This window comes from Microbacterium sp. SYP-A9085, from assembly GCF_009649635.1.
GTDB lineage: Bacteria > Actinomycetota > Actinomycetes > Actinomycetales > Microbacteriaceae > Microbacterium.
Genome location: NZ_WJII01000001.1, coordinates 281,067 through 338,737 on the forward strand (window position 1 = coordinate 281,067; position 57,671 = coordinate 338,737).

Consider the following 57,671-nt stretch of genomic DNA (forward strand, 5'->3'; position numbering starts at 1 on the left):
GCGTTCGTGACCGCCGTGGAGTCGCTGGCCGAGCACCGCCCGCTTGTGCTCATGATCGAGGACCTGCACTGGGCAGACGAGGGCACGCTCACCCTGCTGTCGTTCCTGTTACGCGTCGTCACGCGCGGTCGCCTGCTCGTCGTGCTCGGCTGGCGCACCGACGAGGGCGGCCGCAGCGACCCGGTGCGCCTGTTCCTCGGCGAGGCGGAGCGCGCCCACCTCATGGAGCGGATCACGCTCGACCGGCTCGACCCGGCATCCGTGCGCACCCTCATCTCCACCCTCACCCGGATCGACGACCCCGAGGTCCTGCACCGCCTCGAGGAGCGTGCAGAGGGGATCCCGTTCTTCGTCGAGGAGCTCTCGCGCTGCGCCGACGGCCCCCTCCCCGACACGCTGCGCGACATCCTCCTGGCCCGCTACGGGCTGCTGGACGAGGATGCCGCGGCCGTCGTCCGCGTCGTCTCGGCATCCGACGCCCCGCTCGAGCACGAGACGCTCGCGGCGGTCAGCCGACTCGACGAGGGCCGGCTCAACGACGCCATCCGCGCGGCGGTCCGCACCGGCATCCTCGTCGTGGACGACGACCGGTACGCCTTCCGGCACGCGCTGCTGCGCGAGGCGGTCCACGGCGAGCTGCTGCCCGGTGAGCGCGCGTCGCTGCACCGCGCGTACGCCGAGCACATGCAGGCGCTGATGGATGCCGACCCGCGCCGCGATCTGCACGCAGCTCTCGCCCACCACTGGCAGTATGCGCACGACCGGCGACGGGCGCTCATCGCCGCGGTGACCGCCATGTTCTCCGCGAAGGCCCGCTACGCATTCTCGAGCGCGGCCCGCTTCGGCGGGCTCGTCCTGGAACTGTGGGATCAGGTCGACGACGCCGAAAAGGCGGCCGGCATCGACCGGCTCACGCTCATGCTGCGGATCGGCTCGATCCTGCGCAACGCCGGCGACAGCGAACGCGCCCTGACCGTCGTCGACAGCGCACTCGCCGATGCTCGCCAGACCCGGATCGATCCCGTCCTGCACGTCCGGCTGCTGCGCGACAAGGCCGTATACCTCACGAATCTCGCCCGGCCGGGATCCGTCGACCTCCTGCGACAGGCCCTCACGATCATCCAGGGACAGGTCGACGACGATCGCCTCAGCGCCGGCGTGCTGTGCAACCTCGCCGGCCGCTACATGGTCGCCGGGCACTTCCCCGAGGCCATCGACGCATCCACACGTGCGTGGGACTGCGCGGTCCGCGCCGGCGCCGAGCAGGAGATGTCGGTGGCCCGGAACGTCCGCGGCGGCTCGCGCGCGCACGTCGGCGATCTGGACGGCGCGTTCGACGACTACACCGCCGCCCTCGAGCACGCATCGGACCCGTCCGCGAAACTGCGGTACCGGGTGAACTACTCCGACCTGCTCACGATCCTCGGGCGCTACCGCGAAGCGCTGACGATCGCCGAGGAGGGGCTCGCGCAGGCGCGCGCGCTCGGCGTCGAACGCACGTCGGGGTCCCTGATGACGCAGAACATGGTCCAGCCGCTGCTCGAGCTCGGCCGGATCGACCGCGTCGACGAGCTGCTCGCGCAAGATCTCGAGCAGCGCACATTCCCCGTGTTCCGCATGTACACCACGACCTCCCGTGTGCGCGCGCTGGCCTGGCACGGCCATCAGGAAAAAGCCGCCGCCCTGTTGCGCGAGCAGCAGGCGGCGCTGGAAGCCGCGGAGATCACGGAGCGCCAGGTCTGGTACTACCGGCTTCACGCCCGCATCGCGATCGCCCTGTCCGCCGGCGACCCGGCGGCGGCGTTCGACGTCGTGCGCGAGATGCTCGACGACGACGGACCGCAGGCCGCCCACCGCGTCCGCATTCTGTTCGAGGCCGCCGCCATCATCGGCGCCCTGCACGCGCGGGGCGTGGGCGTGGCCGACGCCGTCTCCCAGGTGCGGGATGCCTGGACGGCAGCGCCCGAGCCGCTGCGGCCCGCCGCGTGGAACGGGATCCTCGACGCGCTCCTCGCGCCCGACCCGGATGCGCTCCAGCATGCCGTGATCCTCGCCGACGGCGACGACATCCCGGCGACGTTCCGCGTCGTCACCCGGCTCGAACTCGCGCGGAGCCTCGTCGCGGCGGGGCGGCGGACGGATGCCGCCGACGTGCTGTCCGAGGCATCCCGGATCGCCGCCGAGCTGGCGCACGTGCCGCTGCAGCGCGCCGTCGCCGAGTTCGGCGCAGCGTCCGGTCTCGTGCACGAGCACAGGGATGCCGCGGCCGGGCCGCTGCTCGCCGAGCTCACCGCCCGCGAGCGTCAGGTGCTCGAACTGCTGGCCGAGGGACTGAGCAACGGCCAGATAGCGAAGCGGCTGTTCATCAGCGTCAAGACCGCGAGCGTGCACGTGTCGGCGATCCTGCGCAAGCTCGGCGTCGCAACGCGCACCGAAGCCGCCGTCATCGCGACCAGCGGTCGCGTCGCCGTGGCCCACAGCGCCGACGGCTGACCAGTCACACCGCGGAGGGTGTGGGATTCGAACCCACGGGACATTGCTGCCCACTGGTTTTCAAGACCAGATCCTTCGGCCGCTCGGACAACCCTCCCGACGGCGAACCGTCAGGGCCCGAGTCTACCGGTGACGATTCCACACGCGCAGTCGCGGCGCGGCGCCGGCCCTACAGCCGCCGCAGCACCGCCGCGACGCCGCCGTCGCCGACCGACAGCGTGGTTTCGCCCGCGGCATCCCGCACCTCGTCCGGGCCCTGCGCCATCGCCACCGCGCGCCCGCCGTGGTCGAGCGCCCACCGGAACATGCCCAGGTCGTTGCGGCCGTCGCCGATCACGAGCACCTGCGCGGGGTCGATGCCGAGCCAGCCGCGCACCATCTCCAGCGCGCTCGCCTTGTCCACACCCATGGGGGCGATGTCCAGCCACGCCGTCCAGCCGATCGCGTACGACACCTGGTTCAGCCCGATCCGGTGCACCAGGTCGACGAAGTCCTGCTCTGTCTGCCCCGGCGAGACCACCACGACGCGGGAGACGGGGTGTGCGCTCAGCTCGGCGAACGGCACTCGCCGCGCCTGCGCGAGATTCCAGTCGCCCATCGGCTTCGTGTACAACCGCTGCCCGTCGGCCAGCTCGACCATGTAGTGCGCGTCGGTGACGTTGTCGTGGATCAGCCGCAGCACCTCGGTGGGATCGAACGTCTCGGTGTGGAACCGCTCGTACCGCACCTCGTCGCCGTCGATCCGCCGCATGATCGCCGCGCCGTTGGAGCACACGACGTATTCGGGAGCCAGGCCCAGAACCCGCAGCACCCCACGGGTGCCCTCCCAGCTGCGCCCGGTGGCCAGCATCACCTCGTGCCCGGCCGCCTGCGCGTGGGCGACGGCATCCACCACCCCCGGGCTCAGCGTCTCGTCCTCCAGCAGCACGGTGCCGTCCACGTCGAGCGCTATCAGCATCCGCGTCGCGACGTGCGCGGCGATCTCGTCGACGACGCGTGCCGCCTCTGCGGGTGCGTCGACCTCGATGCTTCCCGTCTCGGGCAGGCGGCTCACGCCACCGGCTCCAGCACGTCCAGTCCGAGGTAGGGGCGCAGCACCTCCGGCACCACCACCGAGCCGTCGGCGCGCTGGTGCGTCTCCAGGAGCGCCACGATCCACCGGGTGGTGGCGAGCGTGCCGTTCAGCGTCGCGACATGCTGCGTCTTCGTCCCGTCCGGGCGGTAGCGGATGTCCAGGCGGCGGGCCTGGAACGTCGTACAGTTCGACGTCGACGTGAGCTCGCGGTACGCGTCCTGCGTGGGCACCCACGCCTCGATGTCGTACTTGCGCGCCGCGGACGAGCCGAGGTCGCCGGCGGCGACGTCGATCACCCGGTATGACAGACCCAGGTCCTGCAGCATCGCCTCCTGCATCGCGACCAGCCGCAGGTGCTCGGCCTCGGCATCCGACGGCTCCGTGTACACGAACATCTCGAGTTTGTTGAACTGGTGCACGCGGATGATGCCGCGGGTGTCCTTGCCATACGAGCCCGCCTCGCTGCGGTAGCACGTGGACCAGCCGGCGTACCGCTTCGCGCCGCGGGACAGATCCAGGATCTCGCCCATGTGGTACCCCGCCAGCGGCACCTCGCTGGTGCCCACCAGGTACAGGTCCTGCTTCTCCAGCCGGTACACCTCGTCGGAGTGCTGGCCGAGAAACCCGGTGCCGGCCATCACCTCGGGGCGTACCAGGGTCGGCGGGATCATCGGCACGAATCCGGCATCGATCGCCCGCTGCAGCGCCAGCGACATCAGCGCGTACTCGAGCCGCGCGCCGACGCCCTTCAGGAAGTAGAACCGGCTGCCGGACACCTTCGTGCCGCGCTCCATGTCGATCGCGTCCAGCAGCTCGCCGATCTCGAGGTGATCGCGCGGCGTGAAGTCGAACGTCGGGATCTGCCCGTGCGTGCGCAGCGTGACGAAATCCGCTTCGCCGCCGGCGGGGACCACCTCCAGCACGATGTTCTCGATGTCCGACAGCACGCGGTTCGCGTACTCCTCCGCATCGGTCACCGCCTGCTGCGCCTGCTTGACGCGCTCGCTGAGGTCCTTGGCCTGGGCGACCAGCGCCGGCTTCTCGTCCTTGCTCGCGGCCGCCACCGTCTTGCCGTGCGCGTTCTGCTCCGCCCGCAGCTGCTCGTATGTCGTGATCGCGGCGCGCCGGCGCGCGTCGGCGACCAGCGCCTCGTCCACGGACTCCGGCGATTCGCCCCGCTTGATCTGAGAACGCTTGACCAGCTCGGGATTCTCGCGCAGCAGGACGGGATCGATCATCCGACAAGTCTATCCAGCCGCCTGCGCCGGTATCGTGGGGCCATGACGGACGAGTCCCCGCAGCATCGCCGCGCCGCCCTCGTCTACAACCCGACCAAGGTCGACGGCGGAAAGCTCCGGCAGCGCGTCGAGCAGGCGTCGCAGCAGGCCGGGTGGCGGCATCCCCTCTTCTATCAGACGACGCCCGAGGACCTGGGTGAGGATGCCACGGCACGGGCGCTGCGCGAAGGCGCTGACGCCGTTCTCGTGGCCGGCGGCGACGGTACGGTGCGCGCCGTGGCCGGCGCCCTCATTGAGAGCCGCGTGCCGCTGACGATAGTGCCCAGCGGCACCGGGAACCTCTTCGCCCGCAACCTCGAGCTGCCGCTGACCGACCAGGACGCGGCGATCGGCGCGGCGTTCGCCGGCGACATCCGCGAGATCGACATCGGGATGGCGCTGCTGACGCGTCCCGACGGCGCGACCGAGGAGCACGCATTCGTCGTGATGGCCGGGATCGGGCTGGACGCCGCGATGATCGCGAACACCCGGAGTCAGCTGAAGAAGACAATGGGCTGGGTGGCGTACGTGGACGGCGCGGCCCGGTCACTGCCCGCCGCGCGGCCGTTCCGCGTCGTGTACGAGCTGGAGGCCCACCGCCTGCACTCGGCGAGGGTGCAGAGCATGCTCTTCGCGAACTGCGGCGCGCTGCCCGGCGGCATCGCGCTCGTGCCGGACGCGTCGGTCACGGACGGGCTGCTGGATGTCGCGATGATCCAGCCCACCGGCTGGTACGGCTGGCTCGGCGTGTGGCGCAAGGTCTGGTGGGACAACAGCGTGCTGCGGCGCACCCGCGCCGGGCGCCGCATCGTGGAGCGCCGGCGCGACACGTCGGTGCGCTACCTGCGCGGCACGTCGATCGAGGCTGCCGTCGAAGGGCCGCAGCCGGTCGAGCTGGACGGCGACGAGTTCGGCGAGGCCGACCGGATCCGCTGCCGCGTGCTGCCGGGCGCACTGCGCGTGGCCATGCCGCCGCGGGCGCGCTGACCCGGTTCGGGGCGCATTCCTGCAGATTCACCCGCACGAATCCGCCCCGAGTGCAGACATCCGCCCCGAACCGCGGGATGCCGGGCATGACGCGCACGGCAGGCCGGGAATGACGCGCACGCACGCCGGGTTGCGACAAGGGATGAGTACCGCAGCCGCACCCGCCCTGTCCGTCCTCGACCTGGTGCCGGTGCGCACCGGTCAGACCAGCGCGCAGGCGGTCGCGGCATCCCTCGACCTCGTCGCGCACGCCGACGCGCTCGGCCTGCGCCGCTACTGGTTCGCCGAGCACCACAACATGCCGGCGGTCGCCTCGACCACTCCCCCGGTGCTGGCCGCGGCCGCCGCCGCGCGCACACGCCGGATCCGGATCGGGTCGGGCGGTGTGATGCTGCCCAACCACTCGCCGCTCGTGGTGGCCGAGCAGTTCGCCGCGCTCGAGGCGCTGGCGCCGGGCCGGGTCGACCTCGGCATCGGCCGGGCGCCGGGCAGCGACCCGGTTATCACGCAACTGCTGCGGATGTCGGGGACCACGAGTGACGTGGAGCGGTTCCCCGAGCACGTGCGCGACATCGCCCGCCTCGTGGGGGCGGAGGGCGCGACGGTTCAGTTCACCAGCGGCGGCACGTACGATGTGCGCGCGACCCCGGCCGCCACCGGCGCCCCAGAGATCTGGCTGCTCGGCTCGAGTGACTACTCGGCGCAGCTCGCGGCATCCCTCGGCCTTCCGTACGTGTTCGCGAACCACTTTTCCGGCGACGGCCTCGAGCGCGCCCTCGACCTGTACCGGAGCCAGTACCGGCCGAGCGACCGGCATCCCGAGCCACGCACGTTCCTCACCGCGAATGCGGTGGCCGCCCCCACGGCGGCCGAGGCCGCGGAGCGGGCGCTGCCGCAGCTGCGCAGCATGGCGCGGCTGCGCACGAACCAGCCGCTGCGGCCGCTGGAGACCGTCGAGCAGGCGCAGTCGGCGCCGATGGACGGGATGGCGCAGACGATCATGGACGGCATGCGCGCGAAGTGGTTCATCGGCACTGGCGCCGACGTCGCCGCCACGGTGCGGGAGTTCGCGGTCCGGTGGGGCGTGGACGAGGTGATGCTCTCGCCGATCGCGGGCGCGTACGACGGTGAGCCGATGGATGCCGCGCCCGGCCGCGTGCAGACGCTCGACCTGCTCGCCGGCGCGCTCGTCGGCTGAGTCGCCTCGGCCGAGCCGAGGGGATCGGCCGGCGCGAGGATCGCGCCGGCCGCAAAGGCCCTCGCCTCGGCCGATCTCCTCGCGTGGGCCGGCTGACACAACACCAGCCGATCGGCGCCGAACACCGACCGATCGGGGGATCCGGCACGCGGGCACGGCGGCGACGCTGGAGTGATGACACAGACCCTCCCCTCCGCCGCCGCACGCGAGGCCGTGCGCGCCGCGTTCCGCCCCGTCATCCTGCTCGTTTCCGGGTTCCTCGCCGTCAGCACGGGGATGCTCATCTTCCTCGCCGGCGCGTCGGCCGCCGGCGCGGGCTTCGAGGGCGCCATCTGGATCCGCTGCTCGCTCGTGCTGGGCAGCGCGACAGTCGTGCTCCTTTTCGCGGTCCGCGCCGCCCGCGGGTCGCGCCCCGCATGGACGCGACTGCGCATCGTCAGCGCCGCCGTCGTGGTCGCCATCGTCGTCATCGTGTCGATTCCCGGCTTCCTGCCGGACTGGGTCCGCGCCGAGCAGGCCCTGTGCGGCGTCCTGCTCCTGCCCGCGGCGATCCTCGTGAATCTGCCGCGCACCCGCGCGCTGTTCGCCGTCCGGGCGTAGGGTCGGCACGTGATCGACCCGCGCTGGCGGACCACGCTCGCCGTCGCCCCGTATATCGTGCTCGGGATGCTGACGGCGTTCGCGGTCCTCGCGGAATGGGGCGCGTGGGCGCGGCTGGCGCCGGCGCTCATCCTGTGCACCGCGTACGGGCTGAACATCCTCGTGATGCGGACGCTCCCGTTCGCGTGGCGCGACCGCCCCGCGGCGGTGGCGGCGTTCATGACCGTGGCGATAGCGCTGAACCTCGCGCTCGTGCTGCGCAACGGCACGTTCGGCTTCCTGGCGATAGCGACGTTCTCGTTCGCGTACTCGATCGTGGCGTGGCCGTGGGAGCTGCTGGCGGTGGCGGGCACGGCGGCGGTGGCCGGTCTCGCGCAGAGCTCCTCGTTCGGGCACGACGTCGCCGGTATCGGCGGCAGGATCGCGGTGATCCTGCTCAACATCGCGGTCATGTGCGGGATGTCGTTCGGCCTGCTCCTGGCCGAGCGCAGCGTGCAACGGGATGCCGTCGAGCACGAGCGGGCGCGCCTGGCCGGAGAGATCCACGACACCCTCGCTCAGGGGTTCACCGGCATCATCACGCAGCTGCAGGCCGCGGAGCAGGCCACCGACGATGACCTGCGCCGCCGCCACACCGACGCCGCACTGGCGCTCGCCCGCGACGGTCTTGCCGAGGCGCGGCGCTCGATGCAGGATCTGCGCCCGCTCGTCCTGCATGGCACCTCGTTGCCCGACGCGCTGACGAACGTCGCCGGGAGTTGGTCGGCGCGCACCGGGATCCCCGCGACCGTGACGACATCCGGCACCGCCCCGGCCCTGTCCACGGCGACCGAGGTGGCCCTGCTGCGCACCGCGCAGGAGGCGCTGGCAAACGTCGAACGGCACGCGGCCGCGCACCGGGTCACGCTCACCCTGCGGATGGATGCCGCCCGCATCCGCCTGGACGTGCGCGACGACGGCCGCGGCTTCGACTTCGTCGACAGCCTGCGGCATCCGTCCGACGGCACCGGCGGGTTCGGGCTGACCGCGATGCGCAACCGCCTCGCATCGGCGGCCGGCGAGCTCGTCATCGAGTCGCGGCCCGGGCACGGGACCGTTGTGCGCGCAGAGGTCCCCGCGTGAGCCCGGTCACCTTGCTCGTGGTCGATGACCACCCCGTCGTGCGCGACGGCATCGTCGGCATGGTCGCCTCCGCCGACGACATCGAGGTGGTCGGTGAGGCGGCCAACGGGGCCGAAGCCGTCGCCCTGGCCCAGGTGCTCGACCCCGACGTCGTGCTGATGGACCTGCGGATGCCGCGGATGGACGGCGTCGCCGCCGTCCGCGAGTTCGTGCGACTGCGCCTGCGCAGCCGAATCGTCGTGCTGACGACGTTCGACGCCGACGCCGACGTCCTCCCCGCGATCACCGCCGGGGCCACCGGGTACCTCCTGAAGGACGCGCCGCGTGACGAGCTGCTGCGCGCTGTCCGCGCCGCGGCGCAAGGCGGCACGGTGCTCGCACCCTCGGTCGCGTCCCGCCTCGTGCACCGGGTGCGCACACGCGACGAGGACCTCCTCACCCCACGCGAGCTCGAGATCCTCGCCCTGGTCGCGGACGGCGCCACGAACGGCGCCGCCGGCAGGGCCCTGCACCTGAGCGAGGCGACCGTGAAGACGCACCTGCTGAGCGTCTACACCAAGCTCGGCGTCGGCGATCGCGCCGCCGCTGTGGCCGAGGGCTTCCGCCGCGGCCTCCTGGACGGCTGACACGCTCCTTCGAAAGGCATCCCCATGCGCTCTTCGCTCTTCACGACGCAGACGACGTCCGACGGCGTCATCGAACATGACTTCTCGATCGGTGACGTCCCGGGCGTGCTCTGGGCCCCGCCGGCACCGCCCGCCGGGACGCCGCTGCTGCTGCTCGGTCACGGCGGCGGCCTGCACAAGCGTTCGCCCGGGCTCGTCGGCCGGGCGCGCGACGCCGTGCTTCGCGACGGGTTCATCGTCGCGGCGATCGACGCGCCGGGGCACGGCGACCGGCCGCGGAACGCCCAGGACCGGCGATGGGTGGACGAGATGCTGGCCGACCGCGCGGCCGGCCGCTCGATGGCGGCCACGATCACCGCATACAACGCGTCGCTCGCGGAACGGGCCGTGCCGGAGTGGCAGGCCACGATCGACGCGCTCACGGCACTGCCGGAGATCGGGCCGGACGCGCCCATCGGGTTCTCCGGGATGACCCTGGCCAGCGCGATCGGGATGCCGCTGGTGGTGGCCGATCGCCGCATCACCGCGGCGATCTTCGGCGGGGTATTCGTCTACGACGCGCTGATCGCCGCCGCGCGGCGGATCACGATCCCGATCGAGTTCCTGCTGCCGTGGGATGACCCCGAGATCAGCCGCGCGTCCGGGATCGGCCTGTTCGACGCGTTCGCGTCCGAGGACAAGACGCTGCACGCGTTCCCCGGCAGCCACTTCACGGTGCCGGTCGACCGCATCGACACGCGCTTCTTCGCCCGGCAGCTGATCCGGTAGCCGGCACCGGCGGCCTGAACGGTCAGTCTTCGGGGGCGCCGGAGATGAGCCCGCGCAGCCAGTCGCGCGCCTCCACGAACACGTCGTCCGCGTACCGGTCCGGGTAGTGCACAATCGCTCGGTCGGCGCGCGGGTACGACCCGAGGAACACGACATTGGGGCTGAAGCGGCGCAGCCCGAGCAGCGCGTCGGCCATCCGCTCGTCGAAGACGTGCCCGTCCGCGTCGATCACGAACCGGTAGCGTCCCAGTTCGTCGCCGATCGGGCGGGAGGCCAGCAGCGACAGGTTGATGCCCCGGGTCGCGAACTGCTCGAGCATGTCCAGCAGCGCGCCGGGGTGGTCGCCGGGCAGCTCGACGATCAGGGACGTCTTGTCAGCACCGGTGGGCGAGGGCGGTGCCACGGTGCGGCCGACCAGGACGAACCGGGTCACCGCGTTCGGGTTGTCACCGATGTCCTCGGCGAGCAGTTCGAGCTCGTGGTGGTCGAGGATCCCGGGCGGCGCTATCGCAGCATCCGCGTTCGTGGTCCCGTCCAGCATCTCGATCGCCGCCGCGACGTTGCTGGACGCGGGCAGGTGCGCGTGCGCAGGCAGGTGCGCCCCGAGCCACTGGAGGCACTGGGCGTAGGCGACGGGGTGGGCGGCGACGAGCGCGACATCCTCGAGCCTTGTGCCGGGAACGGCGACCAGCACGAACCGCACCGGGACGAGGTATTCGCCGATGATCCGCAGCCCCGGGATCGTCGCGAGCGCGTCCTGCGTCGTGGTCACGCCGCCGTCGACCGAGTTCTCGATCGCGATCATCGCGGCATCCGACCGGCCCTCGACGACGTCGGCGAGCGCCTCCGGAACGTTGCGCACGGGGTGCCAGATCTGGCCTCGCGCCTCGGGCACCTGCGCGAGTGCCGCCTCGGTGAACGTCCCCGCGGGGCCCAGATAGCTGTACGTGCGGCGGTCGGGCGGGGCGGCGGGCTCGGTCACGCGCTCAGCCTACTCGGCGGGTGATCCGGACGTCCCTCCCGGTGTCGCCCCCGCGCACAAGCAGGCAGACTGGGGGCATGAGTCGCGCAGGACAGCCCGCCGCCGAATCCGACCTCATCGACATCGACGAGGTCATCAACGCGTATTACGACCTCAAACCGGATGCCGCCGAGCCCCGCCAGCGGGTGGTGTTCGGCACGAGCGGGCACCGCGGGTCATCCCTGTCCCGCAGCTTCAACGAGGACCACATCCTCGCCACCACCCAGGCGATCGTCGACTACCGCAACGCGCAGGGCATCGCCGGCCCGCTGTTCCTCGGCCGCGACACGCACGGCCTGTCCCGGCCCGCCGAGCGCACCGCGATCGAGGTGCTGGTCGCGAACGGCGTCGACGTGCGCATCGACTCCCGCGACTCGTGGGTGCCCACCCCGGCGCTGAGCCATGCCATCCTCACGTACAACCGGGGGCGGGATGCCGACGACCCGGCGCGTGCGGACGGCATCGTCGTCACCCCCAGCCACAATCCCCCTGCCGACGGCGGCTTCAAGTACAACCCGCCCTCGGGCGGACCCGCGGACACCGACGCCACCGGGTGGATCGCCGACCGCGCGAACGCGCTGATCGCGAGCGGCCTGGACGAGGTGCGGCGCACCCGGTTCGCCGACATCGACTCGGGGATCCTGGACCGGTACGACTTCCGGCGCGCGTATGTCGCCGACCTCGGGGCGATCATCGACGTGGAGGCGATCCGCTCCGCCGGCATCCGCATCGGCGCCGACCCGCTGGGCGGGGCATCCGTGGACTACTGGGCGTTGATCGGCGAGATGTACGAGCTCGACCTGACCGTCGTGAACCCCGAGGTCGACCCCACGTGGCGGTTCATGACGCTGGACTGGGACGAGAAGATCCGGATGGACCCGTCGTCGCCGTCGGCGATGGCGGCCCTGGTCGCACGGCGCAGCGAATTCGACATCCTCACCGGCAACGACGCGGACGCCGACCGGCACGGGGTCGTGACCCCGGACGCGGGCCTGATGAACCCCAACCACTACCTCGCCGTCGCGATCGACTATCTGTACGCGCATCGGCCGGAGTGGCCGGACCGAGCTGCGGTCGGCAAGACGCTTGTGTCGTCGATGATCATCGACCGGGTCGCGGCGCGGCTGGATCGGCACCTGCTGGAGGTGCCGGTCGGCTTCAAGTGGTTCGTGCCGGGCCTGCTGGACGGATCGGTCGCGTTCGGCGGCGAGGAGTCGGCCGGCGCGTCATTCCTGCGCAGGGACGGCTCGGTGTGGACGACCGACAAGGACGGCATCCTGCTCTGCCTCCTGGCGGCGGAGATCCTCGCGGTGACCGGGAAGACGCCGTCGCAGCGGTACGCGGAGCTGGAGGCCGAGTTCGGCGCCTCCGCGTACCAGCGGGTGGACGCGCCGGCCACGCCCGCGCAGAAGGCTGCGCTCGGCCGCCTCTCCCCCGACGACGTCACCGCCACGACCCTGGCCGGCGAGCCGATCACCGCGAAGCTGTCGCGCGCACCCGGCAACGGTGCCCCGATCGGCGGGCTGAAGGTGCAGACCGAGCACGCGTGGTTCGCCGCGCGCCCGTCGGGTACCGAGGACGTCTACAAGCTGTATGCCGAGTCGCTGAAGGGCGCGGAGCACCTGCGTCTCGTGCAGGCGGAGGCGCGCGCGGTCATCGCCGCGGCGCTGGGCGGCTGAGCGCGCCCCGCCCCGCGCGCCGCGCGCCCCGCCGAACCCACTCCCTGTTGCCGAACCCACCCGCTATCGGCGATGGGTTCGGCGCTGGAGGGTGGGTTCGGGGCGATGCGCGGCGAGCGTCCGCCCCGCAGCGCGCAGCCAGCGGCCGGGGTCGGCGCGGGATGCGTCCGCGCTGCCGGCGAGGTCGGCCAGTGAGATGACCTCGGCGAAGGCGGAGGTGTCGGCATCCGACGCCACCCGCCCCGCGACCAGCGCGACCGGCACGCCGGCGGCATGAGCGAGCGCGGCGACGTGCGCGGGTGCCTTGCCCGCGGCGGACTGGCCGTCGTACGAGCCTTCCCCGGTGACGACGAGGGATGCCGCGGCCACGGCATCGCCCAGTCCGATCAACGCCGCGACCTCGGCCGACCCCGCCGCCACGCGCGCGCCCCACGCCTGCAACGCGAAGCCGGTTCCCCCTGCGGCGCCGGCTCCCGCGGCGGCGGGATCAGCGGCGGGAAGCGCCGCGGCGAGCGCCGCCGCGTAGTGCGCGAGCGCGGCATCCACGCCCGGGATGTCGCCGGACGCGAAACCCTTCTGCGGCCCGAACACGGCCGCGGCCCCGGTCGGGCCGAGCAGCGGGGTGCGCACGTCCGACAGCACGACGGCGGCGCCGGGCGGGAGAGCCCGCAGACCGGAGACATCCACGGTCTGGATCGCGGCGAGTCCGCGCGCACCCGGGGCGACGGTCCGGCCGGTCGCGTCGAGGAACCGCGCGCCCAGCGCCGCCAGCATCCCCGCCCCGCCGTCCGTCGACGCGCTGGATCCGATGCCGAGGATGAGCCGGGTCACGCCCCCCTCGAGCGCCGCGGCGATCGCCTGCCCGAACCCGGTCGTGTGCGCATCCCACGGCACCCGGTCGTCGCCGAGCAGTTCGATGCCGCTCGTGGAGGCCAGCTCGACGACACCGGTGCCGCCGGTCGCGTCCACCGTCGGCGGCAGCCGCAGCCACGCGGTGCCGTGCGCGCGCCCGTCCGGACCGGCGACGGTCAGCGGCATCCGCCGGGCGTCCGGCACCGCGGCGGCGAACGCGACGAGCGTGCCCTCGCCGCCGTCGGCCATCGGCCGCGCGACGATCACGACGTCCGGGTCGACGTCCCGCCAGCCCGCGGCCAGCGCGGCGCACGCATCCGCGGCCGTGATCGAGCCCTTGAAACTGTCGGGGGCCAGCACCACGGTGGTCACAGCGCGAGTCTAGGGCGGTGCGTCCGCGCGGCTCGACCCCGGCAGAATGGAAAGCGTCCGCGATCAGAGGAGTGACATGACCTGGCTTGTGACCGGTGGAGCCGGCTATATCGGCGCACACATCGTCCGCGCCCTCGCCGCCGCCGGAATCGAGCCCGTCGTGGTCGACGACCTGTCCAGCGGGCACGCGGCGTTCGTCCCCGACGGCGTCGCGTTCGTGCGCGGGTCGATCCTCGACCGCGAGCTGCTCGAGCGGACGCTGCGCGAGCACGCGGTGCAGGGCGTCATCCACGTCGCCGGGTTCAAGTACGCCGGGGTGTCGGTGCAGCGCCCGCTGCACACGTACGCGCAGAACGTCGAGGGCACGCGCGTCGTGCTCGAGGCGATGGCGGCGGCGGATGTCGCGAACCTCGTGTTCTCGTCGTCGGCGGCCGTGTACGGCACCCCGGATGTCGCCCTCGTGACCGAGGACACCGGGAAGCATCCCACCTCGCCGTACGGGCAGTCCAAGCTCATCGGCGAATGGCTGATCGCCGACCAGGGGGTCGCGACGGCCGGAGCCGCGCATCCGCTGCGGCACACGTCGCTGCGCTACTTCAACGTCGTCGGATCCGGCGACCCGACGGTGTACGACACGAGCCCGCACAACCTGTTCCCGCTCGTGTTCGAGGCGCTGCTCGAGGGGCGCGTGCCGAGGATCTTCGGCGACGATTACGCAACCCCCGACGGCACGAACCTGCGCGACTACGTGCACGTCGCCGACATCGCCGCCGCGCACGTGGTGGCCGCGCAGCGGCTGTCCGGCGGGGAGCCGATCGAGCCCGCGTACAACCTGGGCTCGCAGAACGGGCTCAGCGTGCGGGAGATCATGGACGCGATGGCCCGCGTCACCGGCATTCCGTTCACGCCCGAGGTCGCACCGCGCCGCCCCGGCGACCCCGACCGCATCGTCGCCACCGGCGAACTCGCCGCCCGCGACCTCGACTGGGCGAACCGATACACCGTCGACGAGATGGTGCGCAGCGGGTGGGAGGCGCGGCGGGCCGTCGCCTGACGGGTGGCCCGAGCGTGGGCCCATGAGTGGCGGCCCCGCCGGTTGACGGTCGCCCACGGAACGGGGGGAGAACCCGGCGGGCGTCGAGTGACGGCCGGTCGGGCCCCGTGTCGGCGTTCGTCTGAGACACGCCGCGATCCCGACGACCGCCCCGGCGTGGCGGGCAAGATCTCCGACGCCGGGCACGCCGGGTCGGCGAGCACGCCGAGCACGCCGAGTCAGCGAGCACGCCGGGCACGCCGGGTCAGCGGGGCGAGGGCCCCGTGCTCTCCCGCACGACAAGCCGCGCGGGGATCGTCTCGGGCGCCGGCCGGGCCGCGCCCTCGATGCCCGACACGAGCACGTCCACGGCGCGGGTGCCGAGCGCGGTGAAGTCCTGCCGCACCGTGGTCAGCGGCGGACGGTAGTCCGCGGCATCCTCCACGTCGTCGAAGCCGACCACGCTGACGTCGTCGGGCACGCCGCGCCCTGCGTCGGCGAGAGCCCGCAGCAGCCCGAGCGCCATCTGGTCGTTCGCCGCGAACACCGCAGTCACCGACGGATCGGCGGCGAGCAGCCCGCCGATGCGGTGGCCGGATGTCGCGGTCCAGTCGCCGCGCAGCGGCTCGGGCGCCACGGCTCCGGCATCGGCGAGCGCCGCGCGCCAGCCGCGGTCGCGCTCGTCGGCCGAGAACGAGCCGCGCGGCCCCGCGACATGGTGCACGGTCGCGTGGCCCAGCCCGAGCAGATGCGCCGTGGCCGCCCGCGCGCCCGCCGCGTGCGCGGTCTGCACGATCGCGAAGCCGACGGGACCGCCCGCGTCGGGCGCGTCGACCACGACCAGCCGCAGATCCGCAGGAACGTCGGCGCCGCGGAGGAGCGCCGTGGCCTCGTTGAGCACTATCGCGCCGTCGACGCCTTGATCGCGCAGCCGCTCGAAGGCCGCGCCGATCGGCGCGCCCGTGGCGAGCGAGGTTTCGCCGCCGAGCGTGACGACGGTGAGTGCATAACCGCGTGCGGCCGCGGCATCGGCCACCGCCTGCAGCATCCGCGAGTTGCCGACGGTCGCGAGCGATGACACCACCAGGCCGATCGTCTGCGAGCGGCCGGTGCGCAGGGCGCGCGCGGCGCGGTGCGGCCGGTAGCCGAGATGCTGCATGGCCGCCTCCACGCGTGCCCGCGTGACGGGGTCGACGCGCGGGCTGGCATTGACGACCCGCGACACGGTCTGGCCGGAGACGCCGGCCAGCGCCGCGACATCCGCCATCGACACGCGCCGCCCCGTCGTCTCCACCGCGCCCCCCATCTCCTGTCCGCGCCGCCTCGTGCAGAACTCCGCCGATCGCACGTGTGTTGACGATAACACAGGCGCTTGCTACCGTGTGATCGTCAACACGGAGGAGTTCCGCACATGCCCCTGGACATTCCCGGCGCCCCGGTGACCCTCGGCGCGGGCGTGGTCAAGCGCGCCACGCGTCTGGCCGACGGTCGCGAGCTCATCTACTACGACGACCCGGATACGACACTCGGCCCGGTCCGCGCCGCCGACACCCGCCCACTCGACGCGCGCCCCGAGACCGCGACGATGCGGCTGGATGTCCTCACCGGTGACTGGATCTCCGTGGCCGCCGCGCGACAGCACCGCGCGTTCCTGCCACCGGCGGAGCTCGACCCGCTCGCGCCGCAGTCGGCGACGAACCCGTCCGAGGTGCCGTCGCAATACGACGTCGCGGTGTTCGAGAACCGCTCGCCGTCGTTCGGCCCCGCTCTGGCCAAGCCTCATGGCGAGGCACCCGGCGCCGTGGACCCGCCCGAGGGTCTCGCCGACCTTGCGACCCTCAGCCTCGGCCGCGAGCGCACGAGCGTCGGCCGCTGCGAAGTCGTGTGCTTCAGCCCCGACACCACCGGGTCGTTCGGCACCCAGACCGTCACGCGCGCCCGCACCGTGATCGAGGCGTGGGCCGACCGCACCGCGGCGCTGTCGGCGCTGCCGGGCGTCGAGCAGGTGTTCCCGTTCGAGAACCGCGGCGAGGCGATCGGAGTGACCCTGGGCCACCCGCACGGCCAGATCTACGCGTACCCATACCTGACGCCGCGCACGCAGCGGACGCTCGGCAGCATCGACCGCACCTCCCCCGCGCTGTTCCAGGACATCCTCGACTTCGAGCGCGCGGGGCACCGCATAGTGCTCGAGGGCCTGCGGTGGACGGCGTTCGTTCCGTTCGCCGCCCGCTGGCCGCTCGAGGTGCACCTCATGCCGCACCGCCACGTGGCCGATTTCGCGCAGACGACGGATGCCGAGCGCGACGAGCTCGCGCGCCTGTACCTGTTGCTGCTGCGCGGCGTCGACGCTCTGTACGACACGCCCACCCCGTACATCGCCGCCTGGCACCAGGCGCCCGTGCACGTCGCGCGCGACGCGTACCGCCTGCACCTGGAGCTGACCAGCCCGCGGCGCGCGGCCGACAAGCTGAAGTACCTCGCGGGATCGGAGGCGGCGATGGGCGCCTGGATCGGCGACATCCCGCCCGAGACGTCCGCGGCGCGCCTGCGCGCGGCGCTCGAGGGAGTGTCCCTGTGACGGCGAGGGATGCCGCGGCGGCTCTGTTCGCGAGCATGACGGATCGGCCGGCGGCCGGTTCCTGGTCGGCGCCCGGGCGCGTGAACCTGGTCGGCGAGCACACCGACTACAACGACGGCTTCGTGCTGCCGTTCGCGATCGCGCATCGCACCCACGCCGTCGTCGGCCGGCGCGACGACGCCCGCATCCGGGTCGCGTCGACGTTCGCGGACGCACCGGTGGAGGTCACGCTCGACGAGCTCGAGGCCCTCTTCCCGAGCGAAGGCGCCCCGCGCGTCGCGGAGTGGGCCGCGTACCCGCTGGGCGTCGCCTGGGCGCTGCGCCACGCGGCCACCGCGCCGCCTGTCGGCGTAGACATCGCGATCGCGTCCGACGTGCCGGTCGGGGCGGGGCTGTCGTCGTCGGCCGCGATCGAGGGGGCCGTGGCATCCGCCCTCACCGACGTGTGGGGGCTGGGGCTCGACCCGGTCGCCCTCGCCCGTGTCGGCCGCCGTGCCGAGAATGAGGCCGTGGGCGCCCCGACCGGGATCATGGACCAGATGGCGTCGATGCTGGGCCGCGCGGATGCCGCGATCTTCCTGGACTGCCGGTCACTGCACGCCGAGGTCGTGGATCTGGGGTTCGCGGCCGCGGGGCTGGAGGTCGTCGTGATCGACACCGGCGTCACGCATGCGCACGCCACCGGCGGGTACCGCGACCGACGGGAGGCGTGCGAGCGGGGTGCGGACACGATGGGCGTGCGCGCGCTCCGCGACCTGTCGGTGGCGGACCTCCCGCGCGCCGAGCAGGCGCTGGATGCCGAGACGTTCCGCCGCGTGCGCCATGTCGTGACCGAGAACCAGCGGGTCCTCGATGCCGTGCGGATGCTGCACGCGCACGGCTCTGCCCAGATCGGTCCGTTGCTGGACTCGTCGCACGCCTCGTTGCGCGACGACTTCGAGATTTCGACGCCGGAGCTGGACACCGCCGTCGACGCCGCGCGCGCCGCCGGCGCGATCGGCGCGCGGATGACCGGCGGCGGGTTCGGCGGCGCCGCGATAGCGCTGACTCCGCACGACTGTGTCGACGCGGTGCGCGATGGCGCATCCGCGGCGTTCGTCTCCGCCGGCTATCCCGCCCCGCACGTGTTCACCGTCACGCCGTCCGAAGGCGCCCGCCGCGACGCGTGACGTCCCGCTTCCGGCCCCCCTTGCGCGAGGCATCCCCCAACTCCGCGAGGCATCCCTCAACTTCGCGAGACATCCCTCAACTCCGCGAGACATCCCTCAAGTGCGCGAGGCATCCCTCACGCGCCACCGCTGCCTCGCGCGTTTCGGGGCTGCCTCGCGAGTTTCGGGGCTGTCTCGCGAGTTTCGGGGCTGCCTCGCGGTTCGCTGAAACTCGCGCCGCGCGCCTACTTCGCGGCGATTACGACGCTCGCGTCCGGCATCCGCGTCCGCATCACCGCTATCGCCTCGGCGTTGTCGTCGACGAGCACGGCGTGCCGGCCGAGGGATGCCGCGACCGCGCCGGTGGTGCCGCTGCCGGCGAACAGGTCCAGCACGGTGTCGCCTTCGCGGGTCGATGCCTGCACGATCCGGCGCAGGATGCCGGCGGGCTTCTGCGTCGGGTAGCCGGTCTTCTCGCGCCCGGTCGTCGGCACTATCGTGTGCCACCAGACATCGGTCGGCAGCTTGCCGCGTGCGGCCTTCTCGGGGGTGACCAGTCCCGGTGCCATGTACGGCTCGCGGTCCACGGCGGTCGAGTCGAACCAGTACCGCTTCGGGTCCTTCACGTACACGAGGATCGTGTCATGCTTGGCCGGCCAGCGGCGCCGGGACTTCGCGCCATAGTCGTACGCCCACACGATCTCGTTGAGGAACCGCTCGCGGCCGAACAGTGCATCCATCAGCACTTTCGCGTAGTGGGCCTCGCGGTAGTCGAGGTGCAGATACAGCGTGCCGTCGTCGGCCAGCAGCCGCCACGCCTCGCGCAGCCGCGGCTCCAGGAATCCCCAGTAATCGTCGAACCGGTCGTCGTACGCGCGCAGGTCGCCGCGCAGCCGCTCGTACTCGCGCCCGTGGAACCCGCGACGCACGATCCGCGGCTCGTCGACAGGTCCGTCCGGGTCGGGGACGGGGTCCCGGGATGCCGCCGTCCGCGCGGTCTCCACAGAGCGCTGCCGCACCCGGCCGGTGTTGAACGGCGGGTCGAGGTAGACGAGCGTGAACGACGCGTCGGGCAGGGAACGAGCGATGCGGAGGTTGTCGCCGTAGTGGATCTCGACGCTCCCTCGTGGCGCCACGGCGCCCGCGTCCACGGGGTCGACCGCGGTCATGGCACGCGGTGCAGCCACGCGTCGGTGGCGAACTTCGACGCCACGAGCGCTTCCGCCTCGAGATATTCCTCTTCGGTGATATGCCCCGTCGTCGCGCCGTACAGGTTCGTGAAAGTGTCGAGGAAGCGCTCGATGATGGCCTCGCGCGGCAGGCCGGTCTGGCTGCGCAGCGGGTCGACGCGCTTGGCCGCCGACACGGTGCCCTTGTCGCTGAGCTTTTCGCGGCCGATCCGGAGCACCTCGGTCATCACCTGGCCGTCCATGTCGTAGCTGAGCGTGGCGTGGTGCAGGACGCCCCCGTTGGCGAGCCGCTTCTGGGCGGCACCGCCGATCTTGCCGCTGGGCCCGGCGATGTCGTTGAGCGGCTGGTACACGGCGTCGATGCCCAGGGAGCGCAGCGCCTGCAGCACCCAGTCGTCGAGGAACGCGTACGAGTCGGCGAACGTCATCCCGGCGACGAGGGATGCCGGCACGTACAGCGAATACGTGACGATCGAGTTCGCGCCCATCATCATGGCCCCGCCGCCGGAGATCCGCCGCACGACGTCGTATCCGTGCATGCGCGCCCCGTCGGGGTCGACCTCGTTGCGCAGCGACTGGAACGAGCCGATCACGACGGCCGATTCGTTCCACTCCCACATCCGCAGCGACGGATTGCGCCGGCCGTCGCCGACACGGGTGGTGAGCACTTCGTCGAGAGCGAGGTTCATGCGCGGCGACACGGGCTTCTCGTGCAGGATCTCCCAGGAGAAATCCCGCCAGCCCGGAGCCGTCACGAGCGCCCGGCGCACGGCGGTGCCCACCGATTCCGGAGTGAAGCCGAGCAGCTGCGCGCCTTCGGGGAGTGCGGAGCGGACCGCGGCGGCGATGGCCGCGACATCCGCGGTCTCTGGCAGCCCGGTGACGGCGGCGTCGATATCGGCGAGCGCATCGTCGGGTTCGAGGAAGAAGTCCCCCGCGAGATGGAAGTCGGCGATGTGGCCTTCCCGGACGTCGAGGTCGACGACGACGAGTTTTCCTCCGGGGACCTTGTACTCACCGTGCATGCTCCCAGCCTAGGGCCGGTAGTGTAGGGGTCGCGGCCTCGGCCGCTGCGTCGTCGATGCGCGCTCCTGCCAGGGTTCCGGCCCGGTGCAGACCTTCTTCGAACGGCGATCCCGTGCATCCGCACATGCGCCGTCCGGCGCCGCCGCATTCTGCGCACCGACCTGTGTGCGCCCTCCCGAAAGCATCCTGTGACTTCCTTCCTCTCGCTCGGCGTTCCCGAGCCCCTCGCCGCCGTCCTGTCCGCCGAGGGCAAGACCGACGCGTTCCCCATTCAGGCCGACACGCTGCCCGACTCGCTGTCCGGCCGCGACGTGCTCGGCCGCGGCCGGACCGGCAGCGGCAAGACGATCGCGTTCGCGCTTCCGCTGGTGGCGCGGCTCGCGGCGTCCGCTCGTCCACGTCGGGCGGGTCGCCCGCGCGGCCTCGTCTTGGCTCCGACGCGCGAGCTGGCGTCACAGATTGCGGCGACCGTGGCCCCGCTGGCCCAGGCCGTGGGCCTGACGGTGACGACGGTGTTCGGTGGTGTGAGCCAGCGCCCGCAGGAGCAGGTGCTCGGTCGCGGCGTCGACATCGTTGTGGCGTGTCCTGGGCGCTTGGAGGACCTGAAGAAGCAGGGCATCGTCGACCTCGGCGCGATCGAGATCACGGTGCTGGACGAGGCCGACCACATGGCCGACCTCGGGTTCCTGCCCGGTGTGACGCGGATCATGGCGGCGACTCCGGTGGTCGGACAGCGGATGCTGTTCAGCGCGACCCTGGACCGCGGTGTGGACAAGCTCGTGGCCCGGTTCCTGCACGACGCGGTGTCGCATTCGGTGGACGATGCGTCGGTGCCGCAGGGCGTCATGACCCATCGCGTGTTCGTGGTGCCGGACGGCGACGACAAGACAGCGCTCGTGCGTCACCTCGCGTCCGGGCGAGGCCGTCGCATCCTGTTCACCCGCACGAAGCATCAGGCCAAGCGGCTCGCGAAGCAGCTGACCGCGGCCGGCATCCCGGCGGTCGACCTGCACGGCAACCTGTCGCAGAACGCGCGAGAGCGCAACCTCGCCGCGTTCGGCGCGGATCCGGCGGATGGCGGCGTCCGGGTGCTGGTGGCGACGGATGTCGCGGCCCGCGGTGTGCACGTCGACGACGTGGAGCTCGTGGTGCACGTCGACCCGCCAGTGGAGCCCAAGGCGTACCTGCACCGCTCGGGCCGCACGGCCCGCGCGGGGGCCGAGGGCGTCGTCGTCACGGTCACGCTCGACGAGCAGCGCCGCGACGTCACTGATCTGCTGCGCCACGCGAAGCTGACCGCGCCGTTCGAGTCGGTGACGGCCCACGACGAGACGGTGTCGGCGCTGGTCGGGGAGCCTGCGCCGCGGGTCGAGCCGAAGGTCGCTGCGGGAGGGGCTGCCGGTGGTGGCCGCCCTTCGGCGGGCGGCAGTCGCTCCGGAGGCAGTCGCTCCGGTGGCGGTGCTTCGGCCGGTGGCCGGTCGGGCGGTGGTCGCTCCGGCGGCGCTGCGCGGGGGTCGCGCGGCGGGCGATCCGGTGAGCAGGCCGCCCAGCGCGGCGCTTCCGGGGGCCGCTCCGACGGATCGGCGGCGCAGCGTCGCCGCGGCAGCGCGGACGGGTCTGACGCGGGCCGCTCGATGGCTTCAGGCGCGAGCCGGCGGAACGAAGGCAACGGCGGCCGCGCGAGCGAGACCGGCCGCGGATCCGCCGCACGAGGCGGCAAGGGCCGCGCGACGTCCGGCCGGACGCAGTCGCACGCCCCCGCCGCGCAAAGCGGGCGCACCGCGTCGGGCAAGCCGACGATCGGCGCCACCGTGGGCGCCATCCGCGGTTCGCGCCGCGCGTCGCACCCGGGCGGTCGCTGAGCCTCGGCACCGTGTCTCAGAAGATGCGGCCTCTCGCGGCGCTAGGCCGCATCTTCTGAGACACCGCCGGCGGACGTTGCAGAACATGCCGGTTGTCGCAGGGCCAGGGCGCATCTTGTGTGACATCCCCAGCACGGATGCCGCCCATCCCGACGACCCACGCCGCGCGGCGGCGTCGGCTGTCCGCCGGCGTCAGGCGCCGCGAACACCGCGTCGCAGAACGTGCGGCCCGTCGACTCCTTAGTGCGCATCTTCTGCGACACGTCCCGATGAATGTCGCACAACATGTGGATTGCGGCGGTCGCAAACCGCATCTTCTGCGACATCCCGGCCGGAACGGCACACAACGCGCGACCAGGAGCCGGCGCACGCCGCGTGTTCTGCAACACGGACCTGCGCGTCCCGTCTCCTCAGCCGCGCGCCGGGAACCTCGCGTCGAGCCACGCGATCACGTCCGCGCGCACCTCGGCCTGTGCCACCTCGTTGAAAAGCTCGTGCCGCGCGTCCGGATACACCAGCGTCGTGACATCCGTGAACCCCGACCGCGTGCGATACGCCTCCGCGAGCCGGTGCACGCTGCGGGGCCCGCCGACCGGATCGTCCCGTCCGACGATCAGCAACAGCGGGATGTCGCGGCCCAGGTCCTTGCGCGGCCGGCCGAACAGCCGCGCCGCGTCGATGGGCCCGAACAGGCGCAGCAGCGGCGTCGCCACCGTCAACGGATCGGCGACGAACTCCTCCGCGACCCGCAGGTCGGACGAGAGCCACGCCAGGCCCGTGGCATCCGTCGCCTTCCACTTCGCGTTCAGGTCCCCCGCGTTCAGGGCGCCGGGCACCCGCAGCGCGGAGCCGGACAGGATGATCCCGTCGTACGCCTCCGGGTGCGCGTTGACGAGGATCTGGGCAAGGAACGAGCCCCAGGAATGGCCGAGGATCACGAGCGGCAGGTCGGGGTTCTCGTCGCGGATCAGCTGCGTGAAAAGCCACGAGGCGTCGACGGCGGCGCGATGCCCGCCGACGCCGAGCCGGCCGAGGCGGCTCGCGTCGCCGCCGTGCTGCTTCATTCCGGTCCGCCCGTGGCCGCGGTGGTCGTCGGCATAGACCGTGAAACCGTCGGCCGTGAGGGCCTCGATCAGGGCTCGGTAGCGGCCGGCGTGCTCGCCCACACCGTGCAGCAGCTGGATCACCGCCCGCGCCGCGCCCTGCGCGGGGTGCACGTCGTAGACGATGGAGACGCCGTGTGCGTCGGTGAACTCGGGCATGGCGGGAGCCTAGCGAACTCCCCACCCCGAAGGGATTTACTTAGCAAGACTAATAAGCTAGACTAAGCATTAGTATGGTGGAGTCGGCGGATCACACGGAAGTCCTGGATGAGGATGCCTTCGCCGCGCGCGATCTGCGCATGGCGACGTTCCGACTGAGCCGCCGGCTGCGCGCAGAGCGCGCGCTGGACACGATGAGCGATGCGCAGTTCGCGGTCCTGGCCACCCTGCGCGCGCACGGCCCCCACACGCTGGGCGAGCTCGCGGAACGCGAGCGGGTGACGTCTCCCTCGATGAATCGCACCGTGAACTGCCTGGAGGAGGCCGGCTGGGTCACCCGGACGCCCGACGACGTGGACCGGCGCAAGGTCAACATCCAGATCACCGACGCCGGCCGCGACCTGGTCACCGAGACGGTGCGCCGCCGCGACCTGTGGCTCGCGAACGTCGTGGCCGGGCTCTCCCCCGCGCAGCGCCGCACGCTGACCCGCGCCGCCGCGATCATGAGCGAGGTGGCCGCCCGATGAAGGCGATGTTCCGCTCCCTCGGCCTCTTCAACTACCGGGTCTGGTTCATCGGCGCGCTGATCTCGAACATCGGCGGCTGGATGCAGGCCACAGCCCAGGACTGGGTCGTGCTCACCGAGCTCACGCACAACGACGCCACCGCGATGGGCGTCACGATGGCACTGCAGTTCGGGCCGCCGCTTGTGCTTGTCAGCATCACCGGATGGGTCGCGGACCACTTCGATCGGCGCAAGCTGCTGATGTGCACGCAGAGCGCGCTGGGTCTGCTCGCGATCACCGTCGGCATCCTGCTGCTGACGCACGTCATGACGCTGCCGATGATGTGGACGTTCGCCGGACTGTTCGGCGTCGCGAACGCGTTCGACAGTCCCGCGCGACAGGCGTTCGTGTCGGATGTCGTCTCCCGCGAGAACGCGGCGAACGCCGTCGCGCTGAACTCGGCATCCTTCAACACCGCACGCCTGATCGGTCCGGCGGTAGGCGGCGTCATGATCGTCCTGGTCGGCACCGGCTGGATGTTCATCGTGAACGCGGCGACGTTCGTGGCGATGCTGATAGCGCTGTCGATCATGCGGACGGACGAGCTGCAGCCGCGCGTGAAGGCGACGGATGCCACGCGCCTCGCGGACGGCTTCCGGTACGTGGCGCGCCGCAACGACCTCATCGTGCTGTTCGTGATCGTGTTCCTGATCGGCGCGTTCGGGATGAATTTCGCGATCTTCGCCTCGACGATGGCGCTGGAATTCGGGTTGAAGGCGGACGGGTACGGTGCGCTGAGCTCGCTGCTGGCGATCGGGTCCCTCGCCGGCGCGCTGATGGCGGCCCGGCGGGAACGGGCGCGGATCCGCGTCGTCATCTATGCCGCCGGCGGTTTCGGCCTGGCCTCGCTGGTCTCGTCGCTCATGCCGGTGTACTGGATGTACGGCGCGATGGTCGTGTTCGTCGGATACGCCACGGTCTCGATGCTGACCACCGCCAACGGCTACGTGCAGACAACGACGGACTCGCAGCTGCGCGGACGCGTGCTGGCGCTGTACATGGCGGTCATCATGGGATCCACGCCCGTCGGCGCACCGATTGTCGGGTGGGTGGCGACGGCGTTCGGCCCGCGCCTGGCGATCCAGGTGGGCGGCACGGCCGGGATCGTCTCGTGCATCATCGGCGCGGTGTGGCTCGTGACCTCCGGCCGGATGCATCGCAGCACCGAGCGGCGGTTCGCGCTCGTGATCGACGAGACCCGTCCCATCCGGGTCGTCGAGCGGATAGCGCCGGAGGAGTTCAGCGACGAGATAGCGCAGACCACCCCGATCAAGCTGCCCGGTGGCGACCTGGATGCGGCGCTGCATCCGCACCGCGGCGACGGCGCGCGCCCGTAAGATGCTGACCCTCGCCGACCTCGTCGTGCGGGCGATGGCGTGGCGGCTCGCCCGCACCGGCGGGCCGGTCGATCCGCGCGCCGACGTGGACACCGCGTCGTTGCAGCGGCGGTTCCCGGAGCTCGCGGATGTTCAGCTCAGCGATGTGCGGGTCGTGGGTCCGCACGGCCCTGTTCCGACGCGCCTGTACCGGAAGCGGGATGCCGGGGCCCGCAACGCCCTGGTCTGGGTGCACGGCGGTGCCTTCGTGGGCGGCACGCTGGAGATGCCGGAGTCGAACTGGGTCGCCCTCGCGTTCGCCGCGCGCGGCATCCCGGTCCTTGCCGTCGACTACCGCAAGGCGCTGCGCGGCACGCGGTTCCCCGTGCCCATGGACGACGTGCACGCGACCTGGGTCCATGCGACGGCGGGTGCGGAAACGCTGTTCGGGGTGGATGCCGCGCACGTGCATTTCGGAGGGGCCAGCGCCGGGGGCACGCTGGTCACCGGGGCAACCCTCCGGCTGCGCGATGAGGGTGGCCGGATGCCGGCATCCGTCGTGCTCGCGTACCCGATGCTGCACCCGGACCTGCCGCCGAACACGGCCGAGACGCTCGCGCTCACCGCGACCATGCCGGCGCGGCTGCGATTCCGCCCGGCCGTCGTGCGGGCGCTCGCGAAACACTACGCCGGGGCGCGCGGCATCCGGGACCCGCACGCATTCGCCGGAGTGTCCACCGACCTGCGCGGATTCCCGCCGACATATCTGCTGGTCGCGATGATCGACGACCTGCGCTCCTCCGGCGACCTGTTCGCCCGGCAGCTGCGGGATGCCGGTGTCCGCGTCGAGCTGTACGCGGAGCGCAGCGCCACGCACGGGCACCTCAACCACCCCGAAGCGGCCTCTGCGCAGCGCAGCGTGCGGCGGATGATCGGATGGGTGGACGGGTTCGGGTAGACCGGCAAACATATCGGCACGGAACTGCCCGCCGTTATTGGCTCGCCGGGCACGTGAAGGTGTGCACACCCGGGCCCACGTCGGTGGCCGTCCCATCAGGCAGGATCACCCTTCCCGTGGTGCCCCCCGGAAGACGCACGGTCGTCGTCATACCGGACTCGGCGATGGTCCACTCGCACGAGATCGTCCCGTAGGGGCAGTCGTGCCGGGCACGATGCCGCTCACGTCGGTCGCGATGCGCGGGCAGGAGATCGGCGAGGTCGGAATCGAGCTCCTGCGCACTGAGTTGACCGATGCGGTCGCGACCCATCGCCACGTCGCCGTGACGCTGCAACCGGAACTCGTCATCCGGGAAAGCACGGTCGGCCGCTAGATCCCGCGCATCCAGTCTGGCGGCGCCTCAGCCTGCCCACTTGACCGAACGACTTACATATCAACAATGACGGCGCACGCTGCGCACGCACTCTCTTCGTCCCAGACGGCGGTCAGCTCGCACTAATGCGTCGAAGAACGCGCCACTCGGTTTGCCGTGCGGTTCAAGTGATCGCGCATGATCGCACTGGCACCGTCGATGTTGCGTGCGGCGACCGCACTAATGAAACGCCGGTGCTCCTCCACGCCACTAAGGTCATGGTGCGCAGCCTTCTCCAGCGACTGCAGAATCGGCTGTCTGATCGACGCGAGGAGCAGGACGATCGCTGGGCTGTGCGCCGCTTCCGCCACCCGCATGTGGAAGTCGAGTGAGGCGTGCACGTCGTAGTCGCCCCGCTCACGGCTGGCATACGCCCCATCGCAGAGAGCCTGGAGATCCGCGATGTCCTCCTCTGTCGCCCGTCTGCAGACCAGAGGCACCACACCCAGCTCGAGCACGGTTCGCGCCTCCGTGATCTCTTCCGCACTCAATGCGGAAAGCGACAGCAGATCGCCGATTCCGCCGCGAACCACCTCGACGGACGGCACCGTCACGGTGGCTCCGCCGCCGACGCCGACTTTGACCTTGATCAGGCCGTTCGTCTCGACGATGCGCAATCCCTCCCTGAGGGTCATCCGGCTCACACCGAGCCTCTCGCACAGTTCGCGCTCCGGGGGCAGTCGATCACCCACGGCGATCTGCCCCTCTTGGATCATGAACCGAATCCGATCGGCTACCGCCTGTGACGAACGCTGCGCCTCGATGGGAGCGAAGAGTTCCGGCGACACCGTCTTGGATGCTCTCTTACGACCCAGATCCGTCATCTTCGCCCTCAACTCATCGGCTTCTCCGCGGCTCCACCTTGGCGCCCCTTGCGCGAGAACAACGAAACAAATGCAGGAGTCGAGATCACGAGACTCGTGATTCCGGCGGCGATCGACGCGCTGGGCAAGAGCATAACAAGCCCCGCCGTACCCAGAGGGGACACCAGGAGGCACGTCGACCGAAACGCGCCCATCACGGCGATCACACGCCCACGGTCATCGGGGCCGACCGAGTCCGCGGCGAGTGCGAGGCCGATGGTCTGCAGCACCCCCGCGCCTGCTCCCGCCACCGCCAGCGCCACCCCCACCAGCATGATCGGGCCGGGAAACAGGACTGCCACCGCCATCCCCAGTCCCGCGCTCGCGGTTCCGATCATGTTCGCCACACGGGGACCCTTCGCCTGCACCCGTCCCGCGACCGCGGTCCCTCCCAGGGACGCGAGGTTCGTCAGAGTCACGAGGACTCCGACCACGGGGATCGAGTGCCCTGCCGCCGTGAGGATCACGGGAAGGTAGGAGTTCAGCACGCCACGCCACGCGCCGGCCACAGCCGTCATGCTCGCGGCGGTGCGCACGCCTGGCGATGAAGTCCACCGCCCATCCCCATCCCCGTCTTTCGCGCGGGGCTTCGCCGCGAACGGCTCGAAACGCGCCAGCGCCAGCGCCGGCAGCAGTGCGAAGCCGGACAGGCCGGCAGCGATCAGCATCCCCCCGGGCAGCGACCAGCCCCCGACGACACCGGCGAGAACCGGGCCGATCAGCTGGCCAACGCCCTGCACGACGTTGAACCTCGACAGCGCAGCCACCGCGGAGTCCGAGCCGCGAACGACGTGGGTCTGAGCACCTGTCCAGAAGTAGGCCCGCGCCACACCCTGCAGCAGCTGCTGCACGACGAACGCCCACAGCGCGGCGCTGAACCACAGCACCGTGCACGAGATCACGGACAGGATCGTGGCGACGACGATGAAGTACTTGGTCGGGAAGCGGCTCATCAACGCGCCCATTCCGACGCGGGCCACGGTCTGCGAGACCGCCGAGATCGCGACGATGATCCCTACGACGCCGATGGGATGGCCCGCATGCACCGCCAGGAGTGGCACGACGATCCCGATGACGCCTTGCGCAGTCGAGAACGTGATGTTGCCCAACTGGGTGAACACCTGGTCACGGATCCTCGACGAAGACGGGCCCGATGGGTCTGATCCGACGATCCCGGACATGGCACCCCCTCAGGCTGATAATCGTAATGGTTAGACCATAATCATGCCGAAGAACGTGATAAAGTTCTGGCTCTAGGAGAAAAAGTTTCTGTAGTATGAAATGTATTGAACCGCAAGGGGGGTGTCATGAACACAAACCATGTCGGGGTCGTGGGGCTCGGTGTAATGGGAAGGACTCTCAGCGAGGGGCTCATCGCGGCCGAGCACCCGGCCAGCGTCTGGGACCGCCACTCGGATCGCATCGCCATGACCGCGATACTCGGGGCGGCACCCACCATGAGTCCGAAGCACCTCGCCGAGCAGACCGACGTCATCTTCCTCACACTGCCGAACCCCGCCGCCGTCCGCGAGGTTCTCTTCGATGGAGAGGACGCCCTCACGAGGGGCCTCCAGCCGAGCGCGCTCATCATCGACATGTCGACGAGCGACCCCGCCCTGGCGCATGAGGCGGCGCAACGGATCTCGGAGCTCGGAATCGGTGCGCAGTACGTCGACGCTCCTGTCTCAGGGAAGTCCCCGAAGCTCACCGTCATGGTCGGTGGGACGCCAGGCACGCTTCGCGACGCCGAGGCCATCGTCAACGACATCGCCACCTCGATCATCTACACCGGCGCGATCGGCCAGGGGTTCGCGACGAAGCTCGTGCATCAGCACGTCAAATACGCCACGCACCTCGCCGTCTGCGAAGCTCTGTTCATCGCCGAGAAGGCGGGACTCGATATCCCGCTGGTCATCGAAGCCCTGGAGAAGTCCACCGGCGTCGAGGGAGGCTTCAAGAGCGCGGTCGAGTACTACAAGGGCAACAAGCGCGGAATCGCCGCACGCGCGCCATCGACGACCATCGCCAAGGACATGAACCTCGCCTCCGCACTCGCCGCATCGGTGTCGACCGAGAGCGCGACGCTCCTCGCGACGGCGGAGTTCTTCACCGCAGTCGTCGCCTCCGAATACGCGAAGAAGCCGTACCCCGAGAGCACGAAGCTTCTCCAGTCCCTGCGCAGCAGAGCGGAGGCGAGCGCGTGACCCTCGGCGCAGAAACCCGAGTGAAGCTCGCCCAGGCGTGCCGGATCATCGCGAACGCAGGGCTGGCAGAGGACATCCTCGGGCACGTGAGTCTCCGCACAGATGACGGAATCGCAATCCGCTGCCGCGGACCACGGGAGAGCGGGCTGCTGTTCACCGTCGCAGACGACATCCATGAGGTGATCACCGGAGTTCCGTTACCGGGAGGCTATCAAGCCCCTAACGAGCTTCTGCTGCACGCCGAGGTCATGCGCATCCGTCCCGACGCGCAGTCGGTCGTGCATGCCCACGCGACATCGGCCGTCGCCGCCGACCTGGCCGGCATCGCCCTGGCGCCGATCGTGGGCGCGTACAACATCCCGGCGATGCGAATGGCAGCCCGGAGCATCCCGGTGTATCCGCGCAGCCTGCTCATCAATACGGACAGACTCGGACACGACGTCGCATCGGCGTTGGGAGACGCCCCCGCTCTGATCCTGCGAGGCCACGGCATCATCACGGTGGGTCGGACGATCGAGGAAGCCGTCGTGCGCGCCATCAACATCGAGATCCTCGCCCGGATGCACGTGCTCGCCAGCGTGAACGGGGACATCTCCTACCGCATCTCCGATGAGGATTTCGCCGCCACTCCCGATCTCGGCTCCACGTTCAACGACGGATACGTGTGGCAGCACCATCTCGCCCGGCTGGCACATGCGGGACTCGCCCTGACCTGACCGTCGACGGCGCGCCGGCACACGACCGAAGCCGTCGGGAGCACGCTCCCGACGGCTTCGGTCGTGCAGGACTTCAAAGATTGAACACGCGTCGTGCATTCTCGCCGAGGATCTGACGCTTCGCCTGATCGGACAGGAACGGCAGATCGAAGATCGTGCTCGGCAGGTTGAAGTCCCAATGCGGATAATCCGACGAGTACATCAGCTGCGTCTCGGCTCCGATCATCCGGAACGTCTGCTCCAGAGCCCTGATGTCTCCCGTCTCCATCGGCTGCGTCGTGTAGTAGAAGTTCTCCCTGATGTAGTCACTGGGGAGCTTCTTCAGCAGCGGGGCCTCGGACGTACGCATCATGTACTCGTTGTCGAGCCGCTGCGCGAGGAACGGGAGCCAGGCCAGGCCGCTCTCGATCCACACCACTTTCAGCTTCGGAAAACGCTCAGGGATGCCATTCATGATCATGTTCGTGAGGTGGACCATGTTGTACAGCACGAAACCTAGCGAGTGCACGGAGATGAACTTGTTCATCCCCTCGAAGATGCGCTCCATATCGTTGTAGATGGCGTGGAATCCGACGGGGAGACCGCGCTCTTCCAGTTCACGGTAGATCGGAGCAAACGAGTTGTCATGCACCGGCTTGTGCCGGCCGCTGGCCACCATGAAGCCGACCACGCCAGGCGCATCGCCGAACTTGTCGATCATCCTCAGGCATGCCTGAACATCGTTGAGCGGCAGATAGATCATGGTGCGGATGCGAGTGTCGTGAGGAAGGATCTCCTCGGTCAGCCAGCGGCTGTAAGCCCAGCTGAGCTGCGCTTCCATGCTCGTGTCGGGGTTGAGACCGAGCTGCAGCATCGGCGTCGGGAATACGATCTGGACGTCGATTCCAATGCTCTCCATCTCGCGACGGATGAGAGCGACATCCCTGGGGACATCGTCTCCGACCTCCTCCTGACGACGTCGCGGGTATCGCACGATACGGCCCGACACGTGCTGATTGCTCTGCGCGGAATGATAAAGACTGACAGGGCGCCCATGCCGGTCCTGCCCCTGCGCACGATGTCTGAGCACGGGGTCCTCGATGTACTTGACGATGTCGGCCCAGGCCTCGGTCTCGTAGTGGTGGGCGTCGGTGTCGACGATGTAGTAGTCGTCGAGGCCGCGTTCGTCGGCTTGCAGCCTGGCATTGCGCATGTGCTCGGTCGTATTGAATCCGGCGCGTTCGCCGGACGCGATCGTCCGCGCGAGATCGGCCGCGCTCGTCGCGCTGTAGTCACTGGGCATGCGCGCCTCCTGCCGAGGGCTTGATGCCGAGACCGCGCCAGATGCTCAAGTCGACCAGCTCGAGTTCGCCGGCCTCCAGAAGATCCGTTGCGACCATAATGATCTCGGTGGCGTTCAGCTGCTCACTCGCGAAAGGGTGGATCTGCACGCCCTCTTCACGCCGGGCCGCATACGACTTCAGAGCATGGCCGATGAGCTCCTGCAGTGCGGCATCGCTGAGCGCCTCAACGTCGAGCGCGGCGATGTCATGCCTTGTGTGCGGCGATGACATAGACGTGGTCTCCTTCTGTTCTGGTTTCGTAGCGACGAAGTGCGAAACGGGGATCGCCGGCGGCCCTGCCGGTGTCGATGTCGTACTCCCACCCGTGCCATGGACAGACGATGTGCATGCAGGTCTCCGAGAAGACCTCCCCGGCGACGGTGCCGTCCGCGCGCACGACCGCTTCGACCCTCGGGATCAGAACCCCCTCGCCGACCGGCCCGCCCGAGTGCAGGCACGTGTTCGAGAGCGCGTAATAGCGCTCCCCCACTCTGAAGACGACCACCGGCCGACCTCCGACCTCCAGCACTCGACGCCTGCCGTCTTCGAAGTCGCCGGCACTCCCGGCCAGTACTTCCATGGCCCACAGTCCTCCTGGTCCTCGGACGATCAGAACATCACGTTGACGGTCTTGACTTCCGTGTAACTCAAGAGCTCTTCGATGCTCTCTTCCCTGCCCACGCCGGAGCCCTTCCACCCGCCGAACGGAAGGTTGGGGAAGTGCGAGGACGAGCCGTTGATCCAGGTGAACCCGGCTTCGAACTCACGGATGACACGGTGAGCCCGCTGCAGGTTCGAGGTCCAGACGCTGGCGGTCAGGCCGTACTGCACGCCGTTCGCGATCCGGACGGCCTCCTCCTCATCGTCGAAGGCGATGACCGAGAGGACAGGGCCGAACACTTCCTCCTGCTCGATGCGGAATCCGGGCTGTATGCCGGTGAGCACCGTCGGAGCGACGAAGTAGCCCCGCTCGAATCCGGCACCCGTAGGCCGGCCGCCGCCGGTGACGACGGTCGCACCCTCATCCTTCGCGATCTGGATGTATCTGAGCGTCTTGTCATACTGCGTCCTGTTGATCATCGTCCCCTGCTCGGTGGTCTCGTCGAGAGGGTTGCCGACCTTGCGGGCCTCGATGAGTCGCACCACCCGTTCGACGAGCTGATCGTGGATCTCCCGCTGGACGAGCAGCCGCGAGTTCGACCCGCACGACTGACCGGACCAGGTGAAGTTCATGCCGAAGACAGCGCCCGCTGCGGCCTTGTCGAGGTCCGCATCGGAGAACACCACCATGGCGTTCTTTCCGCCGAGTTCGAGCGTGACGTCTTTGACCCCGCTCTCGGCGGCCGCCCGCTGGATCGCGCGGCCCGTCGGCTCGGATCCGATGAAGCCGATCCGGCGCACTGCGGGGTGGCGCACGAGAGAATCCGGCACGGCGACGCCCTCTCCGACGACGACGGAGAGCACCCCGGGCGGGAAGATGCCCGCGGCGAGCTCGCCCATGCGCAGCGCGGAGAGCGGAGCGACATCGGCGGGCTTGAGGACAGTGGGGTTTCCCGCCACCAGGGGCGCCCCGATCTTGCACGCGAACAGCAGGGGGTGGTTGTAGGCCATGATCCGAGCGGTAACGCCGACCGGCTCACGGGTCGTGAGATGCAGCGCATTGCTCGCGGGTACCGTGACGCCCTTCATCTCAAGAGCGAATCCGGCGAACATGCGCAGCTGCTCGACGGCGAGCCTGATGTCATGGCGCGTCTTCGCCATGGGCGATCCCGCATCGATGGAGTCGAGCTGAGCGAGTTCATCCTCATGCGCCTCGATGGCGTCGGCGAGCTTGCGGACCAGGGCGGCCCGCTCGAGCGCCGTGGTGTCGCGCCACATCTTGCGTGCGCGCTGCGCGGCCTCGACCGCCTCGTCCACGTCCTCCTTGCCGCCGTTGGGCACCGTCGCGATCGCCTGCTCGGTGTACGGGCTGAAGCTCTGGTACGTGTCGCCGCTGCGCGCGTTCTTCAGCACGCCGCCGATCAGCAGCTTCCATTCATGAGCGAGAAGCTCGGACATCTCCGGGCTGGGCTGAGCTGTCACAATCAGTTCTCCTTCGAACTCGGGTGGACGATGACGTCGACGACGACGGGCTTGCCCTTCTTGACCAGGGCGAGTCCCCTGCGCAGCGCATCAGGAAGATCCCTCATATCGGTGATCGGGCCGATTCCCTCCAGCCCCTGTGCTCGTGCGAGGAGGGCGAGATCGGGGGCCGGGTCGTCGATGCTGAGGCCGATCCATTTCCGACTGACGTCGCGATCGCGGCTGATCGCGACTCTCTCCTGGTGGTCCTCGTCGTTTCCATAGGTGTGGTTGTTGTTGACGATGGCGAGGAACGGGATCCTCTCATGCGCGGCCGTCCACAGCGCTTGCACGCCCATCATGAAATCCCCATCGCCGAGGATCGACACGGGGAGCCTGTCGGTCCCGCGAAGCGCCAGCGCGGCGCCGACGGTCATGCCGGGCCCGGAGCCGATGCCGCCGCCGCCGTCGTAGCCGAGAAAGTCCATCGGGCTCGAGAACGGCCAGTAGTCGCCGTCCCACTTCAATGGGAGGCGGATGAGCGTCGTCCGCTCCTCGCGCAGCTGCTCCCGAACCACCGCTGCGAGCAGCGCCGGAGTGATCTCTCCGCTGCCGGGCAGGCTCACGCTCTCCGCGTCGGCATCGGGTGTCCATTCCGGCTCACGCCCCTGCAGGTCCAGCGCATCCAGAAGCTGCGCCACGGCATGATCGGGGGTGGTGGGAAGCCACACGTCCACCTCCGCACGGATGTGATGATCCCTGGTCACCCCATTGGCGATCATGGGGTCGAGCGTCGCGGAGACGATCTTCAGATCGGCTCGAGTCCCTGCGCCTTTCAGCGCGCCCGCGATGTCCGTCCAGTTCAGCGCGAGTACGACATCGGCCTCCGCGAGCGCCTTGCGACCCGCCGGGCCGACGCGCAGACCCGAACCGGCCACGTGGGCAGGGTGCCGGGTGGGGAACGGCGAGCCGGCCTTCAGATCCGTGATCACCCTCGCGCCGAGGGCTTCAGCGAGCACGATGCGGTACTGATAGTCGGCGTCCGACCGGGTGCCGGGGCCGACCATGACGACAACGTTCCGCGCATTCCGCAGAAGATCGGCCGCGCGCCGGATCGAATCCGCAGAAGCGGCCGCCTGGTCAGGGGCGCGACCGGTGGTGATGCGCGGCAACCGCGGGCGAGAGGACAGGCGTGACTCCTGCACGACGGAGTCGAGCGCGACGTAGGTGGGCCCCTGGGGTTCCGTCCGGGTGATGTCCCAGGCCCGAGCCAAAGACTCGAGAGTGGCCTCGATCGAGACCGGGGTGTCATCCCACTTGATGAATGAGCGGATCATCGACGCCTGATCGGCGGTGGTGTGAATCCAATCGATCCAGGGCCGGCGCTGTGCCGCATCCAGGGGTCCGGTGGCCCCGATGAGCAGCACGGGAGCCCGGTCCGTGTAGGCGTTGAAGATGGCCATCACCGCGTGCTGCAATCCGACGTTGGCATGCAGAGCGACCGCCATGGGCACTCCGGTGACCTTCGCATAGCCATGCGCGAGTGCGACCGAGTGCTCTTCGTGCAGGCACATGACGATACTCGGGCCCGATTCCGGAGAGTAGTTCACAAGGCTGTCGTGCAGGCCGCGGAAACTGGCACCGGGCGTCAACGCGATGTAAGGCACCTCCGTTGCCCGGAGGAAATCCACGATCGCATCGCTGCCCCACTGAGGCTGAAGTTCGATGCCCGGCTTGACCGCTGACTCCTGAGCGTCATTGCTCTCGGTCATTAAGTTCCCTTCTTCCAGAAACTATTTCCATCAACCGGACTTTAGTATAGGACATCACCCTCCGACCCGCTAGGCCGAGACGGCGACCCGTCACGCGAGTCGGGCCGAGCCGGGTCGGCGCGACGAGCCGGCGTCCCACCGGTACCAGCGCCCCGCAGCAGCCTCCGACTGCAGCCCGGAAAGCCCGATTTCATCTGTGATCCGGCTAGGATATGTGCGTGAATCAGTCTTCCGGAGATGCCGCCACGCGCGGGCGAGGGGAGCGCCCCGCCTACCCGATCTCCTCGGTGGACAATGCACTGCGCCTACTCGGGATCTTCAAGAAGCAACAGCGAGTGCGCGTCTCGGACGCCGCCGTCATGCTGGGCGTCTCCGTGTCGACGGCGCATCGTCTGCTTGCCATGCTGCAGTTCCATGATTTCGTCATGCAGGAAACAGGATCGCGCTCATACGTGGCCGGGCCCGCACTGCTAGACATCGGCCTCGCCGTGGTTCGCAGCATGGACATTCGCACTCTCGCGCTGCCGGTGCTCGCAGAGTTCGCCAACCGCTTGGGGGAGACCCTGCATCTCGTGCGGCTCGAGGGTGCCAAAGCGCGCTACATCGTCAGCGCCGAGGGCGCGAACGCGCTGCGCGTCGCCGACAGGACCGGACGCGTGGTTCCCGCACACACCAGCGCTACCGGGCGAGCCCTGCTGGCGGAGCTCAGCGAGAAGGAGTTCAAGCGCCTGCTTCCCGAGCTCATCGCGCTCAACGAGGGCGATGCCTTCGATGAGCAGGCACTGCGTGACGAGCTCGACCGCACTCGTGAACGCGGATACGCGTTCAATGTCGGCGGCGACGACGGCATCGCGTCAATGGCTGCAGTCATCCGCGACGCGGATGGCCGTGCGCTGGCGGCCATCAGCATCAGCGGGCCGGTCGCCCGAATCCAGCATGGCAACCGCGCGGTGCTGGTGAGGCACCTACACGCCGCGGCCGCGAAGCTCGAGGATACGCTCCACAGCTGAGTTCCCGGGCACATCGCCCCTCCCGTCATAGGGAACCGACAGGATCGGGCCGGCTGCCACCCGCCCCTTGACAGTCGCGGATAGGGCATGCAATGCTCGTCTTCAACGAATGGTCATACCATTGACGGATGGTGATCGGACTCGGAGAGAAGATGCGGATCGAAGCGAATCGAAACCTGTGTCAGAGCTACGGCAACTGCGTCGTCATTGCCCCCGATCATCTCGACCTCGACGAGGAGGGGCTGGTCACCGTCACGTCCAGCGACGTGTCGAGTGCGGATCTCGAAACCGTGCAGGCGGCCGTGCGCAGCTGCCCGGTGCATGCCCTGCGCCTCGTCGACGATAGCGATGACGGCAACGGCTCACATGGATAACGACATGGAGAGGATCGTCGTCGTCGGGGGCTCTGTCGCAGGTGCGCGAACCGTGCAGGCCCTGCGCTCAGGCGGATTCGCCGGCGCGGTCACCGTCGTCGAACCGGAGCACGGCGAGGCCTATGACCGGCCGCCACTCACCAAGGAGTACCTCAGCGGCGCATGGTCGCGTCAGGACCTGAACCTCATACCCGGCGGCTGGGAATCCGTAGGAGCGACAGTCATCCACGAAGCAGCCGCCTCGCTCGATCCGGGCGCCCGCCAGCTCACGCTTGCCGATGGATCCGCACTCGGTTACGACGGGCTGGTCATTGCGACAGGCCTGGCCCCGCGGACCTTGCGCGCAGAGGACGGCGGTCCTATCGGGCATGTCCTCGGACAGGCGTCGGGCTCGGACGCGCTGCGAGAGCGCATGGCGGACGGTGGTGAAGTCGTCGTCGTCGGCGGAAGCTTCGTCGCCGCGGAGGCCGCGTGCGCAGCTCGGGACAAGGGCCTACCCGTGACCGTCGTGTCACGCAGCGGCGCCCTGCTGGAACGGAGCCTGGGCGCCATCGTGGGCAGGCACATCACCGAGGTGCATGAGAGCAAAGGCGTTCGGGTTCTCGGCGGATCGCAGCTGGTCGCCATCACTCGAGACGGCGAGGCCGCACATGTGCGTGTCGCGAACGATGACAACGGCGAGGAGACGACGCTCCGCGCAGACATCCTCATCGCCGGCATTGGATCCGATCCGAACACCTCCTGGCTGAACGGCTCCGGCATCCGCGTCGAAGATGGGGTCGTCACCGATGCCCGCTGCCGTGTGCTGGGCGCGAAGGATGTGTACGCTCTCGGAGACGTGGCGCGCTTCTACGACGTCCACTTCGCCAAGCCACGTCGGGTAGGGCACTGGACCCACGCTGTCGACCAGGCCACCGTCGTTGCGCACAATCTCCTGAACCGCAGCTCTCCGATGGGATACCGTCCCGCTCCGTACTTCTGGATCGACCAGTACGGAAAGAAGATCCAGATAGCGGGAGAGCCGGATCCGGACGCGCATGTCGACCTGCTCACGCTCGTCGGCGCCGTGCCGCGCGAAGTCGCCATCTATTCAGAGGGCGATGACAACGAATGCAGCGCTGTCGTCACCTTCGGGTGGCCCCGGGGCATGGCTGCGGCGCGGCGCCTGCTGCACCTCGATGCCAAGACCTCGGAGATGATCGTCGAGCTCGAGAAACTCGCGGCGGGCCCCGTGCCGGTCTTCCCCGTCTAGCGCCGCACCACAATCTTCCATCCGTACATGAAAGGTGAGTTTACGATGGTCGCTTCAAATCTCGGATCCACCTCGGAACCATTTCTCGAGGCGCAAGAAGTCGCTCCGCTCCGCCGCGCACGCGATCTGCTCGACCTGAAGACAGGCCGGATCAGCCGCAAGGTCTTCACGGACAAGGAGATCTTCGACCGCGAGATGCACAATCTGTTTCCGAGGGCCTGGCTGTTCGTCGGGCACGCGTCCCAGGTGAAGGAGCCCGGCGACTACTTCTCATCCTGGATGGGAAGTGATCCTGTGCTGCTCACCCGTGACGTGGACGGCGAGATATACGTGCTGCTCAACTCATGCCGCCATCGCGGGATGCGCGTGTGCCGCTACGACGAGGGCAACACGATGCAGTTCACCTGCCCGTACCACGCCTGGTCGTATTCCATGGACGGCAGCCTGGTGAACGTCCCTGGAGATCTTTTCGGAGTTCCTCATATGAAGGCCGCCTACGGCGGCAGACTCGACAGGTCGAGCTGGGGCCTCATCCGCTGCCCCCACGTCTACGTGTACAAGGGTCTCGTCTTCGCCAACTGGGATGAGAACGCGCAGGACTTCTTGGAGTACGTCGGCGATTTCCACTGGTGGCTCGACAACCTGGCCGATGCCTTCGACGGGACACCGGGCGACACGGAGGTATTCCGGGGCGTCTTGAAGTGGCGCATCAAATCGAACTGGAAGTTCGTCTCGGAGAACTTCCTCGGCGACACCTACCACGGGGCATCCACTCACGCCTCGGTCGAGGCCGTCGGCATCGGGCCAGGTGGCCGGGGGAATCGCCGGCATGGTGAGCGCCAGAACGAGGGCGGGCACTCCAAAGGCCGCATGAAGACCTCCTTCCGCAATGGCCACGGCGCCAGCGACAACCTGGCATACGAGATCGCGTATCCCGAGTTCGCCGAGCCCGAGATGAACGAGTACTTCGACCAGGCCTGGGCGACCCGCAAGGAGAGGCTCGACGCAGAGGGGCGCCTCCTGGGCGGGCGCGGGCCCGCGACCCTCTTCCCGAACATGTCCTTCGCGGCCGGCTTCCCACGGACGATCCTCGTGGCCCACCCGATCAGCCCCACTGAGACCGAAGTCTGGCGCTGGTTCCTCGCGGACAGGAAGGCCCCGGAGAACGTGCGGGAGTGGCTGCGCCAGTACTACATGCGCTATGGCGGCCCCGCAGGCATGACCGAGCAGGACGACATGGAGAACTGGGACTACGCGACCCAGGCATCGCAGGGTGTCATCGCGCAGCGCTATCCCTACAACTATCAGCAGGGTCTGGGCACCGAGCAGCTGTCTGATCTGGCCGGCGCCGTCCATTCCGACCATGCGATCTCCGGTGAGGTCAACGCTCGGGCCTTCTACCGCCGCTGGTCCGAATTCGTCGACAACCTCAGCTGGGACGAGCTGATCGAGATCGCCAAGACCGACGATCGGGTCGACGCGATCATCCGTCGCCAGCAGGAGGAGCTCGAGGCGACGCAGAACGCAGGAAACGGAGACCTTCATGCTTGAGCAGGACTACAGTCGGGGACCGGCGCGATGGGAGCTGCTGCAGGAGGTCTCGGAGTTCCTCTTCGCAGAAGCAGATCTGCTCGATGAGCGCCGCTACGACGAGTGGTTGGATCTTCTCGCCGACGACTACCAGTACAGCGTCCCCCTACGGCTGAACGTCGAGTACTCCGAAGTGGACGAGCGTTCCGAGACCAAGGCCGGATCTGAGGTCTGCTGGTTCGACGAGCCGAAATCGACCATCGAGCTCCGTGTCCTGCAGCTCGCCACGGGCGTGCACTGGGCGGAGGAGCCCGTCTCCCGCGTGTCCCATCTGGTGACGAACATCCGCATCGAAGATCTGACCTGGCCGGAGGTGAAGCTGTCGAGCCGGTTTCTCGTCTACCGGAACCGCGTCGCCGACGAGACGGACTTCTTCGTCGGGCGCCGGAAGGACACGCTTCGCAAGACGGATGACGGCTGGAAGGTCGCCCGTCGATTCCTGCTGCTGGATCAGACGGTGCTGCTGGCGAAGAACCTGTCCGTGTTCCTGTAAGAAACATCGGATGCAGGAGGCCCTCCGTCGCGTGAACCGCACGCCACGGAGGGCCTCCTGCATCCGCGGGCCGACGCCGCATGGAGCGGATCAGATGAGCACGTCCGCACTGGCGCTCTCGACGAAGATGTCCTCCGGTCTCCACTGCCTCTTCGCCAGACCCTGGTCCCAGGAGTACTCGAGAAACGTCTCGAGCACGTGGCGATTCCTCTCGAGGCCGTAGGTCCAGAAGTCCTCGCCCAGCGCACGCTGAGTCTCCTCGACGTGGTCAGACAGCCAGGGCAGCATCACCTTCAGCGAGCTGCGATACATGAGATCTTCCCTGGCGTGCTGAAGCGACTCTTCAAAGCCCTTTGTCAGCGAGCGAGCGATCCACGGATGCTTCTCATACAGCTCGCGCTTGATGACGATGACGTGCATGATCGGGAAGATCCCCGTCTTCGAAAAGTATCGCTGCTCCACCGCCTTGTAATCGGGGAAAAGCCGTTCGACATTCTCGTCGGTGTAAAAGCATGAGGGAACATGCGCCGTGAAGAGGGCATCCAGCTTCCCGTCGCAGAGCATGTCCGACAGCGTCTCGCCGGGGTCGATCGCATGGATGTCGATATCCGGCGGGAGATCGAGTTGGATCTTCTCCACCCGCCCGGCCTGCTCCACGCCCCCGGAGAAGAACTTCATGTCTCGCGGGCTAACTCCGTACTCATCCCGGAGCATGCCGCGCTGCCACACGCCGGCCGTGATTTGGTACTCGGGCACGCCGACGGTCTTCCCCACCAGATCCTCGGGGCGCTCGATGCCGCTGTTCCGGTTGACGAACATGGTCTGATGCCGGAAATATCTCGACGGGAAAACCGGCAACGCGACGAACGGCGGGTCGGGCTCATTCAGCGTGAGCACATACGACGACATGCTCATCTCCGAAACATCGAACTCCTGATACTTCAACTGCCGAAGAAATGTCTCCTCGACGGGAAGCGGAAGGAAATTAAGATCGATCCCCTCGATGGGTGTCATGCCGTTGATGAGGGAGCGAATGCGATCGTAATCCACGGATGAGAAGCTGAGTGAGAGTTTTGTCATGGAGAAGTCCCTTCAGTCTCTTCCCATAGCTGCCTGATGAGCCGTGAACTTGCGTTCGAATTCGGCGATCTTCATGACATCCGCGTATTTGTGGTGCAGGTCGAACAGGCTGACCTTGTGATTCAGCAGGCTCCGATCGAACACACCCTCTTCGATGAGCACGACGTGAAAGCCATGCGAGTATGCGTCCACTGCAGTCGCCCGGACGCAGCCGCTGGTCGTCTCGCCGCAGATGACCACCGTTTCCGCGCCGAGCTCGCGCAGCCTCTCGAGCAGGCCGGTGCCGAAGAAGACGCTGGCGCGCTCCTTCACGACGACCGTGTCCTCCTCATGCGGAGCGAACTGCTCGGCGATCCGGAAGTCAGCGGGATCGATCCGATCCCCCGCCGTCTTCCGGTTGGTGGCCTGCCGCAGGCCGACATCATCAGTGCTGTAGATGACGGGATGCCCACCCGAGCGCGCCAGCTCGAGCACCCTGCGGATGACCGGCTGCGCCTCCCAGGCGTGTATTCCGCAGGAACGCGGATTGTCGGCCCGGATGGCCTCCAGGACGGGAATCGGCCGACTCGGGAAGACGCTCGCGAACAGATCGATCGCGAGGAACACCGGCTTCCCGACGAGCCTCGTCTCACGACGATACGGCGCGTATATCTCGAGCATGTCGTCCGAGACCACGTCCTTCCAGATGTGGTCCTCGAAATCCTCTGCCTCTATCCCGCTCACGGCATCCGTCCAATCTTCACCAGTGAATTCCTTCGACGATGCCGTCAAGCGGGCAGGCCATCCAGGTCGCCATCCATGCGCGCCTTCTGCTCGTGATAGTCCCAGACCTTCTTGCCGATGATCGGCTTCCAGTTCGTCTCACGGGTGCGCTCGAGATTCTCGCCGGTCAGCGGCTGGATCGGTCCGAGCAGAGCGGCGTAGTACTGCTTCTTGCAGTTCTCCTCGACGAAGACCGCCCTGGCGAACACCTCCTGGGGATCGGCGCCGACGATCACGGCACCGTGATGACGAACGGTGAGGACATCGAATCGGCCGAGCGCCTCGGCCATCTCCTCGCCGATCTCTCGCGTGTTTATCAGCGAGGATGTCTCGTAGACGGGCAGCTCAGGCCCCACGAAGGACCCGATGGAGAAGACCGGCTGCATGGGCTGACGGGCGATGCCCAGCACGGTCTGCCAGTGCGGATGGTGGTGCAGCACACAGTTCACGTCGGGGCGGTGGCGGTAGACGGCAGTGTGAATGTGATACTCGCTGGGAGCCTCGGAGCGGCCCTCGATGAGCTCTCCTCCGAGGTCGATGAGCACGATGTCGTCTGTCGTCACGGCAGCGCGGCTGGCTCTGCGCGAATTGATCAGCACGTGATCGGTCCCCGGGAGCCGGTAGCTGAGGTGCCCGTTCATGTCGAGCAGGCCGGCAGCCACCAGCATCCGGATACCCTTGGCGAGCTCCAGCTTGATATCGGCGATATTCGTATTCACAATCTCTCCTCTGTGGGCACGACGACGACCTTCTGCGGTGGGATGGACACGTATACCTCTGTGTTCTCCTCATAGGAATGACTGGGATTCGACCGGCTGCGGATCTCCATCTCGCCGATACGAACCACGTGATCGACGGCATCACCCTGGAACGCCCGCCGGGCGATCGACCCCCTCCATTCGTTCAGCCGCGGCTGCGAGCCCGGCTCGGTCGCCACTGTCACCGACTCCGGCCGCAGGGAGAGGAGCGCGTGATCACCGATCGCGGCGTCAGGCGCCTCGGCCCACAGCGAGCCGACCGCGACCTCGATCTTGCGCAGACGCCCCTCTTGCGCGGTGACCGTTCCTTCGAGGAAGTTCGTCACGCCGATGAAGTCGGCGACGAAGCGGGAATTGGGACGCTCGTAGATGTCCTTCGGCGTGCCGACCTGCACGATGCGGCCTTCGTTCATCACCGCGATGCGATCAGACAGGGTCAGGGCCTCCACCTGGTCATGTGTCACGTAGATGCAGGTCAGTCCCAGTTCGTGCTGCAATCGCTTCAGTTCGAACCGCATCGATTCCCGCAGCTTGGCGTCCAGGTTCGACAGCGGCTCGTCCAGCAGCACCAGGGACGGGTTGATGACGAGACCTCTCGCCAGCGCCAGGCGCTGCTGCTGGCCACCGGACAGCGCCGTTGCAGGGCGTTCGGTCAGCTCGCTCAGTTCCGTCATCTCCAGCGCCTGATGAGCGCGGCGTCGAATCTCCGCCGAATTGGGGCGGGTCTTGCGCGACAGCACCTCGAGCGGGAACGAGACGTTCTTGAACACCGTGAGGTGAGGCCAGATCGCGTACGACTGGAAGACCATGCCCAGCTTGCGGTCATAGGGCTGCACGTTTACCCTGTTGTCGCTGTCGTAGAGCACCCGATCCTCGACCCGGATGGTTCCCGTGTTCGGAGTCTCCAGCCCCGCGATCGAGCGCAGGGTCGTCGTCTTGCCGCATCCGGACGGCCCGAGGAGCGTGAACATCTCCCCTGCCTTCACGTCGAAGCTCACATCTTGGACCGCGAACTTCCGAGCAGTCTTCGTCGGCCCGTCTTCCGAACGACGTCGGCGACGCTCCGGCGCGACGTCGTACGCCTTCGACAGATTCGTGATTGTCAACACCTTCAGGCTCCCTTCGATGCCAAAGTCGAAATCTCTTTACGCTCAGCGGTCATGCCGGCAAACGGTCTCTCGGTCACGGGTTGCCCTTCCGGAGTCCGACATTGGCGCCGAGCTTGTACGCCACGGCGACGATCAGAGTCAGGACGGTGATCAGCAGGATCCCGATCGCCGACAGCCCCATGAAGCTGCCGCTCTCGTACTGTTGCCAGATGAGGACGGAGATCACTTCGTTGCCCGGCGAGTAAAGCAGGATCGCAGCGGAAAGCTCACGGAACGAGATGATGGCCACATAGATCCATCCGGCCACGATGCCGCCGCTGGCGAGCGGGAGCAGGATCCTGCGGAACGTCTTCCACCACGTCGCGCCGAAGACGGTCGCGGACTCTTCCAGCTCAGTGGAGATCTGTCGCATCGCCGCGCCCGCGTACTGCATCCCGTACGGCAGGTTGATGGTGCAGAACGCGATCAGCAGGATCAGCAGCGTTCCGTATATCGGCAGGCTCGTGCGCAGGTAGACGAACAGAAGCGAGACGCCCAGGACGAGCCCGGGGATCACCAGCGGGAGGAACGCCACGGTGTCGATGAGACGGCGTCCGGGGAGCTTCGTGCGCACCACCACCCACGAGGCGATCGCTGTGAGGAACATGACGATCATCGCGGCTCCGACAGCGAGGATCGCGGTGTTCTGCAGGGCATGCCACGTGCCGGGCGCCTTGAAGATCCGCACGTAGTTGTCGAAGCTGAGGCTGCCCAGCGCCCGCCACGAGATGCCCTGGTAGAAATTCAGGAGTGACGTGTAGAAGAGTGCCAGCACAGGCAGCACGACGGCGAGGACGAAGTAGACGATCGTCAGCATCCCCACCACCGGCCGCGCGCGGCCCAATGCGATCGTGCGCGGCCGGAACGCCTTGCCGCTGATGGTCTGGTACGAGCGCGAGTTCCTGTTGAGGTAGTTGCTGAACATCAGGCCGATCATGGCGACGACCAGAAGCCCGACGGAGTATGCGCCGGCCGCCGCGTAATTCGCCGGTACTCCCTGCAGCTCGTAGTAGATACGGCTCGTGAACACGTACTGCCCTCGGGGCTCACCCAGAAGCGTCGGGATCTCGAAGGCCGACAGCGCACGGACGAACATCAGCAGGGCCGCCGCGATGAGCGCGGGGCGCACGAGCGGCATGGTCACTCGACGGAATACGACCCATGGCTTGGCTCCGCCCATGGCCGCCGATTCCTCCAGCGACGGATCCATGGCATGAAATGCGCCGACCATGAGCAGGAAGGCGAGCGGCGCCATATGCGTGCCTTCGACCCAGATCATCCCGCCCAGACCGTAGATGTCGATGCTGGCGCCGAAGAGCGGCTGAAAGATCAGCGTGTTGAGAATGCCGACCGTGGGGTTCGCAAGAAAGATCCACGATATCGCGTACAGCACGCCCGGAATGATGAGCGGCACCATCGAGGCCGCGAAGAGAAGTCCCTTTCCCGGAGCGTCCGTCCGCACCTGCACATATGCCAGCGCCGTGCCGATGACCAGCGCCAGCGCTGCGGAGCCGAGGGCGAAGATCATCGAGTTCAGGAACATCTGGCCGGCTTGGGCGTTGCCGCCGTATGCCCGCACGAATCCGTCGAACGAGAATCCGGCGGATGACGTGAACGTGCCGATCACCAGATAGATGAGCGGAACCACCGCAAGATACGCGACGATGAGCACGACGATGCCGACGAGAAGCATACGCGGCGACCTGAACTCACGCAGTCTGCTCTTATACCAGCTGCGCTTTCCCATCGATAGCGATATGTTTCTTGTTTCAGACATGATGCGGCGTTTCCCTTCTCGGCAAGATGGCGAATGAAAGGGCGGCCATTCGGCCCGAACGGCCGCCCCGATCTTCATCGTGTTACTGCTTCTCCTGCACGGGAACGCCACGCAGCAGGGCGTCCAACTTGTCATTCCACTCGTTCGCGTTGTTGCCGATCTCGACAGGGAACGGGTGGATGGTCATGCCCTTCTTCTTCTCCTTGCCGGACACCTGAGCAGCCGTCAGGTTGTGCTGCTTCTCAAGGATCGGCTGACCTTCATCGAGCATCCAGTTGTAGAAGAGCCATGCACTTGCCGGGTGCTGCGCGTCGGTGAACATCGCAAGACCGAGAGGGTAGGCCACGGTCTCGGTGTGCACGATGCCGTCCGCACTGCGATACGCAACCGGCGCTCCAGTGGCGATCGCGCTCTCCGCGATGAAGTCGTAGTTCCACGCATTCACCGCCGTCTGCCCGGCTCCCAGCATCTGGGCCATGGCTGTGTGCCCCTTTGCCGCGTGCGCTCCATCGGCGATCTTCTTCCACAGATCGTCGATCTCCGCCTGGCTCTTGCCCTGCTTCACCCACAGGTCGGTGACAACGCCGAAGAGGTCGCCGTCATCAGCGGCGATCGTGATCTTGCCGTCGAACCGCGGGTCGGCGAGATCCTCCCAGCTCTTCGGCTCCTCGCCGGCAGGAATCAAATCGGTGTTCCACACGGGGACCACGGTGTAGCCAGCGATCGCCGACCATCCGCCGTCGTAGTAGGGGTGATCGCCCAGCTGGTCGACGCCGGCGCCCTCGTACTTGGTGAATGCACCCTCGCCACTGATGCCGATCATTCCCCCGAAGTTCTCGAGGATGACGTCAGCACCGACGCGCTTGGCGCTGAGCTCCTGGAGCACGCGCTGGTTCAGATCCACCGTGGACGCACGGAACGTGCGAACCGCGATCCCCGTGTCGGCGGTGAAGGCGGCGGTGTACTCCTGCCAGTTCGCCTCGGGACTCTCCGTGTAGAGGCTGAGCCCACCCTCTTTCTTGGCGAGTTCGATGGCCTTGGCCCGTTGTTCCTTGGCCGGAAGCGCATTGAGCTGCTCGTAGACACTGGCCGCGTCGGTCGCGTTCCCGCCACCACCGCCCGGTTGCACCGCATCAGGAGCTCCGCAGCCGGCCATGATGACGGCCAGGGGGAGTGCCAGGCCCAGTGCCAGAACCTTTACATTCTTCTTCATTCCGTGTCCTTTTCATAGTGGGAGGCGTGCGGAACCGGGATGAGGCCACGACTCGGATGCGACTCCTCTGCTCGTATCCGCACGAGAAACGACTCATGGTCACCCCGACTGTGGTGCCACCCCGGTGACGCTGTCGACACCAGATTCACCGGCTCTCCATGTCTTGCCAGATCACTTGCCGGGCACGGTAGGAAGGCGACAGATCGAACCGCTGAACCGCCGGTGCCTTCATTCGCATGCCTCTGCCCAGTTTTGAAATGAGATGCACACAGACCAGGACACCGATGTCCTGGCCCCAACAACGAGCGCACCCGCTACGCTCCATAATGCTTCCCCAAACGTTCTCTGTCAATAGAAAGTTATTCTGTACGCCAGAATCAGGGTAGGGCTCCTCTATTCGACGACAGGCAACCGGACGGCCGCGCAGGGCGAGGAAGGGGGTCCGCTGGCAGAAAATCGCAAGAACGACCACTTCCATGCTCAGGCCACGAAGTGTCGCTATGCGGGGGGGGGCGCCGGGTCAGCATCCCACGTCGTCCCTCAGCGCGTTACGCGTCCGACCGGGGCTGGTGCCGCCTCGCCGTCAGAACGGCCGGAGTCACCATACCGACTCCGAGCACCGCCGTGGACCACCCCACTGAGGGAAGCAGCAGCATCAGGCCGCCGATGCTCAACGGAGTCAGGAGCATCGCGAACGATCGGAACACACCGTTAGTGGCGATGGCCCTCCCCCGCTCCCCATCAGTGACCGAGTCGGACGCCATCGCCGGCCCGATGGTCTGCAGCAGTCCTGCCCCGACTCCGGAGATAAACAGGAACAAGGCCACCGCACTCGGCGAGACCGGTAGGAGCGCAACAGCCGCTAGGCCCAAGCCAGCCGGCGCGGTTCCGAGAACGACGCAGGCGCGATCTCCCAGGGGCTTCGCGAACTTCGACGCCGCCGAGCCCACCATGGTCGCGAAGTTGGCGACTGCGATCAGGGTTCCGGTGAGGGAGACGGAGAGTCCGGCTGCGGTCAGGATCACGGGGATATACGAGTCGAGCGCACCACGCCAGGCTCCGCCTCCAGCGCTCATGATCGCCGCTGCCATGACTCCTGGACGGAGATGGCGCCCGAGGGTCGTCGCTGGCGCCCCTGTGGGACGGTCTCGGTGGAATGGCGGAAATCGTGTCAGCATCATCGCCGGCACGATGGAGCCGGCTGCGATCATCGCCGCGATCAGGAAAACGAGCCGCAGCGAGACTCCTCCGATGAGTCCTGCGATGAACGGGCCGACCATGGAGCCCACGCCATTGATGATATTCATCGTGGCGATCGCCGACACCGCGGTGTCGCTGGAACGGATGACGTGCGTCTGGGTCGCGGTCCAGAAGTAAGCACGGGAGATCCCCTGCATCAGCTGTGCCGCTATGAAGGTCCACAAGGCATCCGCCAGCCCGAGGATCAACCCGCACGACATCAGCATGAGGCAGGACGTGATGATCAGGAACCTCGTGGAGAACCGGTCCATCAACGCGCCGAGCCCAAGCCGCACTACTGCCTGTGTCACCGCCGACACCGAGACCAGCAGCCCGACGGCGCCGATCCCGTATCCCGAATGCACGGCGAACAGCGGCACCATTACCGTCACCATTCCGAGTGCGACGGCGTACGCCAAGTTGATGAGGTGGTTCCCTACCCAGTTGACGCGTTCGGCCCCTCCGCGCTGCACGTTCACACGGCCACGCGCTGCCCCGTCACCAGACGCGCCACGGCGAGCGCGTCCTCCGGGGCCGATGCACCTCTCCAGACGATGTGCAGGTCGGGGCGCACCAGCAGGAGGCCGGTGCCATATGCCGCCACGGCATCCTCAGACTCCGGTCGATAGACCCGGAACGGAACACCGAGTCGCGCGAACGCATCGACGAATCCGGCGGCTTCGGCGTCGTCGATGCCGCCGGTGGCTATCAGCGTGAACTCCCAGCCGAGGTCATCTTGGATCGGACGGCCGTCAGCGAGCCACACGTGCGGGAGCCGCGCGCCGGGCTCGATCGACGGCTCGTAGACGAAGCTGAGATCGTCCTCGCCCCGTTCAAGATCCGGATCATAGGACGTGATGGGTGAGTCACTGTAGACATAGCCGAGCTCGATGCCGTAGAGATCGTTACTCCAGCGGTGTTCCACCTCGGCGACAGCCTTCAGGTCGTGGCGGATCCGCTCGCCCTCGGGCGTGCTGTCGACGATCTCCGGCCTCCAGAGTCGACGCCACTTGTTGCGGGCGACAGTGGCCTTGCGCGACGCGGCGATGTTGCGCTCAGCGATCTGACGACGCTCCGGCTCATAGGAGTCCAACAGACCCTGGCCACCCCATCCTCGGATGACAGCGGCGAGCTTCCATCCCAGATCCACTGCGTCGGCGTGTCCGGTGTTCATGCCGAGCCCACCGGTCGGTATCACCAGATGTGCTGAGTCTCCCGCGAGGAAGACGCGACCCGAACGATAGTGATCCGCGAGCATGAGCCGCTGCTGCCATCTGCCGACATAAAGAGTCTCGTAGTCGAAGGGGAATCCCACGATCTTCTCGAAAAGGGGAGCCATCTCCTCGTCGGAATCGACGGTCGCATGGAAGGAGAAGTGCTCCTTGTCGTCCTGCACGATCATGAACGAATTCGTGCTGTCGGCAATGTGATAGTGGCGGCCGATTCCGATGGGAATGCGATCAAGAAGGTTCTTCGAACGGAAGAGCGCCTGTCGCATCTCAAGGCGAGACTCTCCTTCGAGCTCGAATCCGAGCTTCTGCCGGACAGTGCTGCCGCCGCCGTCGCATCCGACCAGGTACGAGGACGTCACAACGTGTTCGCTTCCATCCGCGGATCGGATGGTGGTCAGCACCGTGTCATCGTCCTGCTCGAAGTCGACGATCTCACTTTCGAATCTCACATCGACGCCCGGGATGCTCTCCGCCACATCGCGCAGCAACGGCTCGAGGGTGTACTGCGAGATGAGCTGATACGGCTCCGCCGCCGTGGTGCCATCACGCACGTCGCGATACGACGACTTCAGTTCGTTAACCGACGGGTACTCGTGACATACCAGGGCAGGGGTGCGCGCGATGCTCTCCACACAGATGAACACGTCCATAGGCATGTCGTTGTCGAGACCCGCAGCTCGGATCCGATCTGCGAGCCCCAGGCGGCGGAAGTTCTCCATCGTCCGCGCATTGCAGCGCTCCATCTTCGGAAGCTTCCCGAGGCTCGGGCGCTTATCCGCCAACAGCACCTTCACCCCGAGCTGACCGAGCACGATCGCCAGCGTCAGGCCGACCGGACCCGCACCTGCAATGACAACGTCTTTGTATTTCATCGAAATCTCCCTCAGAAGGGGCCTGCGACGGCGCCCTCGATGCTGCGCGTGTTCCTAGACCGGGTTCGAGCACACGCAGATTCAGTAACGATCGCCGGAATCCGACTCATGACTACACAGTATCCCCACTACTGCAACCCTGCTATCACTCTGAAGAAATAAGTGAGATAGATGTGGGTCTCAAGGGCGTGTCTGACAATTGCTTTGTCCAGGCGATGACGGCGTTGAGGGTGACCGCTGCGCGGTAGGCGATGGCGTGTTTGTCCTAGCGGGTGGCGAGTCCTCGCCATTGCTTGAGGTGACAGTACTGGCGCTCGACGACGTTGCGGTTCTTGTAGTCGGCCTTGTCGAGGCTGACTGGCCGGCCGCCGCGTGACCCGCGCCGTTTGCGGTGGCCTTTCTGATCGTCCGGTTCGGGGATCACGGCCTTGATCCCACGCGAGCGCAGGTAGGATCGGATCGCTCGGGACGAGTACGCCTTGTCGCCGCGCACCGCGTCCGGGCGAGTCCGTGGACGCCCGGTGTCGCGACCAACGCGAAGCTGCTCCATCAGCGGCAGTAACATCGGTGAGTCGCCGGCCTGCCCCGGCGTGATCAAACGTTGCCAGCGGGAGGCCGCTGCCGTCGACAAGCTGATGAATCTTCGTCGACAGGCCACCGCGAGAGCGGCCGACACCGTGATCAGGCGGCTCTTCCGTCAAATTCTTGTAACTCGATCCAGCCCCCTGTGAGGCGGGTGGTGTTCGTCGCGTGCTGATGCGCACGAGCGATGGTGGAGTCCACTGACAGCGACCAGTCCACCAGTCCCGCGGCGTCGGCCGCGGCCGTGAGCGTCGCGAAGATCTTCTCCCACGTACCGTCCGCCGCCATCCGGTAGTGCCACGTCCACACGGTCTGCCAAGGCCCGAAGACCTCCGGCAGATCCCGCCACGCAATCCCGGTCCGGTACCGATACACGATGCCCTCGACCATCAACCGGGCATCCGAGAACGGCCTGCCCTTACGACCCGTCGGACGCGGCAACATCTCCTCGATCAACGACCACTGAGCATCCGAGAGCACCTGAAACCGAGACATACTCACAGCCTCTCAGCAAGCCTCGACTTAGTTGTCAGACACGCCCTAGCCCCGCGCTCAGTGCATCCGGATCGTGTCCACCGCGTGGATGCGGTCGCGCATGAACCGGTTGGCGTGAGCGGCGAGGTCCGCCGAATCCTGCCAGAGGTTGCGCCACACTCCGAGCGTGTTCGACAGTGAGGCGCTCACGACCGCGCTCGAGAAGGACTCGAACACGACCGGTCCGTCGTAGCCGATGCGAGCTAATGCACGGAAGAACGGCTCGAAGTCGACGCTTCCGGTGCCGAGGTAGCCGCGGTGGCTCTCGCCGATGTGGACATACCGCAGCCGATCGGCGGCGTCCAGCACCGGGTCGAACATGCTCGATTCCTCGATGTTCATGTGGTACGTGTCCAGGTGCACGTGCACGTTGTCGCTGGGGACGTCCCCGAGGAACGCGAGCGCCGCGCGTGCGGTGTTCAGAAGATTCGTCTCGTAGCGGTTCACGACCTCGAGCGACAGCTCGACGCCGGCATCCCGCCCGTATGCCCCCAGCCGGCCGAGCGCCTGCGCAGACTGCGCGCGACCGCGCTCCGTGGCCGGCTGCTGGTACTTCTGCATGGCGGAGTAGAGGACGCCGCACAGCGCCGACCCGCCCGCCTCGGCGACGACGTCGATGGCGCGTGTGAGCAGATCCTCGCCCCGCCGTGCGACGACCGCGTCGTCGCTGGTCAGGTCGTGCTCTGCGTCAAGCCCCAGCGACGCCGACACCGCCAGGTCGTGGTCCGCGGCGATCCGCTTCACGACCGCACCGTCGAAGGCGTACGGATCCATGAGCGGAAGCTCGAGCAGGTCGAAGCCCGCCTCGTGCGCGCCGGAGCACGCCGTCCGCAAGCCCTGCTCGTCGAACTCGCCCGTGAAGACGAGCCCATGAACGCCGATCTGCATATCGATTCCTCCGTCTCGTGCCGGTACGTCTCGCGGCGATCACTTCGCCTGGGAAGCCGCGCTGTCTGCCATCTCCGCGACACCGCCGGCGCCGCCGGCAGACGTCGACTGGCGTGCTCGGGCGCGGCGGGATCGGGAGTTCGTCACGTCCACCAGGGAGGCGCCGAGCAGCACGACCGCCAGGGCGAGGAACTGCAGCTGCGACCCGGCGTTGCCGGGAACGACGATGAGGATCGACGCATTCATCCACACGATCAGAAGCGCCGCCAGGAGCACCCCTCCGATGCGTCCCACGCCGCCGGTGATGGCGACGCCGCCGAGGACGGCGATGGTGATCGCGGGAAGGGCCATGCCCGGCCCGCTGGTCCCGGCGTCGGGCCGCGCGGACGCGAACTGCGCGACCGTGTAGATCGCCACCAGCGCGCTGATGACACCGGAGACCACGAACGCGAGAAGCTGACTGCGCCGCGTGTTGATGCCGGCCCAGCTCGCGGCGGTCGAGTTCGTGCCGATCGCGTAGAGCTGTCGCCCGTACGTGGTGCGGTTCAGCACGAGCCAGGCGATCACCGCCACGGGCAGCAGGAACGTGAACACACCGAGCGGGACCAGCGGCACATACGCGCCGATCAGAGGCAGCTCGACGGACTGCGCGGCGCCGTACAGCTCCTGGATCCGCGGCCCCGAGATCGGCGACGCGTTCGTGATCACGAGCGCAATGGATGCGTACGCGTAATAGGTGGCGAGCGTGGTGATCAGCGCGGGATAGCGGAAGTACGCGGTCAGGAACCCGTTGATCCAGCCGAGCAGCGCTCCGACCAGAAGCGCGACGACAGCGGCGGCCGCGAAGTCCCACTTCTGGGTGCCGTAGAGGATGCCGAACACCATGCCGACCAGCGAGACCATCGAGCCGACGGACAGGTCGATGCTGCCGTCCCCGGTCGTGATCACGAACAATTCCGCGATCGCCAGCAGCGCGAGCGGGACGATGTTGATCAGGGATGCCGCGAAGTAGTCGGTCGTCAGCGGCGCTGTCGTCACCCCGGCGACGTCCAGGACCACCATCACGACGATCAGCACCGCCAGCAGGACGACGATCACCGCCCGGCGATCGAGAAGGCCACCGCCGTCGATCCATGCGCGGATCCGCGGCCATGCCCCCGACGGGCGCTGCTCCGGCAATGATGTGCTCATGACATCCTCCCCGAGCGTCGGCGCGCGCGTTCTCGAAGGATGTCGGCGCCCACCGCGATGATGATGAAGACGCCGACGAAAAGCCGCGACAGCTGCGACGGCCAGCCCAGCTGGATGACGCCCACCGACACCGTCTGCACCAGCAGGGCGCCCAGCAGCGTCCCCACGACGGACCCGCGGCCGCCCATGATCGACGTGCCGCCGATCACGACGGCGGCGATGACCTCCAGTTCCTTGCCGTTGCCGACGGACTGATCCAGCGAGGATGTGCCCGACGCGAGCATGACGCACGCCGCGACGCCCACCATCACGCCGGTGATGACGTACACCCAGACCAGGCGCGGCCGCACCGCGATCCCGGTCAGGCGCGCGGCCTCCGCATTCCCGCCGATCGCGAACAGGTTGCGACCGGCCCTCGTGTACCGCAGGAACCACCATGCGGCGGCGACCAGGGCCACCACTATCGCGAATGCGTTCGGCACGCCGAGCGTGGTGCCCGCCGCGCCCTTGCCGAATACGTCGAACGTCGAGGGGATGCCGTTGACCGTCGACGAGTTGAACGTGCGGTAGCCGATGTACAGGAACAGATTCCACGTCCCGAACGTGATGATGATCGGATGCACGCGGGCGTACGCCACGAGGAAGCCGTTCACGCTGCCGAGGATTCCGCCGATCACGACGGAGACGAGGAGGGCGACGATGAGCGGGATCTCCACCGAGACGAGCAGCCGCGCGGTGACGACCGCGCACACCATCGCCATCCCGGCAACGGAGACATCGATGCCCCCCGTGATGATCACGAACGTCATCCCGATGCCGATGAGCGCGACCGGTGCGACGTTGACCAGCAGCGGACCGACAGAGGCGGGTGAGAGGAACGAAGGCGTGAAGATCCCGAGCAGCACCCACAGCACGGCGATGACGCCGACCAGGACCACCTCCTGGCCGGTGACCGCGGGGGGGAGGATGCGTCGCAGCGAGACCGTCGCGGGCGCGGAATCGGTCCGGGATGTCATGCTGCCCCCTCCTCGTCGTCACGGTGGCCGGCCGCCACGGCGAGCACCTCGGCCTGCGTCGCCGTCGGCGCGAGCTGCGCGGCGACCTTCCCGGAGCGGAACACGATGATCCGATCCGAGATGCGCAGCACCTCGGTGAGGTCGGTCGTGATCACGAGCACGGCGGTGCCGGCATCGGCGAGGTCCGAGATGATCTGGTGGATCTCCTCCTTCGCGCCGACATCCACCCCCTGTGTGGGCTCGGCGAGCACGAGCAGGCCCGGCCGCTCGACCAGCTGGCGGGCCAGCACGACCTTCTGCGCGTTGCCGCCGGACATAGCGCTCACCGGCTGACGCATGCTGGGCGTCTTCACCGCGAGCCGTGTGATGAGCCGGTTCGCGGTCTCCCGCTCGCTGCGCTGGCTCACCCAGCCGGGCAGCCGAGACAGGAGTCGGAGAGACCCGATGGTGATGTTGAAGGCGATCGACTGGAACGAGAAAATGCCCTGGCTCGACCGGTTCGCCGGGAGCATCCGCACGCCGCGCGACTTCGCGCGCATCGGGGAGCGCAGAGGTCGGCCGTCGCCGGCGACCCGGATGACGCCCGAGGTCGGTCGCCGCATGCCGTACACGACGTCGCCGACGTCGGCGGCGCCGGCCCCCACGAGCCCGTACAGTCCGACGATCTCGCCGCGGCGCACGTCGAACGTGACATCTGCGAAGGCGCCGTCGAGCGTGAGCCCCTCGAGCTCGAGCATCGCATCGCCGGACGTGGTGGTCGTACGCACCCCCTCGGTCAGCGCGCCTCCGACCATGCGCTCGGCGATCTCGCGGACGCTCAGCGTCCCGATCGGATCGGACGAGACCGTCTGACCGTCGCGCATGACGGTCACCTCGTCCGCTATCTGGAACAGCTCATCGAGGCGGTGGGAGATGTAGATGATCGACACGCCCTCGCCCGCGAGCCGCCGGACCACCGTGAAGAGGACGTCGATCTCGCTCTGGGTGAGGATCGCGCTGGGCTCGTCCAGGATGAGGATGCGGGCGTCCTCGAGCAGGGCCTTCGCGATCGACACCTGCTGCTGCTGCGCGATCGACAGATACCGCACCGGAAGCGCGGCCACCCGCCGGTCCAGGCCGACGAGGTCGAGCAGGTTGAACATCCGCGGTGCCTGCGCGCGCCAGTCGATGACCGGGCCGCGCGTGATCTCCCGCCCGACGAAGAAGTTCTCCGCGACCGACAGGTCCTGGAACAGGTGCGGCTCCTGGTACACGGTCTGGATGCCGAGTGCAATCGCATCGGCCGTCGACGCTATCCGGACCTCTTCCCCGTCGATGGCGATGCTGCCCGTGTCGGCGTGCTCGGCACCCGCGAGGATCTTGATCAAGGTCGACTTTCCCGCGCCGTTCTCGCCGACCAGGGCCATCACGGTCCCGGGGCCGATCTCGAGGTCTGCGTGTCGTATCGCATGTACGCCGCCGTAGCGTTTCGAGATGTCCCGCATCTGTAAGCGCTGTGAAGTCATCGGCCGCCACCCGCCTTGATCATGCCGCCTGGGCACCGCGTGCACACGCGATGCCCAGGCTGCGGATTCAGTAGTTGTAGTTGCCGGCGTTGTCCTTGGTGATCACCAGGGGCGGCCCCAGCAGGAGCACCTTCGACGAGGCGTCGTACGTCGCGTCCGGGGCTCCCGGCACGTCGGGCTTGGCCGGGATCTCAGCACCCTTGGCCAGCTGCACGCCGGCCCACCCGGTCAGGTAGCCGAGGGCCTCGACGTCCCACAGCACGGATGCGCTGGATGCTCCGGAATCCAGGTACGGCTTCATCGCCTGAGGCGTTCCCAGGCCCACCGTGAACACCTTGCCGATCTTGCCGGCATCCTTCACCGCCTGCGCGACGCCCGGCGCGCTGGACGTGCACTCGCCGACGAGACCGGTCAGATTGGGATGCGCGTTCATCAGGTCGGTGGCCATCTGCGTGGCCTTGGCCTGGTCCTCACCGGCATACACGATGTCGACGATCTTCGCGTTCGGGTACTTCTCGGCCGTGTACTTCTTCTGCACGGCGATCCACGAGTTCAGGTTCTCGGCGGTCTCACCGCACGAGACGATGGCGTACTCGCCCTTGTCTCCCATGGCCTTCATGAGCTGATCCGTGAGGGTCTGTCCGAGGCCCTCTGCGGTGGCCTGATTGACGAACAGCTCGCGCGCGGAATCGGGCGCATCCGTGTCGGCGGTGGCGATGTGGATGCCGGCGTCCTGCGCCTGCTTGAGCACCGGCGCCATCGAGTTCGGGTCGTTCGGCGCCACGAACAGGAC

General features: G+C 68.3%; 52 protein-coding genes, 1 tRNA gene and 1 pseudogene (2 of these 54 cut by a window edge). 23 read left to right on the forward strand and 31 right to left on the reverse strand.

Annotated features, from left to right (window positions below; genetic code table 11):
- Nucleotides 1-2,493 carry the 3' portion of an AAA family ATPase gene (locus tag GH740_RS01415; protein WP_172978243.1) on the forward strand. Its footprint begins 426 nt before the window's first position, so only the last 2,493 of its 2,919 coding nucleotides appear in the window; its start codon lies beyond the left edge, outside the window; its stop codon occupies nt 2,491-2,493.
- Between the two features lie 12 nt (nt 2,494-2,505).
- On the opposite strand, the gene GH740_RS01420 is transcribed toward GH740_RS01415, so the two are convergent.
- From GH740_RS01420 to serS, 3 genes are all read right to left on the reverse strand, one after another.
- Nucleotides 2,506-2,590: transfer RNA gene (locus tag GH740_RS01420), tRNA-Ser, on the reverse strand.
- A 72-nt stretch (nt 2,591-2,662) separates the two neighbouring features.
- Complete coding sequence (locus GH740_RS01425; protein WP_153744894.1) at nt 2,663-3,451, reverse strand: HAD family hydrolase; 789 nt, start codon at nt 3,449-3,451, stop codon at nt 2,663-2,665.
- 92 nt (nt 3,452-3,543) lie between these two features.
- Entirely contained in the window at nt 3,544-4,806 is a 1,263-nt protein-coding gene (gene serS, locus GH740_RS01430) for a serine--tRNA ligase (RefSeq protein ID WP_153744321.1), read from the reverse strand.
- Nucleotides 4,807-4,848: 42 nt separating this feature from the next.
- Here serS and GH740_RS01435 point away from each other — a divergent pair, with 42 nt between their 5' ends.
- From GH740_RS01435 to GH740_RS01460, 6 genes are all read left to right on the forward strand, one after another.
- Nucleotides 4,849-5,832: a diacylglycerol kinase family protein gene (locus GH740_RS01435; protein WP_153744322.1), complete on the forward strand. Its 984-nt coding sequence runs from the start codon at nt 4,849-4,851 to the stop codon at nt 5,830-5,832.
- Nucleotides 5,833-5,974: 142 nt separating this feature from the next.
- Nucleotides 5,975-7,030 carry an MsnO8 family LLM class oxidoreductase gene (locus GH740_RS01440; RefSeq protein ID WP_153744323.1) on the forward strand — a complete coding sequence of 352 codons (1,056 nt, stop codon included), beginning with the start codon at nt 5,975-5,977 and terminating at the stop codon, nt 7,028-7,030.
- 174 nt (nt 7,031-7,204) lie between these two features.
- Nucleotides 7,205-7,630: a hypothetical protein gene (locus tag GH740_RS01445; protein WP_153744324.1), complete on the forward strand. Its 426-nt coding sequence runs from the start codon at nt 7,205-7,207 to the stop codon at nt 7,628-7,630.
- A 9-nt stretch (nt 7,631-7,639) separates the two neighbouring features.
- Nucleotides 7,640-8,752 (forward strand): sensor histidine kinase, encoded by a 1,113-nt coding sequence (locus GH740_RS14260; protein ID WP_153744325.1) that lies wholly within the window; start codon nt 7,640-7,642, stop codon nt 8,750-8,752.
- A complete protein-coding gene (locus GH740_RS01455) occupies nt 8,749-9,378 on the forward strand; it encodes a response regulator (RefSeq protein ID WP_367640262.1) in 630 nt (209 codons plus the stop codon). The genes GH740_RS14260 and GH740_RS01455 overlap by 4 nt, the downstream gene beginning before the upstream one ends.
- 24 nt (nt 9,379-9,402) lie before the next feature.
- On the forward strand, nt 9,403-10,146 hold the full coding sequence (locus GH740_RS01460; protein ID WP_153744326.1) for an alpha/beta hydrolase: 744 nt from the start codon (nt 9,403-9,405) through the stop codon (nt 10,144-10,146).
- Between the two features lie 22 nt (nt 10,147-10,168).
- Here the strand turns inward: GH740_RS01460 and pheA are convergent, their stop codons facing one another.
- Nucleotides 10,169-11,128, reverse strand: coding sequence for a prephenate dehydratase (gene pheA / locus GH740_RS01465; RefSeq protein WP_367640264.1), 960 nt, complete (start codon nt 11,126-11,128; stop codon nt 10,169-10,171).
- A gap of 77 nt (nt 11,129-11,205) precedes the next feature.
- On the opposite strand from pheA, the gene pgm reads away from it, so the two are divergent.
- Nucleotides 11,206-12,846, forward strand: coding sequence for a phosphoglucomutase (alpha-D-glucose-1,6-bisphosphate-dependent) (pgm, locus tag GH740_RS01470; RefSeq protein ID WP_153744327.1), 1,641 nt, complete (start codon nt 11,206-11,208; stop codon nt 12,844-12,846).
- A 63-nt stretch (nt 12,847-12,909) separates the two neighbouring features.
- On the opposite strand, the gene GH740_RS01475 is transcribed toward pgm, so the two are convergent.
- Nucleotides 12,910-14,070 (reverse strand): glycerate kinase, encoded by a 1,161-nt coding sequence (locus GH740_RS01475; RefSeq protein ID WP_367640267.1) that lies wholly within the window; start codon nt 14,068-14,070, stop codon nt 12,910-12,912.
- 76 nt (nt 14,071-14,146) lie between these two features.
- On the opposite strand from GH740_RS01475, the gene galE reads away from it, so the two are divergent.
- Nucleotides 14,147-15,124 carry a UDP-glucose 4-epimerase GalE gene (gene galE, locus GH740_RS01480; protein ID WP_153744328.1) on the forward strand — a complete coding sequence of 326 codons (978 nt, stop codon included), beginning with the start codon at nt 14,147-14,149 and terminating at the stop codon, nt 15,122-15,124.
- Nucleotides 15,125-15,368: 244 nt separating this feature from the next.
- Here galE and GH740_RS01485 read toward each other — a convergent pair whose 3' ends face one another.
- Entirely contained in the window at nt 15,369-16,370 is a 1,002-nt protein-coding gene (locus tag GH740_RS01485) for a LacI family DNA-binding transcriptional regulator (RefSeq protein WP_153744898.1), read from the reverse strand.
- A 144-nt stretch (nt 16,371-16,514) separates the two neighbouring features.
- On the opposite strand from GH740_RS01485, the gene galT reads away from it, so the two are divergent.
- Both galT and galK read left to right on the forward strand, forming a co-directional pair.
- A complete protein-coding gene (galT, locus tag GH740_RS01490) occupies nt 16,515-17,684 on the forward strand; it encodes a galactose-1-phosphate uridylyltransferase (RefSeq protein WP_153744329.1) in 1,170 nt (389 codons plus the stop codon).
- Between the two features lie 35 nt (nt 17,685-17,719).
- On the forward strand, nt 17,720-18,853 hold the full coding sequence (gene galK, locus GH740_RS01495; protein WP_153744899.1) for a galactokinase: 1,134 nt from the start codon (nt 17,720-17,722) through the stop codon (nt 18,851-18,853).
- 224 nt (nt 18,854-19,077) lie between these two features.
- Here the strand turns inward: galK and GH740_RS01500 are convergent, their stop codons facing one another.
- On the reverse strand, nt 19,078-20,001 hold the full coding sequence (locus tag GH740_RS01500) for a site-specific DNA-methyltransferase (protein WP_153744900.1): 924 nt from the start codon (nt 19,999-20,001) through the stop codon (nt 19,078-19,080).
- A complete protein-coding gene (locus GH740_RS01505) occupies nt 19,998-21,047 on the reverse strand; it encodes a biotin/lipoate A/B protein ligase family protein (RefSeq protein ID WP_153744330.1) in 1,050 nt (349 codons plus the stop codon). The genes GH740_RS01500 and GH740_RS01505 overlap by 4 nt, the downstream gene beginning before the upstream one ends.
- A gap of 189 nt (nt 21,048-21,236) precedes the next feature.
- On the opposite strand from GH740_RS01505, the gene GH740_RS01510 reads away from it, so the two are divergent.
- Complete coding sequence (locus GH740_RS01510) at nt 21,237-22,910, forward strand: DEAD/DEAH box helicase (protein ID WP_367640270.1); 1,674 nt, start codon at nt 21,237-21,239, stop codon at nt 22,908-22,910.
- 410 nt (nt 22,911-23,320) lie between these two features.
- Here the strand turns inward: GH740_RS01510 and GH740_RS01515 are convergent, their stop codons facing one another.
- Nucleotides 23,321-24,172, reverse strand: coding sequence for an alpha/beta fold hydrolase (locus tag GH740_RS01515; protein ID WP_153744332.1), 852 nt, complete (start codon nt 24,170-24,172; stop codon nt 23,321-23,323).
- A 74-nt stretch (nt 24,173-24,246) separates the two neighbouring features.
- Between GH740_RS01515 and GH740_RS01520 the strand changes: the two genes are divergently transcribed.
- Genes GH740_RS01520 through GH740_RS01530 form a run of 3 tightly spaced genes read left to right on the forward strand, consistent with a single transcriptional unit; the run spans nt 24,247 to nt 27,012 of the window.
- Nucleotides 24,247-24,699: a MarR family winged helix-turn-helix transcriptional regulator gene (locus GH740_RS01520; protein ID WP_253941154.1), complete on the forward strand. Its 453-nt coding sequence runs from the start codon at nt 24,247-24,249 to the stop codon at nt 24,697-24,699.
- Between the two features lie 5 nt (nt 24,700-24,704).
- Nucleotides 24,705-26,075, forward strand: coding sequence for an MFS transporter (locus GH740_RS01525; RefSeq protein ID WP_153744902.1), 1,371 nt, complete (start codon nt 24,705-24,707; stop codon nt 26,073-26,075).
- Nucleotides 26,020-27,012, forward strand: a complete 993-nt coding sequence (locus GH740_RS01530) for an alpha/beta hydrolase fold domain-containing protein (protein WP_172978244.1) — start codon at nt 26,020-26,022, stop codon at nt 27,010-27,012. The genes GH740_RS01525 and GH740_RS01530 overlap by 56 nt, the downstream gene beginning before the upstream one ends.
- A 34-nt stretch (nt 27,013-27,046) precedes the next feature.
- Here the strand turns inward: GH740_RS01530 and GH740_RS14265 are convergent, their stop codons facing one another.
- Nucleotides 27,047-27,259, reverse strand: coding sequence for an alpha-L-rhamnosidase C-terminal domain-containing protein (locus tag GH740_RS14265; RefSeq protein WP_367640678.1), 213 nt, complete (start codon nt 27,257-27,259; stop codon nt 27,047-27,049).
- On the opposite strand from GH740_RS14265, the gene GH740_RS13995 reads away from it, so the two are divergent.
- Nucleotides 27,215-27,385 carry a hypothetical protein gene (locus GH740_RS13995; RefSeq protein ID WP_153744334.1) on the forward strand — a complete coding sequence of 57 codons (171 nt, stop codon included), beginning with the start codon at nt 27,215-27,217 and terminating at the stop codon, nt 27,383-27,385. The two genes, GH740_RS14265 and GH740_RS13995, sit on opposite strands and share 45 nt — an antisense overlap.
- A gap of 122 nt (nt 27,386-27,507) precedes the next feature.
- Here GH740_RS13995 and GH740_RS01540 read toward each other — a convergent pair whose 3' ends face one another.
- Both GH740_RS01540 and GH740_RS01545 read right to left on the reverse strand, forming a co-directional pair.
- The gene (locus GH740_RS01540; protein WP_153744335.1) at nt 27,508-28,248 is read right to left on the reverse strand and encodes a FadR/GntR family transcriptional regulator; all 741 of its coding nucleotides are present in this window, start codon (nt 28,246-28,248) and stop codon (nt 27,508-27,510) included.
- Between the two features lie 8 nt (nt 28,249-28,256).
- Nucleotides 28,257-29,408 (reverse strand): MFS transporter, encoded by a 1,152-nt coding sequence (locus GH740_RS01545; protein ID WP_367640274.1) that lies wholly within the window; start codon nt 29,406-29,408, stop codon nt 28,257-28,259.
- 186 nt (nt 29,409-29,594) lie between these two features.
- Between GH740_RS01545 and GH740_RS01550 the strand changes: the two genes are divergently transcribed.
- Together GH740_RS01550 and GH740_RS01555 are read left to right on the forward strand one after the other, a co-directional pair.
- The gene (locus tag GH740_RS01550) at nt 29,595-30,491 is read left to right on the forward strand and encodes an NAD(P)-dependent oxidoreductase (protein ID WP_153744337.1); all 897 of its coding nucleotides are present in this window, start codon (nt 29,595-29,597) and stop codon (nt 30,489-30,491) included.
- Nucleotides 30,488-31,207, forward strand: coding sequence for a class II aldolase/adducin family protein (locus GH740_RS01555; protein WP_367640277.1), 720 nt, complete (start codon nt 30,488-30,490; stop codon nt 31,205-31,207). Before GH740_RS01550 ends, GH740_RS01555 begins: the two co-directional genes overlap by 4 nt.
- A 73-nt stretch (nt 31,208-31,280) precedes the next feature.
- On the opposite strand, the gene GH740_RS01560 is transcribed toward GH740_RS01555, so the two are convergent.
- The 5 genes from GH740_RS01560 to GH740_RS01580 are packed head-to-tail and all read right to left on the reverse strand — an operon-like array spanning nt 31,281 to nt 36,362.
- Nucleotides 31,281-32,489, reverse strand: coding sequence for an amidohydrolase family protein (locus GH740_RS01560; protein ID WP_153744338.1), 1,209 nt, complete (start codon nt 32,487-32,489; stop codon nt 31,281-31,283).
- The gene (locus GH740_RS01565) at nt 32,479-32,760 is read right to left on the reverse strand and encodes a hypothetical protein (RefSeq protein ID WP_153744339.1); all 282 of its coding nucleotides are present in this window, start codon (nt 32,758-32,760) and stop codon (nt 32,479-32,481) included. Before GH740_RS01565 ends, GH740_RS01560 begins: the two co-directional genes overlap by 11 nt.
- Nucleotides 32,735-33,109 carry a Rieske 2Fe-2S domain-containing protein gene (locus tag GH740_RS01570; RefSeq protein WP_153744340.1) on the reverse strand — a complete coding sequence of 125 codons (375 nt, stop codon included), beginning with the start codon at nt 33,107-33,109 and terminating at the stop codon, nt 32,735-32,737. The genes GH740_RS01565 and GH740_RS01570 overlap by 26 nt, the downstream gene beginning before the upstream one ends.
- 29 nt (nt 33,110-33,138) lie before the next feature.
- Complete coding sequence (locus GH740_RS01575; protein ID WP_216644879.1) at nt 33,139-34,611, reverse strand: aldehyde dehydrogenase family protein; 1,473 nt, start codon at nt 34,609-34,611, stop codon at nt 33,139-33,141.
- 2 nt (nt 34,612-34,613) lie between these two features.
- Complete coding sequence (locus tag GH740_RS01580) at nt 34,614-36,362, reverse strand: thiamine pyrophosphate-binding protein (protein WP_153744341.1); 1,749 nt, start codon at nt 36,360-36,362, stop codon at nt 34,614-34,616.
- Between the two features lie 218 nt (nt 36,363-36,580).
- Here GH740_RS01580 and GH740_RS01585 point away from each other — a divergent pair, with 218 nt between their 5' ends.
- From GH740_RS01585 to GH740_RS01605, 5 genes are all read left to right on the forward strand, one after another.
- Nucleotides 36,581-37,372, forward strand: coding sequence for an IclR family transcriptional regulator (locus GH740_RS01585; protein ID WP_172978246.1), 792 nt, complete (start codon nt 36,581-36,583; stop codon nt 37,370-37,372).
- 128 nt (nt 37,373-37,500) lie between these two features.
- Nucleotides 37,501-37,746 carry a ferredoxin gene (locus GH740_RS01590; RefSeq protein ID WP_253941155.1) on the forward strand — a complete coding sequence of 82 codons (246 nt, stop codon included), beginning with the start codon at nt 37,501-37,503 and terminating at the stop codon, nt 37,744-37,746.
- A gap of 4 nt (nt 37,747-37,750) precedes the next feature.
- Nucleotides 37,751-38,998: an NAD(P)/FAD-dependent oxidoreductase gene (locus GH740_RS01595; RefSeq protein ID WP_253941156.1), complete on the forward strand. Its 1,248-nt coding sequence runs from the start codon at nt 37,751-37,753 to the stop codon at nt 38,996-38,998.
- A gap of 27 nt (nt 38,999-39,025) precedes the next feature.
- Entirely contained in the window at nt 39,026-40,549 is a 1,524-nt protein-coding gene (locus GH740_RS01600; RefSeq protein ID WP_216644880.1) for an aromatic ring-hydroxylating dioxygenase subunit alpha, read from the forward strand.
- Nucleotides 40,542-41,081, forward strand: a complete 540-nt coding sequence (locus GH740_RS01605) for a 3-phenylpropionate/cinnamic acid dioxygenase subunit beta (RefSeq protein ID WP_153744343.1) — start codon at nt 40,542-40,544, stop codon at nt 41,079-41,081. Before GH740_RS01600 ends, GH740_RS01605 begins: the two co-directional genes overlap by 8 nt.
- A gap of 90 nt (nt 41,082-41,171) precedes the next feature.
- On the opposite strand, the gene GH740_RS01610 is transcribed toward GH740_RS01605, so the two are convergent.
- The 14 genes and pseudogenes from GH740_RS01610 to GH740_RS01675 all read right to left on the reverse strand — a co-directional run.
- Complete coding sequence (locus tag GH740_RS01610; RefSeq protein ID WP_153744344.1) at nt 41,172-42,161, reverse strand: PhnD/SsuA/transferrin family substrate-binding protein; 990 nt, start codon at nt 42,159-42,161, stop codon at nt 41,172-41,174.
- 12 nt (nt 42,162-42,173) lie between these two features.
- On the reverse strand, nt 42,174-42,932 hold the full coding sequence (locus tag GH740_RS01615) for a cysteine hydrolase family protein (protein WP_153744345.1): 759 nt from the start codon (nt 42,930-42,932) through the stop codon (nt 42,174-42,176).
- On the reverse strand, nt 42,929-43,642 hold the full coding sequence (locus GH740_RS01620; RefSeq protein ID WP_153744346.1) for a class II aldolase/adducin family protein: 714 nt from the start codon (nt 43,640-43,642) through the stop codon (nt 42,929-42,931). The genes GH740_RS01615 and GH740_RS01620 overlap by 4 nt, the downstream gene beginning before the upstream one ends.
- Nucleotides 43,639-44,787 carry an ABC transporter ATP-binding protein gene (locus GH740_RS01625; protein ID WP_216644881.1) on the reverse strand — a complete coding sequence of 383 codons (1,149 nt, stop codon included), beginning with the start codon at nt 44,785-44,787 and terminating at the stop codon, nt 43,639-43,641. Before GH740_RS01625 ends, GH740_RS01620 begins: the two co-directional genes overlap by 4 nt.
- Nucleotides 44,788-44,863: 76 nt before the next feature.
- Entirely contained in the window at nt 44,864-46,684 is a 1,821-nt protein-coding gene (locus GH740_RS01630) for an iron ABC transporter permease (protein WP_216644882.1), read from the reverse strand.
- Between the two features lie 4 nt (nt 46,685-46,688).
- Nucleotides 46,689-47,819: an ABC transporter substrate-binding protein gene (locus tag GH740_RS01635; RefSeq protein ID WP_153744348.1), complete on the reverse strand. Its 1,131-nt coding sequence runs from the start codon at nt 47,817-47,819 to the stop codon at nt 46,689-46,691.
- Nucleotides 47,820-48,367: 548 nt separating this feature from the next.
- Nucleotides 48,368-49,537 carry an MFS transporter gene (locus tag GH740_RS01640; protein ID WP_153744349.1) on the reverse strand — a complete coding sequence of 390 codons (1,170 nt, stop codon included), beginning with the start codon at nt 49,535-49,537 and terminating at the stop codon, nt 48,368-48,370.
- The gene (locus GH740_RS01645) at nt 49,534-51,162 is read right to left on the reverse strand and encodes an FAD-dependent monooxygenase (RefSeq protein ID WP_153744350.1); all 1,629 of its coding nucleotides are present in this window, start codon (nt 51,160-51,162) and stop codon (nt 49,534-49,536) included. Before GH740_RS01645 ends, GH740_RS01640 begins: the two co-directional genes overlap by 4 nt.
- A gap of 145 nt (nt 51,163-51,307) precedes the next feature.
- Nucleotides 51,308-52,239, reverse strand: a pseudogene (locus GH740_RS01650) (IS5 family transposase).
- A gap of 57 nt (nt 52,240-52,296) precedes the next feature.
- Complete coding sequence (locus GH740_RS01655) at nt 52,297-53,166, reverse strand: sugar phosphate isomerase/epimerase (protein WP_153744351.1); 870 nt, start codon at nt 53,164-53,166, stop codon at nt 52,297-52,299.
- 39 nt (nt 53,167-53,205) lie between these two features.
- Nucleotides 53,206-54,357, reverse strand: a complete 1,152-nt coding sequence (locus GH740_RS01660) for an ABC transporter permease (protein WP_153744352.1) — start codon at nt 54,355-54,357, stop codon at nt 53,206-53,208.
- Nucleotides 54,354-55,373 carry an ABC transporter permease gene (locus tag GH740_RS01665; RefSeq protein WP_153744353.1) on the reverse strand — a complete coding sequence of 340 codons (1,020 nt, stop codon included), beginning with the start codon at nt 55,371-55,373 and terminating at the stop codon, nt 54,354-54,356. The genes GH740_RS01660 and GH740_RS01665 overlap by 4 nt, the downstream gene beginning before the upstream one ends.
- Complete coding sequence (locus GH740_RS01670) at nt 55,370-56,857, reverse strand: sugar ABC transporter ATP-binding protein (RefSeq protein WP_216644883.1); 1,488 nt, start codon at nt 56,855-56,857, stop codon at nt 55,370-55,372. Before GH740_RS01670 ends, GH740_RS01665 begins: the two co-directional genes overlap by 4 nt.
- A gap of 88 nt (nt 56,858-56,945) precedes the next feature.
- Nucleotides 56,946-57,671, reverse strand: partial view of an autoinducer 2 ABC transporter substrate-binding protein gene (locus GH740_RS01675; protein WP_216644884.1) — the 3' portion only. The gene runs 312 nt beyond the window's last position; only the last 726 of its 1,038 coding nucleotides appear in the window; the start codon falls outside the window, past its right edge — the gene reads right to left on this strand; its stop codon occupies nt 56,946-56,948.

Bases quoted from the DNA above. Each gene is read 5' to 3' on its own strand.
- GH740_RS01425 (WP_153744894.1), bottom strand. From the start codon at position 3,451: ATGCTGATAGCGCTCGACGTGGACGGCACCGTGCTGCTGGAGGACGAG.
- serS (WP_153744321.1), bottom strand. From the start codon at position 4,806: ATGATCGATCCCGTCCTGCTGCGCGAGAATCCCGAGCTGGTCAAGCGT.
- GH740_RS01435 (WP_153744322.1), top strand. From the start codon at position 4,849: ATGACGGACGAGTCCCCGCAGCATCGCCGCGCCGCCCTCGTCTACAAC.
- GH740_RS01440 (WP_153744323.1), top strand. From the start codon at position 5,975: ATGAGTACCGCAGCCGCACCCGCCCTGTCCGTCCTCGACCTGGTGCCG.
- GH740_RS01445 (WP_153744324.1), top strand. From the start codon at position 7,205: ATGACACAGACCCTCCCCTCCGCCGCCGCACGCGAGGCCGTGCGCGCC.
- GH740_RS01460 (WP_153744326.1), top strand. From the start codon at position 9,403: ATGCGCTCTTCGCTCTTCACGACGCAGACGACGTCCGACGGCGTCATC.
- pgm (WP_153744327.1), top strand. From the start codon at position 11,206: ATGAGTCGCGCAGGACAGCCCGCCGCCGAATCCGACCTCATCGACATC.
- galE (WP_153744328.1), top strand. From the start codon at position 14,147: ATGACCTGGCTTGTGACCGGTGGAGCCGGCTATATCGGCGCACACATC.
- GH740_RS01485 (WP_153744898.1), bottom strand. From the start codon at position 16,370: ATGGCGGATGTCGCGGCGCTGGCCGGCGTCTCCGGCCAGACCGTGTCG.
- galT (WP_153744329.1), top strand. From the start codon at position 16,515: ATGCCCCTGGACATTCCCGGCGCCCCGGTGACCCTCGGCGCGGGCGTG.
- galK (WP_153744899.1), top strand. From the start codon at position 17,720: ATGACGGATCGGCCGGCGGCCGGTTCCTGGTCGGCGCCCGGGCGCGTG.
- GH740_RS01500 (WP_153744900.1), bottom strand. From the start codon at position 20,001: ATGACCGCGGTCGACCCCGTGGACGCGGGCGCCGTGGCGCCACGAGGG.
- GH740_RS01505 (WP_153744330.1), bottom strand. From the start codon at position 21,047: ATGCACGGTGAGTACAAGGTCCCCGGAGGAAAACTCGTCGTCGTCGAC.
- GH740_RS01515 (WP_153744332.1), bottom strand. From the start codon at position 24,172: ATGCCCGAGTTCACCGACGCACACGGCGTCTCCATCGTCTACGACGTG.
- GH740_RS01520 (WP_253941154.1), top strand. From the start codon at position 24,247: ATGGTGGAGTCGGCGGATCACACGGAAGTCCTGGATGAGGATGCCTTC.
- GH740_RS01525 (WP_153744902.1), top strand. From the start codon at position 24,705: ATGTTCCGCTCCCTCGGCCTCTTCAACTACCGGGTCTGGTTCATCGGC.
- GH740_RS01540 (WP_153744335.1), bottom strand. From the start codon at position 28,248: ATGACGGATCTGGGTCGTAAGAGAGCATCCAAGACGGTGTCGCCGGAA.
- GH740_RS01550 (WP_153744337.1), top strand. From the start codon at position 29,595: ATGAACACAAACCATGTCGGGGTCGTGGGGCTCGGTGTAATGGGAAGG.
- GH740_RS01560 (WP_153744338.1), bottom strand. From the start codon at position 32,489: ATGCCCAGTGACTACAGCGCGACGAGCGCGGCCGATCTCGCGCGGACG.
- GH740_RS01565 (WP_153744339.1), bottom strand. From the start codon at position 32,760: ATGTCATCGCCGCACACAAGGCATGACATCGCCGCGCTCGACGTTGAG.
- GH740_RS01570 (WP_153744340.1), bottom strand. From the start codon at position 33,109: ATGGAAGTACTGGCCGGGAGTGCCGGCGACTTCGAAGACGGCAGGCGT.
- GH740_RS01580 (WP_153744341.1), bottom strand. From the start codon at position 36,362: ATGACCGAGAGCAATGACGCTCAGGAGTCAGCGGTCAAGCCGGGCATC.
- GH740_RS01590 (WP_253941155.1), top strand. From the start codon at position 37,501: ATGGTGATCGGACTCGGAGAGAAGATGCGGATCGAAGCGAATCGAAAC.
- GH740_RS01595 (WP_253941156.1), top strand. From the start codon at position 37,751: ATGGAGAGGATCGTCGTCGTCGGGGGCTCTGTCGCAGGTGCGCGAACC.
- GH740_RS01600 (WP_216644880.1), top strand. From the start codon at position 39,026: ATGAAAGGTGAGTTTACGATGGTCGCTTCAAATCTCGGATCCACCTCG.
- GH740_RS01605 (WP_153744343.1), top strand. From the start codon at position 40,542: ATGCTTGAGCAGGACTACAGTCGGGGACCGGCGCGATGGGAGCTGCTG.
- GH740_RS01610 (WP_153744344.1), bottom strand. From the start codon at position 42,161: ATGACAAAACTCTCACTCAGCTTCTCATCCGTGGATTACGATCGCATT.
- GH740_RS01630 (WP_216644882.1), bottom strand. From the start codon at position 46,684: ATGAAGATCGGGGCGGCCGTTCGGGCCGAATGGCCGCCCTTTCATTCG.
- GH740_RS01635 (WP_153744348.1), bottom strand. From the start codon at position 47,819: ATGAAGAAGAATGTAAAGGTTCTGGCACTGGGCCTGGCACTCCCCCTG.
- GH740_RS01645 (WP_153744350.1), bottom strand. From the start codon at position 51,162: ATGAAATACAAAGACGTTGTCATTGCAGGTGCGGGTCCGGTCGGCCTG.
- GH740_RS01655 (WP_153744351.1), bottom strand. From the start codon at position 53,166: ATGCAGATCGGCGTTCATGGGCTCGTCTTCACGGGCGAGTTCGACGAG.
- GH740_RS01660 (WP_153744352.1), bottom strand. From the start codon at position 54,357: ATGAGCACATCATTGCCGGAGCAGCGCCCGTCGGGGGCATGGCCGCGG.
- GH740_RS01665 (WP_153744353.1), bottom strand. From the start codon at position 55,373: ATGACATCCCGGACCGATTCCGCGCCCGCGACGGTCTCGCTGCGACGC.
- GH740_RS01670 (WP_216644883.1), bottom strand. From the start codon at position 56,857: ATGCGGGACATCTCGAAACGCTACGGCGGCGTACATGCGATACGACAC.